The sequence below is a fragment of the Thermaerobacillus caldiproteolyticus genome (assembly GCF_015326725.1).
GTDB classification, from domain to species: domain Bacteria; phylum Bacillota; class Bacilli; order Bacillales; family Anoxybacillaceae; genus Thermaerobacillus; species Thermaerobacillus caldiproteolyticus.
This window is the reverse complement of sequence record NZ_CP064060.1, coordinates 3,292,501-3,350,171: the sequence shown is the minus strand read 5'-3', so window position 1 is coordinate 3,350,171 and position 57,671 is coordinate 3,292,501. Positions and strand designations below refer to the sequence as shown.

Annotated in this window: 50 protein-coding genes, 10 tRNA genes, 2 rRNA genes, 5 pseudogenes and 1 riboswitch (1 of these 68 running past the window's edge); of the genes and pseudogenes, 8 read left to right on the top strand and 59 right to left on the bottom strand. The window is 38.3% G+C overall.

Annotation, left to right across the window (positions count from 1 at the left end; all coding sequences use genetic code 11):
- Window positions 1–13: 13 nt before the first annotated feature.
- Window positions 14–478: a DinB family protein gene (locus tag ISX45_RS16850; RefSeq protein WP_194519456.1), complete on the top strand. Its 465-nt coding sequence runs from the start codon at window positions 14–16 to the stop codon at window positions 476–478.
- A 42-nt stretch (window positions 479–520) separates the two neighbouring features.
- Here ISX45_RS16850 and ISX45_RS16845 read toward each other — a convergent pair whose 3' ends face one another.
- From ISX45_RS16845 to ISX45_RS16745, 22 genes and pseudogenes are all read right to left on the bottom strand, one after another.
- Entirely contained in the window at window positions 521–1,030 is a 510-nt protein-coding gene (locus ISX45_RS16845; RefSeq protein WP_194519455.1) for a DUF1648 domain-containing protein, read from the bottom strand.
- 110 nt (window positions 1,031–1,140) lie between these two features.
- Window positions 1,141–1,284: a hypothetical protein gene (locus tag ISX45_RS16840; protein WP_194519454.1), complete on the bottom strand. Its 144-nt coding sequence runs from the start codon at window positions 1,282–1,284 to the stop codon at window positions 1,141–1,143.
- Between the two features lie 176 nt (window positions 1,285–1,460).
- Window positions 1,461–1,568, bottom strand: coding sequence for a putative holin-like toxin (locus ISX45_RS19735; protein WP_220129558.1), 108 nt, complete (start codon window positions 1,566–1,568; stop codon window positions 1,461–1,463).
- 214 nt (window positions 1,569–1,782) lie between these two features.
- Window positions 1,783–2,229, bottom strand: a complete 447-nt coding sequence (locus tag ISX45_RS16835) for a PaaI family thioesterase (RefSeq protein ID WP_181557035.1) — start codon at window positions 2,227–2,229, stop codon at window positions 1,783–1,785.
- Between the two features lie 601 nt (window positions 2,230–2,830).
- Window positions 2,831–3,513, bottom strand: a pseudogene (locus tag ISX45_RS16830) (DsbA family oxidoreductase).
- 384 nt (window positions 3,514–3,897) lie between these two features.
- The gene (locus ISX45_RS16825) at window positions 3,898–4,647 is read right to left on the bottom strand and encodes a MerR family transcriptional regulator (protein WP_194519453.1); all 750 of its coding nucleotides are present in this window, start codon (window positions 4,645–4,647) and stop codon (window positions 3,898–3,900) included.
- 197 nt (window positions 4,648–4,844) lie between these two features.
- The gene (locus tag ISX45_RS16820; protein ID WP_228485568.1) at window positions 4,845–5,156 is read right to left on the bottom strand and encodes a class I SAM-dependent methyltransferase; all 312 of its coding nucleotides are present in this window, start codon (window positions 5,154–5,156) and stop codon (window positions 4,845–4,847) included.
- 507 nt (window positions 5,157–5,663) lie between these two features.
- Window positions 5,664–6,398: an ABC transporter permease gene (locus ISX45_RS16815; protein WP_194519451.1), complete on the bottom strand. Its 735-nt coding sequence runs from the start codon at window positions 6,396–6,398 to the stop codon at window positions 5,664–5,666.
- Window positions 6,399–7,109 carry an ABC transporter permease gene (locus ISX45_RS16810; RefSeq protein ID WP_194519450.1) on the bottom strand — a complete coding sequence of 237 codons (711 nt, stop codon included), beginning with the start codon at window positions 7,107–7,109 and terminating at the stop codon, window positions 6,399–6,401.
- Window positions 7,109–8,017, bottom strand: a complete 909-nt coding sequence (locus ISX45_RS16805) for an ABC transporter ATP-binding protein (protein WP_194519449.1) — start codon at window positions 8,015–8,017, stop codon at window positions 7,109–7,111. The genes ISX45_RS16810 and ISX45_RS16805 overlap by 1 nt, the downstream gene beginning before the upstream one ends.
- Before the next feature lie 112 nt (window positions 8,018–8,129).
- Window positions 8,130–9,497, bottom strand: a complete 1,368-nt coding sequence (locus tag ISX45_RS16800) for a HAMP domain-containing sensor histidine kinase (protein ID WP_194519448.1) — start codon at window positions 9,495–9,497, stop codon at window positions 8,130–8,132.
- Complete coding sequence (locus ISX45_RS16795; protein WP_194519447.1) at window positions 9,494–10,162, bottom strand: response regulator transcription factor; 669 nt, start codon at window positions 10,160–10,162, stop codon at window positions 9,494–9,496. The genes ISX45_RS16800 and ISX45_RS16795 overlap by 4 nt, the downstream gene beginning before the upstream one ends.
- 282 nt (window positions 10,163–10,444) lie before the next feature.
- Window positions 10,445–11,155, bottom strand: coding sequence for a DsbA family oxidoreductase (locus ISX45_RS16790; protein ID WP_194519446.1), 711 nt, complete (start codon window positions 11,153–11,155; stop codon window positions 10,445–10,447).
- A gap of 127 nt (window positions 11,156–11,282) precedes the next feature.
- Window positions 11,283–11,960: a DUF1129 family protein gene (locus ISX45_RS16785; RefSeq protein ID WP_194519445.1), complete on the bottom strand. Its 678-nt coding sequence runs from the start codon at window positions 11,958–11,960 to the stop codon at window positions 11,283–11,285.
- On the bottom strand, window positions 11,950–12,288 hold the full coding sequence (locus ISX45_RS16780) for a PadR family transcriptional regulator (RefSeq protein ID WP_181557032.1): 339 nt from the start codon (window positions 12,286–12,288) through the stop codon (window positions 11,950–11,952). The genes ISX45_RS16785 and ISX45_RS16780 overlap by 11 nt, the downstream gene beginning before the upstream one ends.
- A 242-nt stretch (window positions 12,289–12,530) precedes the next feature.
- Window positions 12,531–13,415 (bottom strand): helix-turn-helix domain-containing protein, encoded by an 885-nt coding sequence (locus ISX45_RS16775; RefSeq protein ID WP_194519444.1) that lies wholly within the window; start codon window positions 13,413–13,415, stop codon window positions 12,531–12,533.
- A gap of 203 nt (window positions 13,416–13,618) precedes the next feature.
- Window positions 13,619–14,368 carry a MerR family transcriptional regulator gene (locus ISX45_RS16770; protein ID WP_194519443.1) on the bottom strand — a complete coding sequence of 250 codons (750 nt, stop codon included), beginning with the start codon at window positions 14,366–14,368 and terminating at the stop codon, window positions 13,619–13,621.
- Window positions 14,369–14,590: 222 nt separating this feature from the next.
- Window positions 14,591–16,159: an IS200/IS605 family accessory protein TnpB-related protein gene (locus ISX45_RS16765; RefSeq protein ID WP_194519442.1), complete on the bottom strand. Its 1,569-nt coding sequence runs from the start codon at window positions 16,157–16,159 to the stop codon at window positions 14,591–14,593.
- A gap of 512 nt (window positions 16,160–16,671) precedes the next feature.
- Window positions 16,672–17,067: a DoxX family protein gene (locus ISX45_RS16760; RefSeq protein ID WP_181557029.1), complete on the bottom strand. Its 396-nt coding sequence runs from the start codon at window positions 17,065–17,067 to the stop codon at window positions 16,672–16,674.
- A 36-nt stretch (window positions 17,068–17,103) separates the two neighbouring features.
- The gene (locus tag ISX45_RS16755) at window positions 17,104–17,724 is read right to left on the bottom strand and encodes a nitroreductase family protein (RefSeq protein ID WP_194519441.1); all 621 of its coding nucleotides are present in this window, start codon (window positions 17,722–17,724) and stop codon (window positions 17,104–17,106) included.
- Between the two features lie 1,271 nt (window positions 17,725–18,995).
- Window positions 18,996–20,201, bottom strand: coding sequence for a trans-sulfuration enzyme family protein (locus ISX45_RS16750; protein ID WP_181557027.1), 1,206 nt, complete (start codon window positions 20,199–20,201; stop codon window positions 18,996–18,998).
- Between the two features lie 664 nt (window positions 20,202–20,865).
- Entirely contained in the window at window positions 20,866–21,138 is a 273-nt protein-coding gene (locus tag ISX45_RS16745; protein ID WP_267240217.1) for a transaldolase family protein, read from the bottom strand.
- A gap of 374 nt (window positions 21,139–21,512) precedes the next feature.
- Window positions 21,513–21,632, top strand: a riboswitch (SAM riboswitch).
- A 235-nt stretch (window positions 21,633–21,867) separates the two neighbouring features.
- On the opposite strand from ISX45_RS16745, the gene ISX45_RS16740 reads away from it, so the two are divergent.
- The 4 genes and pseudogenes from ISX45_RS16740 to ISX45_RS20430 form a co-directional block, all read left to right on the top strand.
- A complete protein-coding gene (locus ISX45_RS16740) occupies window positions 21,868–23,082 on the top strand; it encodes an acyl-CoA dehydrogenase family protein (RefSeq protein WP_194519440.1) in 1,215 nt (404 codons plus the stop codon).
- A gap of 75 nt (window positions 23,083–23,157) precedes the next feature.
- Entirely contained in the window at window positions 23,158–23,988 is an 831-nt protein-coding gene (locus tag ISX45_RS16735) for a MetQ/NlpA family ABC transporter substrate-binding protein (RefSeq protein ID WP_194519439.1), read from the top strand.
- Window positions 23,989–24,042: 54 nt separating this feature from the next.
- The gene (locus ISX45_RS16730; RefSeq protein WP_181557024.1) at window positions 24,043–25,431 is read left to right on the top strand and encodes an LLM class flavin-dependent oxidoreductase; all 1,389 of its coding nucleotides are present in this window, start codon (window positions 24,043–24,045) and stop codon (window positions 25,429–25,431) included.
- 514 nt (window positions 25,432–25,945) lie between these two features.
- Window positions 25,946–26,252 (top strand): annotated as a pseudogene (locus ISX45_RS20430) (transposase); the annotation flags it as partial.
- 377 nt (window positions 26,253–26,629) lie between these two features.
- Here the strand turns inward: ISX45_RS20430 and ISX45_RS16720 are convergent.
- A complete protein-coding gene (locus tag ISX45_RS16720; RefSeq protein ID WP_194519437.1) occupies window positions 26,630–26,998 on the bottom strand; it encodes a helix-turn-helix domain-containing protein in 369 nt (122 codons plus the stop codon).
- 2 nt (window positions 26,999–27,000) lie between these two features.
- Between ISX45_RS16720 and ISX45_RS20425 the strand changes: the two are divergent.
- Window positions 27,001–27,552 (top strand): annotated as a pseudogene (locus ISX45_RS20425) (transposase); the annotation flags it as partial.
- 285 nt (window positions 27,553–27,837) lie between these two features.
- On the opposite strand, the gene ISX45_RS16710 reads toward ISX45_RS20425, so the two are convergent.
- The 16 genes and pseudogenes from ISX45_RS16710 to ISX45_RS16645 form a co-directional block, all read right to left on the bottom strand.
- Window positions 27,838–28,716: a hypothetical protein gene (locus ISX45_RS16710; RefSeq protein WP_194519436.1), complete on the bottom strand. Its 879-nt coding sequence runs from the start codon at window positions 28,714–28,716 to the stop codon at window positions 27,838–27,840.
- A gap of 361 nt (window positions 28,717–29,077) precedes the next feature.
- Window positions 29,078–29,473: a hypothetical protein gene (locus ISX45_RS20355; protein WP_407649665.1), complete on the bottom strand. Its 396-nt coding sequence runs from the start codon at window positions 29,471–29,473 to the stop codon at window positions 29,078–29,080.
- Between the two features lie 117 nt (window positions 29,474–29,590).
- On the bottom strand, window positions 29,591–29,926 hold the full coding sequence (locus tag ISX45_RS20350; protein WP_407649664.1) for a hypothetical protein: 336 nt from the start codon (window positions 29,924–29,926) through the stop codon (window positions 29,591–29,593).
- Window positions 29,892–30,293, bottom strand: a complete 402-nt coding sequence (locus tag ISX45_RS20345; protein WP_407649663.1) for an IS110 family transposase — start codon at window positions 30,291–30,293, stop codon at window positions 29,892–29,894. The genes ISX45_RS20350 and ISX45_RS20345 overlap by 35 nt, the downstream gene beginning before the upstream one ends.
- Window positions 30,294–30,480: 187 nt before the next feature.
- Window positions 30,481–31,845: a carboxypeptidase-like regulatory domain-containing protein gene (locus tag ISX45_RS16700; RefSeq protein ID WP_194519435.1), complete on the bottom strand. Its 1,365-nt coding sequence runs from the start codon at window positions 31,843–31,845 to the stop codon at window positions 30,481–30,483.
- A 434-nt stretch (window positions 31,846–32,279) separates the two neighbouring features.
- Window positions 32,280–32,651: pseudogene (locus tag ISX45_RS16695) on the bottom strand (N-acetyltransferase family protein); the annotation flags it as partial.
- A gap of 15 nt (window positions 32,652–32,666) precedes the next feature.
- Window positions 32,667–33,557, bottom strand: a complete 891-nt coding sequence (locus ISX45_RS16690) for a transposase (protein ID WP_407649661.1) — start codon at window positions 33,555–33,557, stop codon at window positions 32,667–32,669.
- A 112-nt stretch (window positions 33,558–33,669) separates the two neighbouring features.
- Window positions 33,670–33,846 (bottom strand): annotated as a pseudogene (locus tag ISX45_RS16685) (GNAT family N-acetyltransferase); the annotation flags it as partial.
- Window positions 33,847–34,201: 355 nt separating this feature from the next.
- Window positions 34,202–35,404: a macrolide family glycosyltransferase gene (locus tag ISX45_RS16680; RefSeq protein WP_194519434.1), complete on the bottom strand. Its 1,203-nt coding sequence runs from the start codon at window positions 35,402–35,404 to the stop codon at window positions 34,202–34,204.
- Between the two features lie 917 nt (window positions 35,405–36,321).
- Entirely contained in the window at window positions 36,322–36,861 is a 540-nt protein-coding gene (locus tag ISX45_RS16675; protein ID WP_194519433.1) for an IS630 family transposase, read from the bottom strand.
- Window positions 36,840–37,397, bottom strand: a complete 558-nt coding sequence (locus ISX45_RS16670) for a helix-turn-helix domain-containing protein (RefSeq protein WP_228485543.1) — start codon at window positions 37,395–37,397, stop codon at window positions 36,840–36,842. The genes ISX45_RS16675 and ISX45_RS16670 overlap by 22 nt, the downstream gene beginning before the upstream one ends.
- A 148-nt stretch (window positions 37,398–37,545) precedes the next feature.
- A complete protein-coding gene (locus ISX45_RS16665; RefSeq protein WP_181557018.1) occupies window positions 37,546–38,442 on the bottom strand; it encodes a sensor histidine kinase in 897 nt (298 codons plus the stop codon).
- A 21-nt stretch (window positions 38,443–38,463) separates the two neighbouring features.
- Window positions 38,464–39,228: an ABC transporter permease gene (locus tag ISX45_RS16660; protein ID WP_194519432.1), complete on the bottom strand. Its 765-nt coding sequence runs from the start codon at window positions 39,226–39,228 to the stop codon at window positions 38,464–38,466.
- Window positions 39,221–40,144, bottom strand: coding sequence for an ABC transporter ATP-binding protein (locus ISX45_RS16655; RefSeq protein WP_181557016.1), 924 nt, complete (start codon window positions 40,142–40,144; stop codon window positions 39,221–39,223). Before ISX45_RS16655 ends, ISX45_RS16660 begins: the two co-directional genes overlap by 8 nt.
- A 116-nt stretch (window positions 40,145–40,260) precedes the next feature.
- Entirely contained in the window at window positions 40,261–40,953 is a 693-nt protein-coding gene (locus tag ISX45_RS16650) for a response regulator transcription factor (RefSeq protein ID WP_194519431.1), read from the bottom strand.
- Window position 40,954: 1 nt separating this feature from the next.
- The gene (locus ISX45_RS16645; protein WP_228485567.1) at window positions 40,955–41,317 is read right to left on the bottom strand and encodes a tyrosine-type recombinase/integrase; all 363 of its coding nucleotides are present in this window, start codon (window positions 41,315–41,317) and stop codon (window positions 40,955–40,957) included.
- 915 nt (window positions 41,318–42,232) lie between these two features.
- On the opposite strand from ISX45_RS16645, the gene ISX45_RS16640 reads away from it, so the two are divergent.
- A complete protein-coding gene (locus ISX45_RS16640) occupies window positions 42,233–42,979 on the top strand; it encodes an ABC transporter ATP-binding protein (protein WP_194519430.1) in 747 nt (248 codons plus the stop codon).
- Complete coding sequence (locus ISX45_RS16635; protein ID WP_194519429.1) at window positions 42,976–44,946, top strand: ABC transporter permease; 1,971 nt, start codon at window positions 42,976–42,978, stop codon at window positions 44,944–44,946. Before ISX45_RS16640 ends, ISX45_RS16635 begins: the two co-directional genes overlap by 4 nt.
- Window positions 44,947–45,664: 718 nt before the next feature.
- Here ISX45_RS16635 and ISX45_RS16630 read toward each other — a convergent pair.
- The 20 genes from ISX45_RS16630 to ISX45_RS16535 all read right to left on the bottom strand — a co-directional run.
- A complete protein-coding gene (locus ISX45_RS16630) occupies window positions 45,665–46,720 on the bottom strand; it encodes a hypothetical protein (RefSeq protein WP_181557011.1) in 1,056 nt (351 codons plus the stop codon).
- 487 nt (window positions 46,721–47,207) lie between these two features.
- Entirely contained in the window at window positions 47,208–49,010 is a 1,803-nt protein-coding gene (gene glmS, locus ISX45_RS16625) for a glutamine--fructose-6-phosphate transaminase (isomerizing) (RefSeq protein WP_194519428.1), read from the bottom strand.
- A 489-nt stretch (window positions 49,011–49,499) separates the two neighbouring features.
- Window positions 49,500–50,846, bottom strand: a complete 1,347-nt coding sequence (gene glmM, locus ISX45_RS16620) for a phosphoglucosamine mutase (protein ID WP_181557001.1) — start codon at window positions 50,844–50,846, stop codon at window positions 49,500–49,502.
- Between the two features lie 15 nt (window positions 50,847–50,861).
- Window positions 50,862–52,112: a CdaR family protein gene (locus ISX45_RS16615; RefSeq protein ID WP_194519427.1), complete on the bottom strand. Its 1,251-nt coding sequence runs from the start codon at window positions 52,110–52,112 to the stop codon at window positions 50,862–50,864.
- Entirely contained in the window at window positions 52,105–52,926 is an 822-nt protein-coding gene (gene cdaA / locus ISX45_RS16610) for a diadenylate cyclase CdaA (RefSeq protein WP_181556999.1), read from the bottom strand. Before cdaA ends, ISX45_RS16615 begins: the two co-directional genes overlap by 8 nt.
- Before the next feature lie 98 nt (window positions 52,927–53,024).
- On the bottom strand, window positions 53,025–53,636 hold the full coding sequence (rsiW, locus tag ISX45_RS16605; RefSeq protein ID WP_181556998.1) for an anti-sigma-W factor RsiW: 612 nt from the start codon (window positions 53,634–53,636) through the stop codon (window positions 53,025–53,027).
- Between the two features lie 14 nt (window positions 53,637–53,650).
- Window positions 53,651–54,214 (bottom strand): RNA polymerase sigma factor SigW, encoded by a 564-nt coding sequence (gene sigW, locus ISX45_RS16600; protein WP_181556997.1) that lies wholly within the window; start codon window positions 54,212–54,214, stop codon window positions 53,651–53,653.
- A gap of 181 nt (window positions 54,215–54,395) precedes the next feature.
- Complete coding sequence (gene rocF / locus ISX45_RS16595; RefSeq protein ID WP_181556996.1) at window positions 54,396–55,298, bottom strand: arginase; 903 nt, start codon at window positions 55,296–55,298, stop codon at window positions 54,396–54,398.
- Between the two features lie 144 nt (window positions 55,299–55,442).
- A tRNA-Ala gene (locus ISX45_RS16590) sits at window positions 55,443–55,515 on the bottom strand.
- 21 nt (window positions 55,516–55,536) lie between these two features.
- A tRNA-Gly gene (locus tag ISX45_RS16585) sits at window positions 55,537–55,608 on the bottom strand.
- Between the two features lie 7 nt (window positions 55,609–55,615).
- Window positions 55,616–55,688, bottom strand: a tRNA-Lys gene (locus tag ISX45_RS16580).
- A gap of 10 nt (window positions 55,689–55,698) precedes the next feature.
- Window positions 55,699–55,773 (bottom strand) — tRNA-Gln (locus tag ISX45_RS16575).
- A gap of 159 nt (window positions 55,774–55,932) precedes the next feature.
- Window positions 55,933–56,017, bottom strand: a tRNA-Tyr gene (locus tag ISX45_RS16570).
- Between the two features lie 18 nt (window positions 56,018–56,035).
- Window positions 56,036–56,111 (bottom strand) — tRNA-Thr (locus tag ISX45_RS16565).
- Between the two features lie 10 nt (window positions 56,112–56,121).
- A tRNA-Val gene (locus ISX45_RS16560) sits at window positions 56,122–56,197 on the bottom strand.
- A gap of 13 nt (window positions 56,198–56,210) precedes the next feature.
- Window positions 56,211–56,282: transfer RNA gene (locus ISX45_RS16555), tRNA-Glu, on the bottom strand.
- Window positions 56,283–56,302: 20 nt separating this feature from the next.
- Window positions 56,303–56,375: transfer RNA gene (locus tag ISX45_RS16550), tRNA-Thr, on the bottom strand.
- 1 nt (window position 56,376) lies between these two features.
- Window positions 56,377–56,451: transfer RNA gene (locus tag ISX45_RS16545), tRNA-Asn, on the bottom strand.
- A gap of 12 nt (window positions 56,452–56,463) precedes the next feature.
- Window positions 56,464–56,580: ribosomal RNA gene (rrf, locus tag ISX45_RS16540) — 5S ribosomal RNA — on the bottom strand.
- Between the two features lie 127 nt (window positions 56,581–56,707).
- Window positions 56,708–57,671: ribosomal RNA gene (locus ISX45_RS16535) — 23S ribosomal RNA — on the bottom strand; it runs 1,963 nt beyond the window's last position.

Sequence of the window (57,671 nt, the reverse complement as noted above, 5' to 3'; positions counted from 1 at the left end):
GGAGGAGTGGCCCATGAACCGCACAAGCCAGCTCGTTCAATATTTTTTATCTCATCGCAACGTTACAGTGGAATTGGTGAACAAAATTGAAAAGGAACATTATGACTACAAACCAACGCCGACATCCATGCCAGCAAAAGACCTCGTTACTCATATACTTTTCTCATTTTATAAATTTGCGAAAGCCGCAAAGAGCGGAAATCCAGCCGTGTTCAGAGAAAAAATCGAGGAAACTGAAACGGATCTTCGCAAGCTAGCAGAAGCGTATACAGAAAAGACAAGAAGTTTGTTAGAGTCCCTTACAGACGAAGATTTCGATCGTGTACTTGACCTAACTAAAATCTTTGGAGTACAACTCTCTGTAGCACAACTTCTTCAATCCGCTATGGACCACGAAATCCATCATAAAGGCCAGCTTTTCATATACGTGCGCGAAATGGGGCATACAGAGCTTCCTTTCTTTATTAAACGCAAATAAAAACAGCTAAACAACAACCAGATGATTATCTAAACATGATAGTCATCTGGTTATTTTATTCTCTCCATACAGTCTTTTTCCGCGAACCGTAAAATATATAGTTGTTCCAAATACGACAAGCAAGAAAATCGGAAGTGTATAAATTCCTAATCCATCCACTTTTCCAAAAGCAACTTGAGCCGTTCTCCAAACACCATATAAGAAGAAATAGATCATTTGTGTTTGCAGCCAGCTCAAATAAATCCGCCAATTAATATACAGTCGCTGTTTTTGTTCTTCGGTCACATTGTACGGATAGTTAAACGCATTCGGAATTTGACTTAACAAGGTAGTGAAAATGAAAATTCCTAATCCTACAAAAGGCAGCACGAGAATGTAACCTTTTCCGCCGAATCCGTCCGGCTCCCCCTTAAAATTAAAATGGCGCGGAATCGTTTCCGGCAGATGGGACCAAATAAACATTGCATAAATAAACACCGCAACAAGCCCAAAAATAGACATCACAAAAAGAATCTTCTCTAATTTTGTTTTTTCTTTTGTACTCGTCTCCAAAGGCTCGCCCCCGCCACACACCGACTTTAATAAAATATATGTTTTGAATAATTGGTTCGTTTCAAATAGTTTTCCTCTTCTACATCCCAAATGACTTTAAAACTTTTCTTTCAATCATCTCCTTTAACAATAATTCGATATACTCTGCTTTCTTTCACCTCGATTTTATACTTTTCCTCACCGACTTCATTCATCCCGGCGGATTCATTTTCCTCGTTTAACACATGATGGCCATATCCACCCTTACTAAACATGGTACATCATCTTTTCGCTCATTAAAAAATATGGTATGATGCGCATAGAAAGAACATAATAATAAAGAGACCGAAAGTGCGGCAACACCTTCGGTCCTTGCAATAGCAGACTCAAAGGAGTCAGCCTATTTGAAAAATAGACCTCATCCTAGTAGAATTGGCGGTTCAAGGGAGGTCTATTTTTTATTTTTACGGTTAAATGACAGTATCGCTATCACTAGCATCCCGAAAGAAATCATAAGAGACAGGGATTCGTATACTGTTATACGCTCACCCCCCTTCAAAAGGAAATAGGGGCAAGCCGACCACCCTTGAACTTCTGCTATTGCTGATTGTATTATAGCACTTTCCCTACAAGAATCTTGTCAAAAATTCTGGATGAGTATGATCCTTTTCCATCTTTTCTGCGCGATTGATTTTCAAAACTAGTCTTCAATTTTAAAACAAAATTTAAGTGCTTTCGAGTTATTGAACGATCGTTGACCAACTATGTATCTGTTATTTTCCCTTCTCTTCCACTGGTATAAAATATTGATCCTTGCGATAACACAACGCCTCCATGGTAGCTATAAGGGTTTGCTCACTTTCTACACGAATTTTATACCACGCCGTACGATAATTTCGTTTCTCTTCTGTAGCGGTTGCTCTCAAGCGAGATCCCTTCATACCGGGAGCCATAAAATTCACAGTTGTAGACAGACCCACCGAGGTTTTCCCATAAGAATTACATGCTGCTGCGAACACATAATCAGCTAAAGCAAATATAATGGCTCCATGTACAGTTCCATGGGTATTCAACATATAATCCTTCACATCCAGCTCGGCAGTCGCAGTTCCCTCTCCTAGCTCTATGAGCTTAATTCCTAAGTGCTGGGCATAGGGCTCGTTTTCAAACGTCTCAAGTATCTGCTTGTAATATTTTCTATGTATTTCTTGTTCGCCCATGTTTACCCCTCCTACGTTAAAACTACTTTACAAAGCATATTAGCCCTTTATGTCCGCCCAACATTTACAAAAAAACGATTTCATTTTACATAGAAAAACACGATTCAAATCGCGAAGTGATGTTTAAAACCAGTCGTTTAATTATTCGATGTATAGCTTAAATACTCCTATTGATAATTACAAAAATTTTTTATCAATCCCTTTTTGTTACATGTAAGGCGCTCGATAGCTAAACACATTATTAATTCTTAGAGAACGATAAAATCTCATATATGTCTTTTGCACCTTTCCTACTTTTGAAATCCGCTCTCGACTATTCTAGGTAAACTAAAAAGGATTGAAAGTCCTGCGGAATTCTCCTGCTTCCTGTTTATGCTCTCATATACATTGCGCACAAAAATTTATGAGGCAAGGAAACTTCTCTCCATACCGCAAAGTAAAAAACCGCCTTAAAAATTTAGGCGGTTTCCTGAAGTTCTATTGATAAAATCCAAAGGTGCTGTCGATATGTCTTATTCTGGAATCCGACATTCAGACGAAAAGCATTACCTTTATCATATCTTTTCTTTTTGTATTATATTCGGCAATTTCCGTTGGCGCACTAGTTGTCGTCATCTTCCGGCGTTAAGCCTTCCAAAAGCGTTGCGCTATTTTCTTCTTCCCACACTTTTTCAAGCGCCTGAAGGAAAATCTCGGTTGGCTGCGCTCCAGAAATCGCATATTTGCGGTTGATGACAAAAAACGGAACTCCGCGGATTCCTAATTGAGCAGCTTCTTCTTCATCTTTTCTCACTTCTTCGGAATAGCGGTTGCTTTCAAGAACATGTTTCACTTCTTCACGGTCCAGCCCAATATCCGAAGCCAGCTCTGCCAATACATCATGATCGCTAATATGTTTCGAATCGGTAAAATAAGCTTTCAGCAACCGTTCTGCCATCTCCAAAAGCTTTCCATGTTCATCTGCATATTTAGCGAGACGGTGGGCATCAAACGTGTTAGTCGGAAGCATCGATTCAAAACGAAATGTCAAACCAACCGCTTCCGCTTGTCTGGCAATATCTTCATTTGCCTTCTTTGCTTGCTCAATCGTGATCCCATACTTTTTCGCAATGATTTCATGAATCGTCATATCGTAACTTTTTTCGCATTCGGGTCCAGCTCAAAGCTTCGAAAAACCACTTCTACTTGATCCTTTTGCGGAAATTGTTCTAAAGCCTTTTCTAAACGCCGCTTCCCGATATAGCAAAAAGGACAGACAAAATCAGACCAAACTTCAATCTTCATGTTCACACCTCGTTTTTATCTGGAGTAGATGAGAAAACTCCCAAAACATAATTAGCTCAAATCTCCTGTTCTACTTTCCCAATTGTATCGGATTATGCTGTTAAATCCAAACAAATAAACTTGGCGAAAATTTATGTTGTGATTCGAAATCTCTTATCTATCCATTTAGAAACAACCAAGAGAGTCAAACCTAAAATGAAAAATACAACCCCGCCAGCCTCAATCGGATAACCGAATTCAGGAACCCATCTTCGAACCAAAACGAAGCTTAAAATGACGCTAGAACCTACTAAACCTGTTCCTCCCGCGTAAAATATGTTCGATAGGTATAGAATATTTCGATGTTATAACAACAAAAGCAGGGCAAGCCCTGCTTTGTTCACATTATTCGTTGTTTTTATCCGCAAAGACAGCCATAGCATCGCGCATAAATTTCGCTAATCCTTCACCAAATTGGTCGATGTTTTTGGTGAAGCGTTCATCATCCACGTACATTTGACCTAATCCTTTGAATGCTTCAAGTGAATAATTACCGAAGTTATTGTTCAAAAAATCATACCATTCTTTAATTGCTGCTTGTGCCTCTTCTGATTCAGGCGAGCCATGACGAAGATCCGCAAGTTTTTTATAGATTGAATTCATCGTTTTAACCATAGCTTCTTGTTTGTCTTTAGACATGTTCCCGATTTTAGCGTTTGCTTTGTCGACAGCTTCATCTCCCCAAAGTTCACGTGCTTCTTGCTCGTATGGATTATGACTAAAGTCAAAACCTTCAAATTTCTCTTTGTTTGTCATTTGAATTTCTCCTTTCATATGTTGGATTGTCTTATCAATCGTAGCAATCACTTTATCGAGCCGCCTGCATTTCTCAAGCAACATTTTTCGCTGCAGCACCAACGCCTCGTGTCGATCAAACGAAGGACTATTGATAATTTCTTTGATTTTCTTCAAAGGGAAGCCAAGTTCTTTAAAAAATAAGATTTGTTGTAATTTCTCAAGGTCATCATCTGTGTAAAGACGATAACCGGATTCCGTTGTCTTCTCTGGGGTCAATAACCCGATTTCATCATAATAATGCAGTGTGCGCACACTAATGCCAACTAAATCCGCCACTTCTTTCACTCTCATTGCCATCGCTTCGGCCTCCCTTCAACATTCACTATAAAGTATCACGTGACGTGAGAGTCAACATAAGTTTTGAAAAAATATTGCATCCGACGTAAAAAATATGCATAACACCGTTCAGAGATCCGAACGGTGTTAAAAAGCAGCAATTTTCTTCCTGTTTATCTGGCTCCCTAAACAAAGCCATCTGTAAACTCAAAATGACCTTATTTTTTTCCAACTAAAATATCTAAATCGATGGTTATTTCGGCTAGATTCATATTTAACAATGCCTGTACCTTTTCCGCCGTTGCAGCCCACGATAAAGGAGTCATGTGAATCAGTGGCGGAATCAATGATTTATTCAAGGAAACACTATAACACAGCCGAAACATGTCTACAGTCTCAAAGTTAGCATTAAATCTTTGAACTATCTTTTGATTAGAATAAGACTGCTTTTCATCAAAGAAAACTTCTCTTAGTTCTTTTAGATAATCACTTCGAGGAATCACTTTTATGACGATACCGTTGTCATTCAATAGTCTTTGGAATTCTCTGTAATTTGCTGGCGACAGGATGTTAAGGATTACATCAAATGTGTTGCTCTTAAAAGGGCTGTGTGCAAGATCAGCGACGCACCAAATCATGTTTGAATGAATGGTATACTTAACTAAGCTTACCCACATTTAATAAAGGCCTAGCCTAGCAATCCTCTTTAAAAAACAGCTCTACGTGGATAAGCATACTGAGAAGCATTCCTTATCTGTGTATTGTTTTCTATTTTTAAAAACAGCAAAAAAGGAGGACAGATTCGTCCCCCTCTTTTTCTCATAATCGTATAACAATAGGTTTCCTTAAAAATAGGCATACCAATCCCATTTACTCTACACACAGGCAGAGCCTTTGAACGTATTCAATTACCCGTTCAAAGTCTCGGATCGAAGTCTATAAAATGCCACAAGGAAACCCTCCATTTCTCAAATTTTCACATTGTTATAACATAATATTTTTTATAATCAAAGAAAAAATTTATTTCATGTGCTCTTCTAAACAGTCTTTCTTTGGAAGTATAAAAATCCAGCAAAGAAAAATAGAACAAAACTTCCTCCTATAACAGTCAATACTTGCTCCCATGGAACGAAAAATACACTGTCCGTCTGTCCATCTACATACATCATCGAAAAAGGTTGAGCCCATGGATAGTATGGTCCAAAACGTTCAGAGTTTACGGCTAATATCGTTGGTAACGTAAAGACAACATTGACGGTGAACGGAGCAGCAAAACTCTTCCACATGATAGACATCCACAATTGCAAAGCTACTAAAGGGAATGTCGCAACCCATCCCCCTAAAATAGTTTTCCAAACAATCGCCATTGGAAAAGGGTCTGTATAACCTTTGACCATTCCGACTATAAAAATAGCACCAAGATATAATAACTGGATTACAAAAACGATGATCATTAATAATGTATATTTCGCAATAAATACTTTACCTCTAGTAACTGGCATCGCTAAAAGCTGTTTCCACCCTCCAGCTTGGTGTTCATACCGACAAATTAAACCTGCTAACACACCCGTTATCAGGGGCAAAAATAGTAAAGCATACGTTAAATTCATTGAGAATAATGTTTTATACCAATCATTGATTTCAACATCAACACTAAATAAATTAGAAGTTAATCCTATAAAAAGCCCAATCAACGGTCCCGCAAAGATAATGGATCCAATCTTTGATTTTCGCAATTTATACCATTCTGATTGAATAATAGAATATAACATTTATTTCACATCCCTTCTCGTAAAATCGAGCATGCCAACTATATATAATAAAAATCCTACCCCAATACCGAGCGCAACATTAATGATCGGTTCTTTCCATTCATTCATTAAAGTCGGCCATTTCCATATCATCCAATCCGGCAAATAATAAGCTGAATAAGTTAAAATCGTCCCTAAAATACCAGCCGTAATGGGAATCCCTTGATTTTGGCTAACAGTTGCAAACCAGAGTTGTAATGCCAAAATAGGAAGTGCCGCAAAGTATGGATAAAAACTATACTTTAATAAATCGATAAATGGAATTTCATTCCCTAAATCAAGAAATATACCGTAAACAAGTGTTAACACCAATAAAAGAACGGACGATATAAATAATAAAATGGCAAGCACCGTAAATTTCGATAAATAAACGCTCATTTTAGACACAGGTAGAGCTAACAACTGCTTCCATGCATTCGTTTCATTTTCCACGCTTGAAATAAAAGACGTTAAAATCGCAATACCTAACACGAGTGCAAGTGGGGTAAATGCACTTACATTCACTAAATAATAACCCCAATCATCATTACTTTGTTTGAGCAAATACTCTTTTCGAAACCCATAATTCACCATTTGTAAGGCAACAACACCAAATGGACCTAAAAAGGTTAACAACCAAAAACCTTTTCTTTTTATTTTTAAAAAATCAGTACTTAAAATTTTTCCTATCATTAGACTTTCCCCTCCATTGTCATTTGCAGGAAAATGTCTTCTAATGAACGTTTTTCTTCTTCAACGCGATAAATAGAAAAACCTTCATGAACGAGGGTACTCACCGCTTGAGCCACTTTTTCATTTGAACGTTCAGATAAATAAATGACTCCATCTTTATATTCTGCTTTTATCCCCTTAGATAATAAGGATCGCCAAGCATGATCACTATCACTTACTTTGAATATAATTCTTTGTTGTGCGTGCCTTCTCATCGCTTCTATTGAATCCTGAAAGATCATTTTTCCTTTTGAAAGAATACCTACCGTTGTTGCGATTTGATCAATCTCTGATAACAAGTGACTTGAAATTAACACAGTCATACCAAACTCTGAAGGTAATCGTTTAATTAAATTCCGTATTTCGATGATCCCCGATGGATCAAGTCCATTTGTCGGTTCATCTAAAATTAATAAATCAGGATGATTTAATAGTGCAGCCGCAATTCCTAACCGCTGTTTCATTCCAAGTGAAAATCCTTTCACTTTTTTATTTGCCACATCTGTTAATCGAACAATCTCTAATACATCATAGATTCGCGTTTTCGGAACTCCTAAAATTTTTCTTAGCACTTCTAAATTTTCATAAGCTGTTAAATGTGGATAATATGATGGATTCTCAACGAGTGAACCCACTTTTCGTAATATGTCAATCTTCTCTTTTTTTAAATCTTTATTAAAAATATGAATGGTTCCGTATGTTGGCTTCATCAGTCCTAAAAGCATACGTATTGTTGTTGTTTTTCCCGCTCCATTCGGTCCTAAAAACCCATACACTTCCCCTCTAGGTATTTTCATATCCAGTCCAACCACTGCATTTTCGCGGCCAAAACGTTTGGTTAGGTTTTTCGTTTGTAATACATATTCCATTAATCTCACCTCATCATCGATCATAGGAAAGCAAAGTTAAATCTAAGTAAGAGAGAAGTTTAAATTTCGTTTAAAGTGGATCAAATAAAAAAATAGGTAGATCCGAAAACACTTAAAACGTTCTTTCGGATCTACCCACTTTGTATCGTTTTATTTTAATTATGGTTCCCTGTTCACTTGATTTCATATCCCAGTCCAATTCCATACCCTTCACCATCATGTCAACAATCGATAAACCAATTCCTGCACCTTTTTCATTAGACTTATTTTTCATCCCTTTTCCACGATCAGAAATAACAAACGCATCGTACTCTTTAGTTGATTCTGTTTTAACTCCAATATATCGCCCTGATTTTGCATGGCGTAACACGTTTTGAAATAGATTATCTAATATACGCCCCATCCATAAAGGATCGATCATCCATTTATTTTTTTCAAAAGGATTTAACTCAACATCAATTTCAAACCCTTCTTTTTCAAAAAGTGAATACCATGAGGCTATTGATTCTCTCACAAATCGAACGACATCGATTTCTTTCGGTTCAAATTTATACTTACTAGCCATTAGTAGAGTATAAGACATCAAATTTTCGATTAACCTGTCAATATGATCAATAGAATCTTCCATCGACTTTATCGCTTGATTCCCTTCTTCAGACAACTCCTCTTTCGCTATTAAATACGTTTGAGCCCGTATTTTTGTTAAAGGTGTTCGTAAATCGTGCGATAGATTGGCAATTAATTCTCTCCGTAATTTCTCTTCTTCTTGTTCACGTTGTTTGCTTTCTCTCAATTCAAAAACCATTTGATTAAACGTTTGTTCGAGCTGACCAATTTCATCATTCTTTTTCACATCAACCTGTATTGGAAGTCCATTCACATCACGAACTTCCATTGCTTCTTGTAAATTTAATAATCTTTTTCTAATACCTTTAAAAAATAAAAAGGAGGCTAGGATAAAAAGAAAAATCATTCCTATCGTTAAGCTTAATAAAACACTTCCATACTTTTGACCATCTGGTGGCTTAAGTTGATTTCTTGGAATCTCAAAAACTATAAATCCTTGTGTTTCATCTTTTCCAACGAAGGCTATAACAGTAAAAGGATCGCCTCCATAACGTTCTTTAATAAAATGTGCTGTGGAAGTAGCTGTCCATTTTAAAGGCAGTTCTTCTTTTACATCAAATTGAGTTCGTAAGTTTCCATTACCATCTACCCAAAACATCGAGGCATCAGGATATTGTTGCTTCCACTTTTTAAAATGTTTTTGAATCGTTTCTTCAGAAACATTTCGTATTTTTCTTGCTTCATCATGCCATTTTTCTTCTATGACGTTTGGATTTAAACTGTCCTCGGGCGAAATGATATAATCTGCACCAAACATAATCAAAGCATATATTACAAAAACAATCTGGATGAGAAATATGGCTGTAACAACGATAATCATATATTTTGCAAGTAATGATCTGAAGAATTTCATTTTTTCACCCTATACCCAATTCCACGAATAGTTTCAATAATCGTTGGATTGGCTGGATCCTTTTCTATTTTTTCTCTTAAATAACGAATATGAACCATCAATGTTTTATCTCCTTCTATATATGGTTCTCCCCATACACCTTCATAAAGCTGTTCTTTCGTTAATATTTGATTTAAATGACGAAGAAAGTATTGAAATAGATAATACTGTTTCCCTGTTAATTGAATTTCCTCTCCTGTTTCTTGATTCACAATTTGTAGATCTTTCGTATGGATAGATAAATGTTGAAGTTGCAATATATCATCATTTTTATTAAACCTTCTTAACAGAACCTCGATTCGTGCTGCTAGTTCATCTGGATGAAATGGTTTGGTTAAATAATCATCCGCAAAACTGAGTCCTTCTAATTTATCTTCTACCGCAGTACGTGCAGAAAGCATTAATATAGGTAAATCCTTGTTTTCCCTTTTAATACGTTTTCCGATTGAAAATCCATCTAATCCAGGAAGCATGACATCCAAAATAACGATATCTACTGTGGAAATGTACTGATCGATCCTTTCCCCTGATTGCATCCATTTTACTTGATATCCTTTTTCCTTTAAGTTTTGTGTTACCCATTTTCCAATATCTTTTTCATCTTCTATGTACAAAATATGAACCATTTTTCTCCCCCCTCCATGTCTATATAAAAAAAACACATATTTGGAGTTACTTCCATTTTACTCCATACCATGGGTTTTTTTAAATAACCTTTTTGTAACTTAACTATCGCTTTATAATCATTATTTTATGACCTTTACATATTGCCTATCTTTTAAACAAAAAGTATCCTCATTTCGCTAAATGAAAAATCATTCTTCTTCAAAAGATAAGTTTATATATCTTATTCTGGAATCTGAAATACAGATGAAAAGTATTGCCTTTATCGCAGCTTGCCTGTTGTATTATATTCGGCAATTTCCGTTGGCACACTGGCCGCCGGCATCTTCCGGCGTTAAGCTTTTCAAAGGCGTTGCGCTGTTTTCCTCTTCCCACACTTTTTCAAGCGCCTGAAGGAAAATCCCGGTTGGCTGCGCTCCAGAAATCGCATATTTGCGGTTGATGACAAAAAACGGAACTCCGCGGATTCCTAATTGAGCAGCTTCTTCTTCATCTTTTCTCACTTCTTCGGAATAGCGGTTGCTTTCAAGAACATGTTTCACTTCTTCACGGTCCAGCCCAATATCCGAAGCCAGCTCTGCCAATACATCATGATCGCTAATATGTTTGGAATCAGTAAAATAAGCCTTTAACAACCGTTCTGTCATTTCCAGCAGCTTTCCGTGTTTATCTGCGTATTTGGCGAGACGATGCGCATCAAACGTGTTGGTCGGAAGCATCGACTCAAAACGAAATGTCAAACCAATCGCTTCCGCTTGTCTGGCAATATCTTCATTTGCCTTTTTCGCTTGCTCAATCGTGATCCCATACTTTTTCGCAATGATTTCATGAATCGTCATATCGTAACTTTTTTTCGCATTCGTGTCCAGCTCAAAGCTTCGAAAAACTACTTCTACTTGATCTTTTTGCGGAAATTGTTCCAAAGCTTTTTCTAAACGCCGCTTCCCGATATAGCAAAAAGGACAGACAAAATCAGACCAAACTTCAATCTTCATGTTCACACCTCATTTTTATCTGAAATAGATGAAAAATTCTAAACTAATTAGTTCAAATCTCCTTTCTCTATTCCCCCATTGTATCCGATCGTGCTACTAAATCCAAATAGATACACTTAACGAAAATTTATGTCGTGATTCGAAATCTTTTATTCACCCATTTAGAAACAGCTAAGATAATCAAACCTAAAATGAAAAATACAACCCCGCCAGCTTCAATCCGATACCCAAATTCAGGAACCCATCTTTGAACCAAAATGAAGCTTAAAGTGACGATAGAACCTACTAAACTTGCAATGAAAAAATCTTTTACTTTATTAGACGTTTCAAAAGCCGAACGTTTTTGCCAAAACATAATGGCAGCCACCACGAATAAGAGAATGATAGCTTCGATAAGAAAGATGATGACAGCTGTCCCAAGGTAGAAGGCATGATCCAAGTCAGTAAAAAATTCCACAATCGTTTCAATTCCACCTTTTACAAGTGCCGCCCAACCGGCTAATTGAAAAATCAAGTAACCGATAAAAAAAGCAGCACTCATTCGTTTTTCTTTCGGCAATTGGCGGATTAACTCATCACAATATTCCTTTGGATCCTCTCCGAATACTTCTTCTGCTGTCTTCCCTTTGTTTTGAGCCTCAAGCAGATGGTCCAACAGCTCCATCAACAGTTCTTCACTTTGCTGTTCAGAAAGGGTAAGATGAGAACGAATATAAATGAGCATTTTGCTATAATATTCTTCATTATGCTGATTTAATTGCTTTCGCTTTTCATTATTGAGCTGAATCAAATCTTTAGCATTCATCTTCATTCCTCCCGCGTAAAATCGTTTCGACAGGCTCTTTAATGCTTTCCCATTCCCTGATGAACTCCTGCAGCGCTTCCTTTCCCTGCTTAGTAAGACGATAATATTTCCGCTTCGGCCCAGCTGGTGAGTCGCGCATTTCCCCTTGAATGAACTTTCCCTTTTGCAATCTTAACAAAATCGGATAAATGGACCCTTCGCTGACATCATCTAATCCAAACTGCTGCAGCTTTAAAGATAGTTCATAACCATAAACATCTTCTTTATCAATAATGGATAAGATACAACCTTCCAGAATCCCTTTTAACAGTTGGCTTCGCAGTGACATATCATCATACTCCTTATATACCTTGTAATACAAGATAGCTATTGAAACAAAAACTATCTTGTATTACAAGATAGGTTCATCCTTATTATATAATGACCGTTTTACAATTTCAAGAAAATTATTCCAATTTATATCAAAACGAATTATTTTCATATTTATTATTCAACCGTTGGTATTGCCTACATATGTTCATACTGAAAAATCTTTTCATCTTTTTGATTCACGATTCACTAAATGAAAAATCACTCCTCTTCGAAAGATAAGTTTACCGGTTCATCAAGAACATCATAGGCTATTTCGAGATTTGTAGTCGGTACACTTTTATCCACTTCCTCAAACTTAAATTGATCGACCCAAACATGTCCCTTGCCAGAGAGCAGAACTCCAAAAGAGATAAGAGCGCTATTTTCCGGAACATCAAGAACGATGGAGTATAAATTCCAATTCGTATCTTTTACAATTGGCCGATCGCTCATATTATCGAATTGAAGAACATCATGCAGGACGTTATCAACTCTCATCCATAAGCTGCAAAAGCCGTTCATATTTTTCGTTTTAACAAAAGCGGAGAGCTTTACTCGTTTCCCTAAAAATTTGTCTGCTTTGAACTGTTGCATCATCGTAGCGAATTCATCGGCTGTTTGAACCGTTACAGATTTTAAATAGCCTGAGCATTTTCCTTGATGGACGACTTTCGTATCAATCCCCATTTCATAATTGAATGGATGGCTTCCGCTCAAAAACCATCCCTTCATTTTTTGCTGTTGTTTCATCTTCTTTCCTCCATTTTTATCAATAATTGAGTTCATAATTCGGCGGTATTGGCCCGGCGGCATATGATAAACTTTCTTAAAAGCTCTTGTAAAAGATTCTTGCGTTCCAAAGCGAAAATGATAAGCGATATTAATAATCGGTTCATCGGTATAAAGCAGCATACTGGCAGCGCTAGCTAGCCTTCTAATTCGCACGTAATGGCCAACTGTCATCCCAGTTTCCTTCCGAAAAATTCTAAGAAAATGGTACTTTGAGAAACCTGCGTAAAAAGCCACACTTTCCAATGTAAGAGGCTCATGCAAGTTATCCTCAATATAACTAATGGCTTTCTGTAATATTTGTTGGTAATTCACCGCCCGCACCTCCTTTGCTTATAGGGTGCTAAGAATAAAAAGGAAATATTGACTTTTTTTTGCTAAAAATTCATCTCTGCCTTTTCAACAAAACAACCGTTAATGCTCCCCTCTCTCCCAAGGCTTTAAATAAAGGTGATCCTTTTGAGCAGGAAAAAGGATATAACAACAAAAGCAGGGCAAATACCCTGCTTTTGTTCACATTAATTTTTGTTTGTATCCGCAAAGACTGCCATGGCATCGCGCATAAATTTCGCTAAGCCTTCACCAAATTGATCGATGTTTTTGGTGAAGCGTTCATCATCCACGTACATTTGCCCTAATCCTTTGAATGCTTCGAGTGAGTAATTGCCGAAGTTATTGTTCAAAAAATCATACCATTCTTTAATGGCTGCTTGCGCCTCTTCTGATTCAGGCGATCCATTACGAAGGGCCGCAAGTTTTTGATAGATCGAATTCATTGCTTTAGCCATAGCTTCTTGTTCATCTTTAGACATGCTCCCGATTTTAGCGTTTGATTTGTCGACAGCTTCATCTCCCCAGCGTTCACGAGCTTCTTGCTCGTATGGATTATGACTAAAGTCAAAGCCTTCAAATTTCTCTTTGTTCGTCATTTGAATTTCTCCTTTCATATGCTGAATGGTCTTATCAATCGTAGCAATCACTTTGTCGAGCCGCCTGCGTTTCTCAAGCAACATTTTTCGTTGCAGCACCAACGCCTCATGTCGATCAAACGAAGGACTATTGATAATTTCTTTAATTTTCTTTAAAGGGAAGCCAAGTTCTTTAAAAAATAAGATTTGTTGTAACATCTCAAGATTATCATCGGAGTAAAGACGATAGCCGGATTCGGTTATCTCATCTGGGGTTAATAACCCGATTTCATCATAATAATGCAGTGTGCGCACACTAATGCCAACTAAATCCGCAACTTCTTTCACTTTCATTGCCATCGTTTTGACCTGGTTACTAACATCTATAAAAATCGATCCACCGCGATGGAACCAGGAAACATCGCTTGCCGCTCAGGAAACACCTGAGTTCCATCAGGAAGGGATTTCCCTTGTCATTCACCTGCTGTGAAAGACAGCCCGTGGATCGCTGTTAGCGACAGCACCTGTCGTGCACCATTCCTTCCATCGGTCAGTACACGACAACGATTTTAGTAGCTAGGTCTACACCTCCTTTAGTTGAATTTGATACTGGTTCAGCCAACAACATTTGTGCAATATGTTCCATAATGACCACTCATGTTCCTCTTTGAAGTTCTCTATCTTTTTCAGCATCATACCTAGATATTGTCGTTGTTTCGTTCCGCTGTTCGATTGCTTGTAGGATTCTTCCATTGACCCTAACATGGCAATCAAATGGCGTTTCACTTTCTTTTTTATGGTGTCAATGAGTTCTTTTGGCAATCGTTCATTGTAACCTAATCCTCGTCTACCAATCACAAAAGCGGCACTTTCATGGACGGATAAACCGTATTTCTTCATATACTTAAAACGTCCGATGACACTTGTATACGCTGGATTCACCTTTTTGATGCGAAAGCCAAGCCGTAACCCCCGGCGAATGATGGTGTCAGTCAGTTTTTTCTTTTTGAAATGGTGAGTGAAGCGGTTAAATTTCTTGTCCGTATCATGTTGCTGTCTCAGTTGAATGTTTTCGATGACCACTGCCCCAACATTCTCTTGAAGCAGCCAGTTATACACATCTCGTACTGTTTCTCCAACGATGTTGTTTCGTTTATTCGCTCTTACGTATTCCAGTTCATGACAGTAAAACACTTTTGATTGGAGAAAGTTTCCTTGTTTCGAAATGATACTTACGGCGATACGGTCAATATTGATGTCAATTCCAGCGATTCGTTCCCCTTGAATCGGTTCATCGTAGGTCAGTTCTCTGCCATATACCTCTTCTTCATAGATGAGATGGACATAATATTCCCCGTTCTTGCGTTTGATTTCGACGGTATATGGTTGATATTGGATCATCGGCTTGCCTTTTGCATTCACTCCGACTTGTTCCCCCATGACGAGATTGATGATTTCATCTTCATATTTTTCAGGAACAGACACAGGTAACCTCAAGCGGGGAGCGTGTTTCCCTTTTGGTTGTCCAAGCGGATTCGCGATTTCCACATAACATTCATACGTGTTATCGTCATACACCAGGCGAATATTTAAATTTCCTTTCTTGCTTTTATCGCCTCTTGCGTACAACTGATTCGTTCGCAAATCTTTCCATTCTTCGTTCGTGATGTTTCCTTTCAAGCGCTTATAAAAGTGTTGTTTTCCGCCAAAAATCACGCTTGGAACCGTCCCTTGGTCGAGATGTCGCTGCAGCTCATCTTCTTTGGATTTCAGTTTTTCTAATCGTCGGTGTAATCCGTCTAAACACGTTTGAAGATCGATGTTCTTCGGTGTTTTTCGTCCGTATTGGTATTCATCTATTTTCTTCACTGTTTTTTCGATTTTCGCCTGCACATCCTCTAGCCGCATGGGAAGTAACTCACGTTGAGAAGTAATCAGTGATTGAGCAAGCAAGACCGCGTCTTCGGCATACCGTTTGTTGAGCGGGAATTGGTGCGGAAGGTGCTTGATGATTTCTTTTGTGTTCCTTCCCTCTAGCAAACGGTTGAATGCATATCGCTTCGCTGAACAAAAAACGCGCATCAACTCATCCAACAAACGAAGTTGTGATTCGTCATTAGAAACGATTTTCATCACCCGAACCATTTTCATCCCCTTGCCGTCCCCCTATGTTTTGATCTTCCAGAACATATATTCGCTAAATCTTCTTCATTTCCTTTTTACATGAGGAATAGGAAGATGATTTTTTAGCATAAGATCGGTGATGATTGAAAAGATGGGGAACAAACATCCATCTCTTCATGTCCAATAACAGGAGATATTTACATTATTTCATACATTTTTATAGATGTTTAATAAGCTACTTATACCTCCCTTCAATATTCACTATAAAGTATCACGTGACGTGAGGGTCAACATAAGTTTTGAAAAATATAGGTAATAAAATAAATGGGAGGGATACAGCTCCCTCCTTTCCATTCCTTTCATTCCCTGTGTACCAAGCGTATTCTCTCGATTTTCCCTTCCCGCTTCTATGCAAATAAAAAAGGACTGAAGGTAGTCAGAATTGCTTCTGATTCCCCTTCAATCCCTAAACGAGTTTTTGTAGGAAATAAATATTTTTCATTGTCTCCGTACTTGCCTTATATCTTTTTACTTCTTAACTAGAGAATTGCATCAAGCGCGTATTGTCCAGGTCCAATAAGAGCAACACCAATAGCTACAACCAATAATATTAAGTTATATTCAAATCCATTTTGCGTAATCCAGTATCCATTAGGACCATGAACTTTTACAATAGCAACAAGCATTGTAATGACAATCAAAGCGCTAGCTACTGGAGTAAGGAAACCTGCTGCGAATAGAGCTCCCCCAACAAATTCTCCTAATCCTGCTAAAAGCGCCATCGTTACGCCTGGTTTTATGCCAATCGACTCCAGCCAGCCACCTGTCCCTTTTAATCCATGACCACCAAACCAACCAAATAATTTTTGCGCCCCGTGTCCCATAAATGTTAATCCAATCACTAAGCGAATCATTAATAAACCGATATTCATCATGTTTGTATCCCTCCTAAAGATGTTTTTAAGCTATTTTTATAAATAAGTGACGAATTCAGCAACTGGTTTGCGGTACCCCCTTGGTTTTCTGCTTTGAACTTTTTCTTTTCCTAATGTAATCATCAGCACCGGCTCATACTGGTCAGAGATGTTTAATACTTGCTTTAAATGCTCCGGATCAAATCCAATCATTGGGCAGGTATCCCAACCTTTACTTTTTGCGGCCATCATAAATAACATCGCAGATAAAGAGGCGTTCCGAATGGACTCATCCCGTTGGAAAGCTTCGCCTCTGCTTTCGTAAAATGACACCGTATCTTGCACCATTTGATCGAATTCTTGTTTATTTAGAACTCCGAGCAAAAGAAGACCTTCGTAAATGCGGGCAGCTTCTCGATAGGCTTTTTTATCACCTAAAACCACAATGACAGCTGAAGCCGTAGACACTTTATGTTGTCCATAGGCTGCTTTTTTTACTTCTTCTTTTAACTCAGGATTAAGAACAACTAAATAGTTTGTGTGCTGTAAGTTAAAAGCTGATGGAGCCAGTTTGACTAGCTCAAAAATCTCATCAAGTTCTTTGGTGCTGATCGGATGATTCTCAAGAAAGTTACTTGCAGACCGGCGTTCTTTTACCAATTGTTCAAAATTCTCCATGATTATGCCCCCATTACTTCAAATTAAAATATAATGAATCCGAGATATTATACGAAAGATGACCGTTCATTTGCTTAGTGTTATACTTTTTAAAAGTTTTTTCTATCCATGCGAAAAGGCTTCGACACTCTCCCCGATCCGCTTTTTATGCTTAGGTTAGAAGAAAATTCATTAGGTTTGTACTTACATCAGTGATGCCTCGAATTATACCTTTATGTTTGATGGCTTGATCCTTCTTAATGAAAACAGCAGACTCAGTTTCATCCTTTGTTTCTATAATTATTATGTTTAATAAGCACACATAAGAACCAAACAATTTTTCGTTAGTGCATCCTTACAAAAATATCTCGGATTAAATTATCTTTAATTCGAGATAATAATACCGCAAACTCTAGTATTTTGTCAACATGAAACTCTTATAACGTTGCAGGGCCATTTCATCTCCTGATCTATCTTCATCAAACGATTTTCTCGCTTGCTCTTATGCTTTTTTCCAACATTTAAAACACAATAAAATTCGTTGATTTTTCTATTTGCGTATAGAGTCTTGCTGGCTGAAAAAAGAGAAAAAGGGAAGAAAAACAAACTCTTTTTCCGCTCATTCAACTTTTTCCCGATTTTCCTTCTCGCTTTGATTCCAATAAAAACCTTTATTATGGGCTTCTACACATTGAACCTGTTGCCAAACGAATAATGAATGCATAATAGGGCATAAAAAATCCCCCTTGGCAACCATATACACTAGCCAAAAAATACAATCCCAAGGGGTAAACACTATCATGATTCCAATTTTGTCATTGAACATACAATGTCTAGAAAAATGGATCCTCTTTTACAGGCTTTATTTCAGTATATCACTCGACTTTCTTTACCAAAAGCACTTTATGTGACAGGTCGTCCGCCTATTTCGAAAAAATCGCTGTTGAAATGTTTGCTATTTTCCATTGAGCTCTTGCGTCAGTTGGTCAACATACTCAATGTCGTATTTATGGAGTCAACAAAGCTCCGCACTTTTCTATGGTTTCACGTGTGAGTAAATGATTTCACTGGTTAAAGAATGATGACTTAGAACAGCCACGCGTATCGGTTTCATCGCTATTGATTCCATGTGCAATTATGCATAATTTTGAGCTTTCATTCTAGTTTTGCAACATCATCATTATCTCTTTAATAATCTACTAGATGTTCCTCTGCATCTTCGAAGATGTTCAATAGTATTGATGATAAATCTGATTTGCTTAGGGACATTTTCACTGATAATTAATGCGGCGTTAAACTACCTGAAGAGCCTGCAACACATCCGCTTTCAGGTCATCGATATGCTCGATGCCGACCGAGAATCTCACGAAATTGGACGGAATTCCAGCTGTCCGCATCTGCTCCTCGGTCATCACTCCTTCCCACATTGCGGCTGTATGTACCACAAGGGAATCGATTCCTCCCAGGCTCACCGCGTTAGGAGGCAGTTTCAATGCAGAAACGAACCGCTGAGTTTCTTCATATCCACCTTTAATGGCAAAGGCAATTACTGCTCCGAAACCTCGCATCTGACGTTTTGCCAACTCGTGTTGTGGATGACTAGGAAGACCGGGATAATACACCCGCTCAACCTGTGGCTGCTTTTCCAAAAACTCAGCTAAGGCTAAGGCATTGGCATTGATGCGTTCAATCCGCATCGGAAGCGTGCGCAGACCACGCAATAATAGCCACGCATCCATTGGAGAGAGAACCGAACCAATTGAAATATGCGTGTGCCAAATACGCTCAGCTAATTCCTCGCTGGTGCAGATGACACCAGCTGTCAAATCATGGTGTCCACCCAAATATTTTGTTGCGCTGTGAATAACTACATCAACTCCCAGATCGTGAGGACGCTGATTGATCGGCGATGCGAACGTGTTATCGGCTACGACGATAATTCCATGCGGGCGCGCCAACTCCACCACAGCAGCCAAATCCGTCAACACCAAAGTCGGATTAGCTGGTGTCTCCACCATGATGAGCTTTGTGTTAGGACGTATCGCTTCAGCAAAGGCATTGATGTCCGCCTGTTCGACGATAGTCACTTCAACACCAAATCGCGGTAGCATCTCATCCATGATCTTAGCAGTACTCATATAGTGCCGCGTCTGTGCAATCACATGATCTCCTGCACTGACTAGAGCTAGAATGGTCGTAGCAATTGCTCCCATCCCAGAGCCAGTGACCAATGCGGTTTCTGTTCCTTCAAGCTCAGCCATAATTTTCTTTACACGCTCATGCACTGGATTACCATAACGCGTGTAATACCGCGGATGACGAGGGGTTCCCGCCATTTCTGCGAATTCACTGGAATTATGGGCACGAAACGTAGCTGTGTAATAAATCGGCGGAGCCACTGCCCCATCATTGGTTACCCAATCATCAGCATGTACGACCAAGGTTTCGTTTCGGAGTCCTTCAAGGTTCAACTCTTCATGATTATCACGTTTGCTCATCTGCTCTCTCTCCTTTGCTTTTCTAAATACTCAACTACTAGACGATAAACACAGTTAGCTCCGATCTATACCAATCCATCTTCGTGGCAAAGAATTTAGCGTCAACCGAAATGTTCCGCTTTTTGCAAGATTTCTACACTTTTTCTCAGAATACGTAATGAAATAATCGATGAAAATATAAAGAAACTCATCTTTGATTTAAATAATGGTAAAAATCTACTCTACCATTATCTCACGGTAACTTTATGGTAGCCATTCTTATAAGTATAAAGCTTCAATCACCCCGATTTACTTGAATGAACTCTCACATCACTCCCAAGAATTCTCTCGACTTATACATATACAAGTACTAGCTAGTATTTTGGTCGGTACGGATTTCTCTTTTAATTGACAGAACTTTTTTTCATTTCGTAACTTAATAGATATTATATAATTTTTTTAAAAAAAGTAAATCGGTAGTTCTATATAAATTCAGTTTGAAATTCCGACATGTTTAACCGACACTGATCCTTGTCTATACTGCTCTACACAAGTAAATCAAGGAGCGGATGAATCATGAAGAAAAAAGGATGACAAATGACGAACAACCACAGTTGGATCACCGCTAGAAACGCAGAATGAAAAATGCGAACATAGGAAAACGGAGTGAAAAGATGCACCTGCACTAGCCGCAATATAAGCTTGAAAAGATGTATAAACCGTTGTCGTTAATGTATCGATCTTTTTCCTTTAATATTTTAGTTGTTTTAATACCTTCATCAGTAACCGGAATTTTAATGATAACTTTTCCAGTAATTTGTTCAATTATATATTCTGCCTCAGCCACTACTTCTTCAGCCTTATCGCCAAGAGCTTGAACAAACAGTTCTTTTTCATTACCTAAAATAGTTCGAATTTCTTTTAACAAATCTAAATAAGTTTGATTTTCTTTGGCTATAATTGAAGCATTAGTAGTAACACCCGAAGTCGGAAAATATTCACATAAACGTGAATTTGTTTTGTATTTGCAGAATCAATATATAATCTCATTCTAACCACCCCTATAAAATACTATGGACTACTTTATGTTTGATACTTCATCATAAAAACTGATTTTGTCTTCTGAAGAACAGCTATTTTGCAATGAAATCAACAAACTTGATTGGGAGCTATAGAGCTTCAATAGTTAATTGACATTCAGGAAGATTATCCGGAAGAAAGAATCAAACAAACAATCAACTGACCAAAAAGTAAATAAAATAAAAAAACATTGACATAATATTTATTCATCTATATACTGTTAGATAAAACTCTGAATATTAAGTTAATTTTCTCTTATCGAGAGTGGTGGAGGGACTAGGCCCAAAGAAGCCCGGCAACCTTCAAGCAAAATTGCTTGACAAGGTGCTAAATCCTACAAGTCATCTGATATGATGACTTGAAAGATGAGAGGTCAGCGCTATAAAGTTACCCTCTTCATCGGAAGAGGGTTATCTATTTGCTCATTTTTTAAATCTATATGAGATAACAGCGCCTTTAATCCTAGTATTCATATAGAATTTATAAAATTAAATTATAAGGATAGGAGGACAAAATGATAAAAAGAGTAGATTCTTGAATGCATGTAGATGTTTTACAAAAAATTCTTTGATACGCCTATAAAAAATACCAGAAAGGAGAAATCATTTTGAGCATTGTAAGTAAAAAAACTTACCCCTCTTATTTATCTGATGAGTTATCAAGAAAATTTGTACAAAATGAACGCCAAGAATTTCTTTTACATCAAGCATCAGAGCTTGCTGAACGATTTTACGAAAAAGCTGACAATATAGACAAAGAAGGAAGGTTTCCATTTGAAAATTTTCAAAAGCTAAAAGATTGTAATTACCAATCACTTACTGTTCCTAAGCAATATGGTGGAGAAGAAATTTCACTGTATGAATTTCTTCTTATGCAAGAGCGATTAAGTCAGGGAGATGCTTCCACAGCTTTATGCATCGGTTGGCATCTTGGCGTTATTTATGATCTAAGGGAAAGACAAACATGGGATAGCGAAAAATTTAAGTGGCTGTGTCATGAAATTGTACAAAATAAAGTGCTAATTAATCGATTGGCAACAGAGAATGGAACGGGAAGTCCTACAAGAGGCGGAAAACCTGAAACGGTAGCGATCAAAAGAAATGGCAAATGGGTGATTACAGGAAGGAAATCCTTTTCATCTATGGCAATAGCTCTTGATTATTCATTAGTTACAGCCACCATTCAAGAATCGGGGAAAGTCGGATCTTTTTTAGTTGACCATCGCCTTAATGGGGTTAAAGTCGAAGAAAATTGGGATATGATTGGAATGCGAGGCACGCGGAGTGATGATCTTGTACTGGATCAAGTGGAATTACCAGAAGATTCACTGGTGGAATTGGATCAATTGGAATCATCGAAAGGCAATATAGGGAGGGCATGGTTGCTTCATGTTCCAGCATGCTTTCTTGGGATTGCGATTGCAGCTAGAAATTATGCCATTTCCTTTGCTTCTGAATATCAACCGAATAGTCTGTCTAGCCCAATCAAAGATGTTCCAGAGGTTCAAAGAAAAATTGGCGAGATGGATTTAGAGCTATTAAAAGCAAGACATACTCTTTATTTTGTCGCACATCGGTGGGATACATACCCAGAAAAACGCATGGAAATGAGTGGAGAATTAGCGGCAGCTAAACATATTGCCGTAAACAGTGCCAATAAAGTCGTTGATTTAGCGATGAGAATCGTAGGAGCTAGAAGTCTACAAAAATCTAACCCACTGCAACGATACTATAGAGATGTTAGAGCTGGAATCCATAATCCGCCAATGGATGATACCGTTATTTCTTTACTCGCAAAACAAGCATTACAAAATTTCAATTAAATCTATTGTTTTTAGTAAGACATTTATGTAAAACAAGATTTTCCATTTTGCACTACACATTTAGGGGGAAGAGCAATGAAAGCATATAAAATACCATTTTTGTTTATTGCGCTAGTATTTCTTATATTGTCAGGATGCTCAAGCTTGACTCAAAAAGCAAATAGTTCAGTGACTAAGACAATTAAACTTGGAGCAACTGCTGGACCGTATAGTGATCAAATAAAGCAAGCTATAAAGCCTTATCTCGAGAAAAAAGGATATAAAGTGGAAATAGTTGAATTCAACGATTATGTTCAACCTAATATCTCTTTAGACCAAGGTGCAATAGACGCAAATGTATTTCAAAATGAAATTTATATGAAGAACTTTGCAAAAACCCGACATATGGAGCTTTATGAAGTTATTAAAGTCCCAACCGCGCCTATCGGAGTATACTCCAAAAAACATAAATCATTAGACGAGATCAAGGATGGAACGACAATAGCTTTATCTAATGAGCCGGTAAATCAGGCACGAGCTCTTGCTATGCTTGAACAACTTGGATTGATTCAACTAAAAAAAGGAATTGATCCGACAAAAGTATCAGAAAAGGATATTCAAAAATATAATAAAAAAATTGTTCTAAAACCTTTAGAACCAGCACAGCTTCCACGAGCTCTTGGGGATGTTGATTACTCTTTTATCAATGGGAATTTTGCTATCTCATCTGGATTAAAATTGAAAGATGCAGTCGCATTAGAAAAGACGCCTTCTTACTATTTAAATGGGGTTACAGTACGAAAAAAGGATAAAAACGCTAAGTTTGTAAAAGATATCATTGCAGCTTATAAATCAAAGGAATTTAAAAAATTAATTAAAGAGGATGAAGAATATAAAGGTTATGTATGGCCTGATTGGTTTAAATAAATGCAAAAACAGTTCTTTATTCCATAATTTTTAACAAAATGGGAGGAAGAGAGTGTGGCAAAACAAATTATTTTAAATGCGTTTGAAATGGCAAGTGCTATGCATAATTCACATGGATTATGGAAACATCCTGAAAGCAAGAGACAAAGAGGATATAAAGATATCGATTATTGGATTAAGATGGCAAAGCTTTTGGAACGTGGTAAGTTTGATGCGGTCTTTTTTGCGGATGTACTAGGAGTATATGATACATATCGTCAAAGTAAAGCTCCTTCTATACGTGACGGCCTTCAGTTTCCAGTGAATGATGCGGCGTTCGTTATTCCTATTATGGCAAGTGTTACGAAACATTTGTCCTTTGCTTTAACAGTTAGTACTACTTACGAACATCCCTTTAGTACCGCAAGACGTTTTTCTACTCTTGACCATTTGACGAAAGGAAGAATTGCTTGGAATGTTGTCACTTCTTATTTACCAAATGCCGCGAAAAATTTTGGTCTTCAAGAAATGATCAAGCATGACCAACGTTACGATATTGCAGACGAATTCCTAGAAGTTACATATAAACTTTGGGAAGGTAGCTGGGAAGAGAATGCATTCATTGAAGATAAACAGAGTGGTACATTAATTGATCCAGACAAAGTACATGAAATAAATCATTCAGGAAAGTTTTTTTCCGTCGAAGGCCCGCATCTTTGTGAACCATCTCCACAACGTACACCGGTAATCTATCAAGCAGGTACTTCAGAAAGAGGCAGAGAATTCGCAGCTAAGCATGCTGAGTGTGTTTTTGTTGGTGGCCCTACACCAGAAAGAATTAAATACTATACAAATGACATAAAAAGACGTGCTGAAAAGTATGGCCGTAACCCAGATAATATCAAAGTATTTGCTTTTTTAACGGTTATTGTTGGAAAGACAACGGAAGAAGCAGAACAAAAATTTACAGAATTAAATCATTTGTGGAGTCCAGATGCTTCAAAAGCTCAATTTGGTGGAGCAAGTGGCTACGATCTAGCAGAATACGAAAAAAAGGATTTAAATGATCCTTTTGAATTTAAAAATACAGAGCACGGTCATTATAAGGCAGCTTCTCTTACGAAAGATGCATCTAAAAAACTTTCGATAGGTGAAGCACTTAAAAAACTTGAACAATTAGATCGGGAGTCTATCATTGTAGGAAATCCAGAAGAAGTAGCAGATGCCATTCAATATCGATTTGAAGCTTCAGGTGTGGATGGATTTAATCTTAATCATCTTGTTACACCTTCTAGCCTAGAGGATTTTATTGAATTGGTTGTTCCTATACTTCAAAAAAGAGGCTTATATAAGACTGAATACAAACAAGGAACGTTAAGAGAAAAGCTATTTAATCATGGCAGCAGATTATTACCAGAAGATCATCCAGGTAGTGCTTATCGTATGAAATCATTTGTTTTGTAGTGTTTGTAAAAAGGGCAATATCAAAGATGATATAATACCTCTAAAGTAGACGCAAAAATAAAGATAACCCTAATGGTTATGTTAGAATCACATTATGTCTACTTCGGAGGTATGTTTTATGGAACCAAAATTATATCATCATAGTTTTACTATTCCTTTGAGCTAAAAATTCAAGCAATTTAACTATATATTACTCTGGATATTCACGTACTGAAATGGCAGGAATGTTGAAAAGAGGATGATCAATGAATGGATGATTATGACTTTTTACGATTTACGTCTTGATAAGATAATACAACTAAAGCTACAAATATTAAATTTTATCAATGTAATAGCAACTTTCTCAAAATATTGCTATTATTTATTTTTTATATCGGATACAAAAAGATAAATTTTAACAGTCAACAAACAAATTACTATCATAAATAATTGAATTTATTTATTCATCAATCGGTTGCTTTCGTTTAATAAATAAGTTCCAAGATTGGAAGCTTTGCCTTCTTATCGCAACTAGCGTCAATTGATCAAATTAGTGGGCATGATGCTCAGGGAAAAACCTCCGGCCAGCACAAAGGACAAAAACGGAGCCCCAAAACGAGGACGAAAACGGCTGTGCGCCCTGCTGTTCCGGGCGATAATGCCCCTGATCTGACACAATGAAGCGTTTCGTACGTTGCATGAGTACTATACGACCTAGGCGGTGAATCCGCTTCGCAAAGAAGCAGTCGATCGTGGTGTCATGCGGCAAACTGTTGAAAGTGTTGTTTACGATTGGTACGAAGCAACAGGTGTTTGATGGGAAACGAATGATGCAAGACGTCCAAGATCAGATAGCTTATCGCCTGCCTCCTAGCGTAAAACAAACTAGAAACATAATGGGCGGGATGGCACCAGTAACGAAAAAAGAGGCCACACTTTCAACACCTATTCCGAAGATCTGAATGGGAAGTTCATTTCTCTCTTATAACTAGTCATATAATCTACATTAACCGACTTGGCTTCCCCAAGCCGTCCGAAGAGAGCAAGACCCTTTACGCGCCTATAATGGGGTGAGGCAAAGGAAGGAGCGTACTTGGGAAGGAGGTAAAAAAATAAAACGCATTTTTTGGACTGTTGCATTAAAAAGTGCAACGGCCTAAAAATGCGCCAAGGTAAACTTTTTTCAATTCTTCACGGTATATAACTATTGGTTTATAAATCAATATAGGAAGTCCATTAAGTTTTCATATTCTCTTAGTTTGGATAGCGTCCGATTTTCGATGATGTCATATACTTTTTGACGACTTGGATCCCCAACGACACATTGATATTTTCCTCTTTCTGTTGTCCCTTTAAATTCATCAATCGCTAAAATTGTTGGAAGGGATTGATTCGTATAAGAATAGTGCTGATCAAATAATCGAATGACAGTAGAATGCCCTAATCCGGTTTCGTAAGCGACTTGTTTAAAATGCATGTCTCTTACCTTGATTAGTAAGTTTTGAAGTAATCTTTTGGTTATACGTTGATAATTATCAAGAAAGCTATAGGATTCATAAAGAGCGAATTTTTCGAATGACTGAAACATCGGACTTGATCATCTCGGATCAACACGGCGGGCTGGTACAGGCCATGGAGAAGCATTTCCAAGGAACGACATGGCAAGCGATGCCAAACGCACTTTATTCACAATATCCTCGATGCCGCACCAAAGTATATGGAGGATGCCTTGCTTGAGGAGATCCACGAAGTTCTTCATGCACCCAATAAGCAAACGACCCGACTGTTATTGAAACAAAGTGCTGGCCAAATGGATAGATGGGCGCCAAAAGCCTTGCAAATCCTCGAAGACGCCACACTATATTGGGCGATCCGGACCGTTATCGGCGTCACTTGCGCACGACCAATGGGGTGGAACGGCTGAACAAAGACATTGGCCGTAGAGAACGGACAATCCGCATCTTTCCAAATTGGGAATCGGTGTATCGCCTCGTTGGTGCTGTGTTGATCGAAATCGACGAAAAATGGATGTCGGGACATAAATACTTGGATATGTCCGAATATTGGCAGTGGCAAAAAACGAAAGAGCAAGGAACCCGGTCGATAAATCAAGAAGCTTCGGCGATGAAAAGAGTAGGATAACCTCTTCGCTATGTTAAGGAGGACATGTAATGCCGGAGCGAAGCGAGGATCTGCCGGGAAAGCCCCTTGGATCATTTTCCGGGAAGACGACCAGTAGGGAGACTTGCCGGATTTACCTACCATGCGCCAAGTCATCAGGTCCATGTTTTCTATCAAAGAGGAATTTACACAATCATTTGGACTTGATCCTGAAATTAACACGAAAAAAAGGGAGTATTCGGTTTTTTTAAAACCAAAACTCCCTTTCGATCTGTTTTATTACGCTAACTGACTCTCCAACCCCCATTATATTTTCATATCAATCCTAGATTGTGAATCAATTGAAACCCTATACGGTTCAAACGTCTGAAATTGACTGACAAAATCATTCCAATCCTCTCTTAGCATGTTAATAGTCTTGTCCACATCTGCCTCGGAGAATTTATTCCAGTATTTTCCTAGTTTACCTTTCTCAATTTCTTTATATCCCCTCATAATTTTTTCATATCCGATTTGAAAAGAGGAATTTGTGTTTAAACCGGAAAATAACTGGCTTAATTGTTGTTGTGAGACTTGATCCGCGTGATTGCCATTTTGTATTTCTTCTATGGCATTTTTCATTTGATTGGCTATTTCACTGTACGGGCCGCCTTTTCCCTTAAACCGATCATAAATAATTTGATAGGTTTCCAATGATGCATTCACAATCTGTTTTAATTTATCACTCGTGTACTGTTTTGTTATCGCCTTCAGTTGATCCTTTATAGAACCACTCGCGACGTTATCAGCTATAAGATTCAACTTTTCTTGAGTCTGTAGATAATACATGCTGGCCTTATCACTTGTCCAACTTGAAAAGTAATCTCCATTATATTTTAATGCTGCTTTTACTAATCCAGATAGTTGATTTTTTTCTTCTTCAGATACCCCTTCTAGATTTTCAAAAAATGATGAGAAATACTGGTCGTAATCGGAGTTTTGCTGTTCCTCACCCTTCACTTCAGTAACTTTTATCCTTTGATTAGATGTTGTTACATTACCGATGACATCAGAAAGTGTCAGTTTATCCAACGTTATACTTGATGCATTCTTGATCTTGACCGATAGTGCTGTTTGATTCAATGGGATACGCTGAACATTTTTAAAATTTAAAGTATGATAATTGAAACTAACGGAATTGTTCAAGATTTCATCACTCCCTCTATAAACGTTGATATATCAATGGTTGTAGCCGTTTTAGGGGTGTCAAAAAAATGTTTTCGACACAGTTTCTAACATTATTTCCTAAATATATATATATTACATTGAATGGGTACGCTTCGCGACCACTACTAATTAAATTTAGTTGTAGTGGGGAGGAAGCGTATGGGATGCACCTTGGATCTCTGCATCACTTATGATGACGGACCGTTCCATGTTTCTTGGCATCAGTGTGTCTATATCCCTTCGTTCGGTCTAGTCATCAGATAGAGGCCGGCAAGCTCTTTTAGGGGCCTAAAGTCGAACGTTGAATATCGTGACAGCTTCTCCGTGTCATCCTTATTGTCTAGGGAATCGCAAGGCATGCAGGCATCAAGCTGGCGTTTCGAGACCAAAGATGTCCCGCATCATTCGCTTCGCATCGAACGCTTGGTGCTTCGTACACACCGCGTGCAGTACCTTTCAGTAATTTCCCACATAACACCACAATGGATTGCTTCTTGCGCAATGGGTTTATCAGGTCGTATCGTGTAATAAGCTGGCAAAACGCTTCGTTATGACGTATCATCGACATCATGGTACGGAAGAGGAGAGCGCAATTGCCTCCTTCCACGCTTCGAGATCCGTTTCTGCCCTTTGTGTTGGCCGGAGGATGTTTCCGCAGTGTCAGGCCCGCTAATTTGACGAGTTGCCGCGGAGCCTGATAATGCAAGAAACTCCCGATCTCTGATAGCAGTTCCACGATGGTCGCATCCCCCAAACCCGGAACCGTTTTGAGCCATTCGTATTCCACAGATGTTTGCGCAAGTTCAATCAGTTGTTCTGTCAGTGCCTCGATTTCTTCTTCCAGTTGGCGATATCAGCGGACAAGCGTGGCAATTTCGATACGGGCCAGCCGTTGTCCTTCCGTTACGCCAATGGAGTGTTGGGCTAGTTCCATGAGCTTCTTCGCTTTCGGCTTTTGAGGGGATTGTAATCCCTCGCTTTGCCGATAAAGGGCCAGCACTTCTTCAATCTCTTTCCCTGCCAGATCCGATGGAAACGGCGTCTGTTCCAACACAGCGAGCACCATTTTTCCGAAAGACGGAAAGACTTGCGTAAATTCCGGAAATACCGATCGAGCCAGCGAATCATTTGATTCTGAACCGCCTTCTGCTCTTTCACGAGTTTCGATCGAAACGTCGCCCTTGCACACAGCTCAGCCTCCATCCCTTTGAGAATACGTGGGTAGCTGAATCATCTGTTACTAACCGGGCAATGACGAGCGCATCTTTGACGTCATGCTTAGTTAGAAGGTTGTCGTCCAGCTCTTTGGGGCGCTTCACGTGCATCGGGTTCGTCATCACAAGAGGAATCCCCTTTTCTTCAAGGAAATAGGCGAGGTTCAGCCAATAGTATCCTGTTGGCTCGATGCCAACGATCACTTCGGTTTTTCCGAATTCCTCCATCGCTTTCATGACACACTGGTATAACTGTTCAAATCCTTCTCTGGATTGTGGAACGGGAAACGACTTTCCCCCCCCTCGCTCATCCACAAAGCAAGCATAATGCTTTTTTCGCAATATCCATGCCAACAATCAGCGTTTGATCGGTGACTTAATTAATCTTCTTGTTTGAGATAGAATCCATGATAACCCTCCTTGGTATTCAAATTAGGGGGGCAATTCATCAGATTGACACTCCCGAATCATACCAAGAGGGCTTTTTTATTCAAGTTCCCAAAAAAGCTTCTAACAGGAATGCTCCTATTTAGTGTGGCCTATATATTGAATAAGCAAAATGGTATAACGAGTCTTCGTTTGAATTTAAGATTTGCCCATTAGATAGAAAAACAAGTGGTATTATATCAAAATAGTGGTAGCTCGCATAGTTAGCATAACTAAAATTACCTACTGCTGGTGGTATAGATGTAAATGAAATAGTGAAATAACCATTACGATCAGTAGTACTTGATGCATAATAAACTTCATTATTTAATGCTGTAGTTATTCTTGCCTCAACATTTGCATATGGCACGGATAATCCATTTTCATCCAAAAGTTGACCTTCAATATTCATAAAATTTTGTATTCTCCACTTATAACCATAACCATAATTTATATAACCTTCTACATTATCATTCGTATCAATATTTGAAACTACAACAGATGTTGCTTTTCCTGCCTTTTCTCGAATATCTAGCGTATATTCTTGATTGGGGTCAAAATCCCAAGATCTCGATTGTACTCTTAATAAATAAGTTCCGGCGGGAAAAACTATTGAATAATTAGTATTATCTTCAAGGCCAGCTAAAGGATTTAATGAGAGGTCAAAAATATCAAGTTGGTAATCTATAGATGTTGGATTATTTAAATTCACGGTAAGCGTTTTCTCTGTATCAACCTGAAGTATTACCCAGTCCATATCATAGCTATTATCTATCGTTTTGTTTTGATAGATATTATTCATGTAGGCTGAAGCCTGATAAATATTATCGTCCGGTTCATATTGATCGTATGATGAAGAACGTTCCACCAAAAAGGCAAAAGGTGAATCTGGATCGGAACCAGAAACAGAGTTGACTACCATGTAATAGGTACCTTCTTCACCTATTAGACTCAGTTGCTCATTTAATCCTGCATTATAAGTCGAATTAGCTACTTCGTCTAAGGTCATTGTATCTTCATTTAGTTTAAAAAGATGTAAGTCATAATCAACAGAAGACGACTGAACTGTTTGCAAAATAACCGTCAATTTTCCGGAAGTTTCATTAGTAAAGTGATACCATTTTTGTTGTCCATCTTTTGTTATATAGTCTGTATAAATATTACCGATTTCAATACCTGCTGCATTGTTTGGAGAATCATTCAATGCTTGTATAGCTGCATTCGATGATACACTGTTATTGCTTTTAGCTGCTGCGAGATTCTTTTTTAACACCGGCCGAGTTTTATTTTCTAATACTTTAATATTCCCTTCCGGATTTTTATAATCCTTTTTTTGGTTCTTTTTTTCTAGCGAACCATTAAATGTTACCTTTGACATGTCCGTGTTTTCAGAAGCATTAGCAGAACTGAATATTCCAATTAATGGTAATAAAAACACAACAAGCAACGAAACAATAATTTTTTTCATTTCAAACACCCTCCTTTTTTTAGAAATGTCAATTTATTTCATCTATATATATCGGATTTTTTTCACGATTATTAAGGACATTTCATAATTTTTTCAAATATTCTTGTCTGTTCCATTAAACGCAATTCATGGGTTTTTTGCATCAGTATAAAAATAGGCTATCCCAAAGAGGTCGAGTAATTGTAGCTTTAAAATAAAGTATGAGCAAAAACACTTCGTAAGCTCACATTTTACGATAAATAAAAAGAATCCATTTTGAAAAAAGATTGATCAAAATGGATTCTTCTCCAGCAGATTCAAGATTAGTTTTTATAAAAAAGTTTGATTATTTTTTCTTATGTTTCTCAACAATCGCGCCCTTTAATGGAATAAAACTGGGCTTCTATTTGCTGGTTTAGTTCAATACATTTTAAAATTTTATCGCCCTCTAACTACTATTCATTAAACCTTCCCATTAAAATGGTATTATAGTAATTACCGTCTGATAGAACTCTGTCCTTTTTTAAAATCCCCTCTACTTCAAACCCATATTTTTTATATAGCTTTATAGCTTTGTCATTGGTTTCGAGTACACTTAAGTTTATTTTTTTAATTCCATTTGAGTCAGCCCAATGAATCGATTCTTTTAGAAGATTTTTTCCTATTCCATATCCCCAATATTCTTTTAATACACAAACACCAAATTCGGCTTTATGAGAAAATCTTTTTAATTTGTTTCTTTCACATCTAGAAAAACCTACTATCCTCTTATCAACTTCCGCAACTAAAAATAAGTTGCTACTTTCTGCATCATCTTTTATTAATTGGATGGTGTTGCAAAACTAGAGTAAAAACTCAAAATTGTGCATAAGAATGCATAATTGTACATGCAGTAAATAGCGATTAAACCCATACCAACGTGGCTGTTCTAGTCCATCATTCTTTAATTGATTGAATGTCTGCTCAATCGAGTTACGGAAACGAAACAACCACTTTCCGAATTCTGTTTTCAAAAACGAAGGAATCACCCGGCCGTAGGCATCTTTTCGTTCATCACCATTTCGAGGATTAATCGGTGAAACGAAAAAGATCCCTGTTTGTTCCGCCATTTGACGGACTTTTTCACTGTCATAGGCAGCATCTCCAAGGGCAAACTCAATCTCCCATTCCTTTAAAGATGGAAATAATTCAAGCGCAACGGCTGCATCATTTCGATTCGCAGTCGTGAAGACATGGGATAAAATGACTCCCTCTGCCGTTGTACAAAGATGTAATTTATAACCTTTAAACCAGTTATACCGAGTGGAGATTCCCCATCTCGCTTGAGAATCATAAAGACTGCTTCGGAGCGCTGTACTGTCGATCATGACGATTTTTGGATATCGAACGCCTAAATCTTTGAGAAGTTGAGCATTAAAAGCGGAAAATCCTTGTTCTCGAAACCACTTACCTGCACGTGAAAACGTAGAAAGATGTGGAACCTCTTTAAGTCCACAAATACGCCGGAAGTAGCCAAAGCGATTCAGTGTGTCAACTAACTGACGTAAAGAATCAATGGAAAAATAGGTTTTTAAAAAGAAACATTTTAACAATGATTTTTTCGGAATCGGTGGTCGTCCTGTCACATAAGGTGTTTCTGGTAAAGAAAGTTGGTCGATGTATTGAAATAAAGCTCGTAAAAGAGGATCCATTTCGCTATTCATTGCATGTTCGATAACAAAATTGGAAATCATGATAGTGTCCACCCCTTGGAAATGTGTTTTTTAGGTCACTGTATATGATTTCCAAGACGGGTGGATTTTTTGTGTACATTTATGCATTCACTATGCGTTTTGCAACACGTTCTAATTGTTTAAAACCTAATTCGTCTATGTACGCCTCGCCCTTTTCCCTATCTAGATTTTCCGTTTCACCATCTATTTGCAATCTTATTGCAGACAATATTTTTGCATCCTTTTCTATTGCAGGCCTTATAATATAACGTAAATCATTCATCAAAAATTCTTTTGGATTAACTTTCATTGCAGTTCCCACCTTTACTGCATCACCCTGCAAAATATGGATCGAGTGACTATAAAATGCGCTTTTCTTTTGAACAAATCCGAAAATTAAAAACAACCTCTCGCGGAGATATTACCCGAGAGGTTCAACCTTAATATAAAAAATAAGGCATGCTTTGAAAAAAGATGATCAAAACATGTTTCCTATTTAATGGAGCGAGTAACTTCTTTATGAAAAAGTTTATTCATTTTTATAAGTTCTTATGAACTAAAGCATCTGTTAATTTAAGTATAAATTTCACAATCCAGCTTTTAAAAGAAGTTGCTGTACCACTAAGAAAAAGTCAACAATAATGGCAGCCGTGAAATTTCTTTATTTAGATACCATACTGACTTTTAAATTCGAAAATCTCATCAACAGCTTGGTGATACCCACCCGATTTTTGAAAGGATTCCCTAATATTTGCAACAGTCTGATGGAAAGATGGGTGATTTAACACATGATCTGCAGCTTCACGTAGTTGATTTGCAGTCAAGCTTTGCATTTGTAATTTAATACCGGCTCCGATATTGGCAACTTGCCCGGCAATTATCGGCTGATCCGCGCTTTGTGGAATTACAATTAGCGGAACCCCATAATAGAGACCTTCATTGGTACTGTTCATTCCACCATGTGTAATAAATAATTTACTGTATTTCAGCACCTCAGTTTGCGGAACATAATTTTTTACAATGAAGTTTTTAGGAATCTCCCCCAAATCAGATATTTGATTTTGTTTCCCAATAGACATGACAACAGTATGATCAGTGTTCCCAAATGCCTTAAAACAAAGCTTATAGAAATCAATTGCTTGGTTAAAGACCGTACCCAGTGAAATGTAAATCGGGCTTTTCCCCTTTATTGCAGTAAGATCGAAGTTTTCTTCCATTAATCGTGAAGAGATGGATGGACCTACAAATTTGTAAGTTTGGTCGAATGTTTCTCCAAAAGGTTGAAACTCCCTAGTTGTATAAACGATGGTAAGTGGTGCAGGATTACAAAAAACTTCGTAAGGAGAATGGATCTCTACACCATATTTTTCCTTCACCTTGGCCGTCAGGTGTTGAAATTCATCGTCTATAGGTTTAACTATTTCTGTAGGAATTTCTTTAGAAAGCTGCTCCAGCATTTTATCGAATGATGCTTTTGTCTGCGCAAAAGAAGTACAAGAATTGATTGCGGGAAGCTTAAGGATTTGGGCAAGTAAACGTCCACAACCAAACATGGAGTCGTGGATGATGTAATCAAAATGCTCCCCTTTGATCTGTTCAAGAACGCTAGGTATGACGATATCTGCCGTACGTAAAAGACCGTTGATTCTTTCAAGTAAATAATTTCTTCCACCCGAAAGAAAGGCTTTTAAAAATTTTTGACCGTCAAATGTTCGTACAGTAGCTCCCGTCTTCTCAATTCGCTCTCTAAACGCTTCAATCGTAAAGTACACGACCTCTTCTCCACGCGAAATAAGCTCTTGCACAACTCCAATAGTCGGATTGATATGTCCTTCTGATCCACCATTAATAAATAAAACACGTGCCATCTCTACCACTCCTTAGGTAAATTGTGTAAGAACAAGGGACACTGCTCTCTATACCATTGCTCAACTCAAATAATGGAATTAAATTTATCATAGTACAATATTTGAAAATCTCAAACTTTTAATCACCCTTATAATCTAAAATGGATTTGGGCATCAAGCGAAGTCATTTAAAATAGTGCCATTTTCAATAAACTGCCAGTTAGTGACTCAACAAAACAGTGCAAACAACAGCAGTGGAATCTTTAACTCTTGCACCTGTCAGCGAACATTCTTACCATCCTTACCCACACTCGTTATGTACTAAAATGTTTAAGTATTACATTAGTTCGACATAATTTTTCAATAACCTTCATTCACTAACCTGTCCTTTAGTTTAATAAAAAAGCCCCTGTAAAAACAGGATCTAAACGAATTTCAGAACATCGTAATGTTTTTTATAAGCATCGTGACTAATTTTAACATTACATTAGAGCTTTTTAACTTTAGTTGGTGTCACACACAACTGCTCTGAAATTGATTCAATTTTAGATTCTCGCCCACATTTTTGAAGCAAACCTTTCCATATGTAACAAATAGTATTTGTTTAATTACTATATCTAATGTAGTGTCAAGCTCTTTCTTAGGAAAAGACGTATGAGCATCAATATCTACAATAAAACCAAAACATAAGATTCTTCTATTTCGATTATGCAAATTTGCTTAGATCCTTCACATATTGAAGAATTTGATTCAATCATAAGTTAGAGCAATTTTTTATGAAATATAAAAAAATAAAAAACAGAAGCATTATACTTCTGCCAAAAAATCATCAACTGATTTATAAAATAATTAATCAATGGGTTATCAAAAATCGACCTCTAATAAGTATTCGTTTCCCTTAGCTATTTTTAGATTTTGTGGAACTCTATAGATTCAGATTAATTTTCCGACATAACCACCTGTCCGATGCGCTGGAGCACTCTTTCTGGAAATTCAGAAAGGTACTCTAAGAACGAAACAATCGATTCTCGCAACTCTTTTCGATTGGGATGAAACCGATTGGCAATGACACTCTCTTTCAGCCAACCCCAAATTCGTTCAACTAAATTTAAATTCGGCGAATAAGGGGGTAAGAATACAAAAGTTAACTGTTCTTCACGCTCCTGTAAAAAAGGCTGAAGAACTTTGGCATGATGAATTTTTGCGTTATCCAAGACCATCACGACATGTTGATCTGGATACTGGTCCAATGTGTATTGGAGAAACTGCAGAAAAGCCTGTGCATTACATTGGTCCGTTTCCATACAGAGAAATTCACCCGTTTCGATATTCACACCGCCTAATAAGCTAACCGTCGCGTGGTGTCCATACGTAGGGATTTGTTTTTGACGCCCTTTGACACTCCATGTGGTACGAAGAGCTTGGTAGTCGCGAATATGACTTTCATCTTCATAGATTATGACTGTGTTGTCGGACAAGTTTTTTTTATGAGTTCCATTTCTTGTTGAAACTCTTTTTGTTTTTGAGGATTCGCCCGTTTGAGGGTATACGTAGGGTGTGTATAGCGAAATCCCCATCGATGGAGCATATCACAAATCCCACCGCGAGACATGGTGACAGAAAATTTCTCTTCTAACACATGTTGAATGATTCGTGTATTCCAGCTGGTTTCGATGCCATATCCTTCATTGGCAGGGGTGCTTTCTTCCAACATCTTTCTTAATTCGCGTTCTTCGTCTGGAGACAGATACGGCTTTCTACCGGGAGCATAATGGCGTTCTAATAGCGCATCCATGCCACCTTGATTAAACTTTTGAACGTAAATCGAAACGGTTTCACGATGGATGTTCAACAGCTCAGCGACTTGGATTCCCAAATAGCCTTGCATAATCAGACGAATCACCGCCATTCGTTTCGCCATGTTCGCATTTTTCATTCTGCGTTCCTGTTCTTGAAGACGTTCGATGGTCCAACCATGATTGTTCGTAATTTGTAATCCTTTTTTCTTCATCATTCATCCGCTCCTTTGATTCATCTGTTTAGGAGCAGTATAGACAAGAATAGGCATTGGTTAAACATGTCGGAATTTCAAACTGAATTTATATCGTATGGATATGATATCCAGACCAGAACTCTAGAGTATGGTTTGGTTTCATTCGCGATTAATATTTCCATTCACACTTCATAAATAATTGGTTTTCCTTTAACTCAGCAGTAAGGCTCCCGTTCATTTTTTCCATTAAACTTTTCGCAATCGGTAAACCTAGGCCTGTACCTTTTCCAGTCCTTGTTTGGTCTGCTTTATAAAAACGGTCAAACATATGATCTAAATCTTGTTCACTTAACTGGTGAACCGAGTTACTAATTGTCAGTTGAACGGATGTGTTCAATTTTTCAAGCTGGATCGTTACATTTCCGCTTGAATGTCTAATCGCATTTACTACTAAATTTTCTATGACTCGTTTAACGGCAGATAGATCGGCCATAATGATGATATCATGATCTGGAATATTGATAGTTGGCTCTAGATTTCTTTTATTAAATTCCTCGTAAAATCCTAATAGTACCTCTAATATCAAATGATTTAATTTAATCATTTCCATTTTTACTGGATAATCTGCTTGTTCGATAATCGAGAGTTCGAAAAAATCATCAAGTAAAACCTTTAATCTCATTGCACCATTTTTAATGATACGGGTATATTCTTTTCTCATCTCTGGAGTTATTTCATCTGATTCTAACAATTGAATATACCCCAATATCGAGGTCATAGGGGTGCGAATATCATGTGAGATGTATGATATCGCCTGTTTTAACTCATTTTCAGTCATGCGCTTTTCTGCTTTTGCTTTCTTTGTTAAATCAATTTGGTTATTAATTTCCTCTGCCAGCTTCTCAAAATCTCTATCAAAATAGCGAATATCTATTTTCTTTTCTGTACTATTTTTGTTTAATGCATTGAGTTGTCGAGTTGCTCTTTTGATTTCCTTTTTTAAAAAATATAGACGGGTGAGAACATATAATAAAACCGTAATAGATACTATCGTTACATAAATCATATACATCACCCGCCCACTCTCTTACTTAATTTCCTTTTTTCTAAAAATGAAACTTCCTAAAATCCCGAATACTAGGAATGTCAAGATTGGAACAACGATAAAAGTTAACACATCATCACCGTTCCAATGACCTATCTGATCAATGGTTAATATTGATTCATGTGACATAAATATAGAATGAGTAATGATAGGTTCCAAAAACGAAACTTTAGCACTTAAAAACTCTAACAAGCTCCCGATAAGTCCAAAGAACAAAAGTAGAAATGCTATAGCCTTTCCACTGTCAGTAAAAATGACCGAAAAGAGCGCCATAATTGAGGCGAAGGCTGCTGCATAAAGCGTAATTAATCCAATAGTTTGGAAAAAAAACGTCCATTCAGGCATGATATTGAAACCCGAATAAATAGCACTAGCGCCCGTCATTAAAATCGGTAATATTAATAAAATTATGATGGATCCAATCGAAAACACAGTCAACTTAGCAAAATAAATTCGTATTCTACTATTGCCAGAAGAAGCGATATTTTTCATCGTTCCCATCGAATATTCACTTGCAATAAAGAAACCCGCTAAAACAGCTGGAAAAAGCCTTACTATTTGATCGTTGATTGAAAGAACGTAACCCCGATAGAAGTCATTTCCACTAGGTAAGTTAGAAACTCCTTCAAATAATCGCATTTGATCAAGAGGATACAGAACAGCGAAAGCAATTAAGAACAATGTTAGTACCCAAAAAGATCGATCTTTTCTTAATTTATACCATTCTGTTTTCATAAGGTTACCCATGCTGTACACCTCCGATGCGATTGGTAAAGTAGGTTTCTAAATCTTCTCCCATTGGCATAAATTGTTCGATAACCAATCCCTCATTTGTTAGGGCTTTTGAAACTTCCCCTGGTAAATCTACATATGCAAACAACTTAATCGATCCGTCTGGCATTACTTCAAAATCTTGCGTGGCAAAATGCCTTTCTATAACGGTTGCCGCTTTGTTTGGATTATCTACTTTAATATGCAAGTATTGCTGGCATTTTTCATTTAGTTCTTTTGCCGATAACTGCTCTAACAATTCCCCATTATGAATGATTCCATAATGGGTTGCTAATAAATGAAGTTCGCTTAAAATATGGCTTGAAATTAAGATCGTAATTCCATACTCTTGATTAAGCTTCTTTAATAATCCTCGTATTTCGACTACTCCCATTGGATCTAATCCATTGATGGGCTCATCAAGAATCAAAAATTCAGGATCTCCCAATAAAGCGATGGCAAGTCCAAGACGCTGCTTCATCCCTAAAGAAAAATTCTTGACTTTCTTTTTCCCTGTATCCTGTAAACCTACTAGAGCAAGTGTTTTTTCAATACATTCCTTCCCAGGTATCCCTTTTAAAAGCCGATGTACTTCTAAATTTTCAGAAGCCGTCATATGCGGATATAAAGCAGGACCCTCAATGATTGTCCCGATTCGTTTTCTTACTTCGACCAACTCTCGTTCATTGCTCTTTCCAAATAACTCAATCGTCCCAGTTGTCGGATAGGCAAGACCAGTTATGAGGCGAATTAACGTTGATTTTCCAGCCCCATTTTGCCCAATCAAACCATAAATGGATCCCTTTTTTATCGATAAATTCACTTTATTAAGAGCCATTTTATTATGATATTTCTTAGATAAATTGTTAGTTCTAAGAACATATTCATTCATATCGTTTTCCCTCCCTAAACAAGGCTATGCATCCTTGAACTTCTTTTTCATTTGAACACCCTTTTACTATAAGAAGGAAAACATAAGAAAAGCTTAAGAAAAACCTTAAGAAAACCTTAAGTTTTAAGTCGGTATCCCATCCCCCAAATCGTTTCGATATACTCTTCATTCGGATTCGCTTTCGAGAGCTTCCTTCTTAAATTACTCATATGAACATTAATCGTATTATCGTCCCCGTAGAATTCCTCTTTCCAAACACTCTCGAACAAATTAGCTTTTGTGAATACCTTCTTGGAGGAGGACATCAATAGAAACAATATCTCATATTCACGCGCTGTTAATTTTAGCTCTTTCCCATTCACAAACACTTTTTTTGCATCTGTATCCATTACAAGATCTTTATGGCGAATCTGATTGGTTGTTGGCATATCCGCCATACGTCGATATCTTCTTAAGCAAGAATCGATTCTGGCAGAAACCTCTTCAATATCGAAAGGTTTCGTAATATAGTCATCCGCCCCAGCCCTCAAAGCATCGATTTTTGTTTGTGTTTCCAGCTTTGCAGAAATAATAATGACAGGAACATTACTCTCTTTCGTTACTTTCCTTAGAATTTCTTCGCCAGACAAACCAGGAAGCATTAAATCAAGCAGGACCAAATCCCATTTTTGACTTTCTAAATAAATGATCGCCTCAGTCCCAGAGTAAGCGGGCTTAGGAGTATAACCGTTTTTGCTGATAATATTACAAAGTAGTCGATTAATATCTTCATCATCTTCAATTACTAAAATATTTACTGAATCATTCATCTTATTCACCTTCACTATCACCTTTCCCATGTACAATAACTGAATTTGTTGAGAAATTAATATCATCACGATTTAATTTTACGGCTTTCCCAATACGGCAGCCAGTAGAATACAAAAATTCAAATAACGCATTTTCAATGGAGGTATGACAAGCTTCCCTGAGATGCTCAATCTCTAGTTCTGAAAGGAATTTTGGAATTCTTTTTCCTAAATTCGGTTCTTTTAATTTTGCAGCAGGGTTTTTAGGAATAAAGCCTTCATTATATGTATATGTCCATTTGAATAGTGATTTAATGCAACGAACCCTGTGTACTAAACTAGACGCTTTAAGTGTTCTCCAGCCTATATTAGGTACCCTTTTCATTTCTCTGTAGTAAGTTCACCGATCTTAATATCACCGAAAAATCGTAACAAGAGAGTATTTTGAAAACAATATGTTTTTAATGTAAGAGGTGAATATCCCTCAATTTTTTTATCTAATTGATACTTTTCTTAAGATCCTGATAATAATATTAATCTTTCACTCTCCCATGTTATAAATCAATTAATTTAGATCTATTATGCTCCAGGAGAGTCTTTTTTATACGCAAATTATTCAACAATCGCAGACAATAACAAATTATCGAACCGTGGGAACCCTTGATATACAAGAAAAAAGATCTTTTCTTTGCTCAAGAAAAGCGCCCTTTTCTGGAATAACGAACGTAACACACTCGCCCGTTGTCCATATTTGAAGGCGCTGTAACCACTTTTGATTGCTCAAACGATTATTATCCTTTATAGCTAATTTTTCCTGTTTCAACTAATTCCTTAAGTCCCATGAGCATGAAATTCCAACCATGTTCAGATCCATGTTCTCCCCCAAGAATTTATTCACAAAAGCCAATTTGTTCGAGAGTGAATCCGAATGAAGAGTATATTGAAACGATTTCGGGAATGGGATATCGACTTAAAACTTAAGATTTTCTTAAGATTTATCTTAAGCCTTTCTTATGTTTTTCTCCTTATAGTAAAAAGTGTTCAAAATGAAAAAAGAAGTTCAAGGATGCATAGTCTTGAATTCTTTAGATTCAAACGGATGGTTGATGATAACTATCATTCTTTTGGACATGTTGTAAAAGCATGATTTAGGGAGGGAAAACGATATGAATGAATATGTTCTTAAAAGGATACAGAACAGCAAAAAGCAATTAACAGCCGAAGAAAATAGCACTAGCACCTGTCATGGTTGGCGGGCAAATGAGTCGGTATAAGTATAGTGGTGAAGGAGGACAAAACAATGGCTAAAATTATACAAACAAAGAACTTATCGAAATCTTACGGAAAAACACAAGTCTTAAAAAATATTAACTTGACAATTGAACAAGGGGAATTCACCGCGATTATGGGGCCTTCTGGCTCTGGGAAAACGACATTAATGAACACCCTCTCAACGATTGACACCTTTGATGGCGGGGATGTTTGGATCGAGGGAAAATCGCTGTTAGATATGAAAAAGAAAGACTTACGAGAATTCCGTCAAAAACGAATGGGATTTATTTTTCAAGATTACAACTTACTGGATACCTTGACGGTGAAAGAAAATATCCTGCTGCCGCTCTCGTTACAAAAAACACCTGTCGCAGAAATGGAGCAGCGATTAGCAAAATTGATTGAAGTGTTAAATATTGAATCGATTTTACATCATTATCCGTCTGAAATTTCCGGTGGCCAAAAGCAGCGCACGGCTGCAGCGCGGGCGCTCATTACCAATCCTGCGATTGTGTTTGCCGATGAGCCGACGGGTGCACTTGATTCCCGATCTGCTACCCAACTACTAGAACAAATTCAATTGCTCAATAAAACCTTTAAGACAACCGTTCTGATGATTACCCACGATCCGTATGCAGCGAGCTACTGCCAGCGCGTGATTTTTCTCCGTGACGGAAAAATCGTCAATGAAATGTTTAAAGGAGAACAAACGGAAAAGGAATTCTTTAACCGAATCCTGACGATTCAAGGTACCATAGGAGGCGACCGACGATGAGTTTGCTCGATTTATCATGGCGCAACATTAAACGAAGTTTTCGTCTGTATTCGATCTATTTCATTTCCATGCTCATTGGGGTCATCATTCACTTTACGTTTTCATCCTTAATGTTCAACGACGATATTTTAGCAGCCATTGAAAATAAAGAGAATTTCCAAATCGGCGTATCCGTCGTGTCTGTTGTGGTATTCCTGTTCATTATTTTCTTCATCCTTTATGCTAATTCGTTTTTTATGAAACAGCGAAAAAAAGAATTTGGGATGTATTTGCTTTACGGAATGAGTGAACGGCAAATTGCCTTGATGGTCTTTCTTGAGACATTATTCTTGAGCGCGATTTCACTCGTCAGTGGGATTTTGGCCGGCGGGTTGCTATCTAAATTCTTTGGCATGCTGTTGATGAATCTGATGCAATACGATGATGTGATTTCTTTTGCCTTCCCGATCGAGGCAGTGGGATTGACCATTCTTTTATTCGTATTACTAATAGGCATTATTAGTGTGCAAAGCTACCTGAGTGTACGCCGGGTCCAATTGGTAGAATTATTTCATGCAAAAGCCAAAATGGAAAAACCGCTTAAGTTTTCCACATGGCTTGCGTTATTATCCATCCTGTTGTTAGGAATAGCCTACTTTCTCATTAGTCGGGAGGGAGATTCGGTTTACTGGAAAGAATACACCATGGCGAGCGCGATTGCCTTGACAGTCGGAATCATCGGTGGGACATACTTATTTTTCCGTCAATTTTTCGGCTGGGTACTGGAGAAGATTAGCCAAGGGAAAAAATATCATGAGGGCAACAAGGTGCTATGGATTTCCTCTCTGCGTTTTTCGATTCGTGGAAATACCTTGAACCTCACCTTCATTTCATTATTCAGTGCGGTAATCATTTTTTTAGTAGGCTTCGTTTCGATTAACTATTCTGTTCAATTTGATTCGGCAAGGAAAGAATTTCCGAACGATATTGCGTTTACATCGCAGGATGAAAAAACACAGAAGCAAATTGAACAAATCATTGAGAAAGATCATCCGATTATCTATCATAAGAGAATCGAGGGGCTGTCTGCAAAACCAGTTACAGACAGGAAAATCGCCTTTGACGGCGCAGATAATTTTACAGAGCAACTCCTTCTGTTCCCTGAGTCACAATTTAATGACATCGTCAGCCTGCGCGGCGATGATCAACAAGTAAATTTGCAGAATCAAGAAGCAGTTGTCCTTTCACAAGGAACATATAAACCAATCAAGTTTACAGAAAGCAAACAGCCAAAATTTACAGTAAACCTTAAGGAAGAAACGACATTCAATCTAGTTGAAAAAAAGGACTATGCTTTACTAAGTATGGCTACAGACTCAAACGGTGAGGCTAGTAAGAAACCTTCCGTATTGATCATTTCCGATGAAGCATTCGCAAGACTAAAGCAGGAGAAAGCCCTTGTCTCGTTCGAAATCTATCAAATCGAAGATGCCAAAGATTCTGCTGCTTTATCGCGAAAAGTTCATGCCATTGTTTCAAAAACGCCAGAAGCGTACTACGCTGCGTTTGTTGATCTTTATACGATTGATATTGAAAGTTCATCCTTGCTGCTATTTTCAGCTGCTTTTCTTGCGGTCATCGCAGTATTCGCCTTAGGAAGCATCATCTACTTCAAGCAATTACGAGAAGCGACGGAAGAACAAAGACAATATTCGATTTTACGAAAGATTGGAGTCGATGACAGTGAAATGAAGTGGGTCATTCGCAAAAAATTATTGTTTGTGTTCTTGCCTGCGCTCCTCCTCGGCATGCTTCACAGCTGGTTTTTCTTGAGTTATCCAGCGATGGAGGAGGTTAAAGATTACCCACAAATCACTTCGATTATTTCAGGGGTCCTGATCGTGTATTTTGTCATCTATTTTCTGTTTTATTCATCCTCTACCAGTGTTTACTATAAAATTGTGAACCAAAAAAACGCAATGAACTAGTCATTGCGTTTTTTTGCTGTAAAAATAAATACGGATCATCATCCTTCGGAAAATGAATGATAAATTGGGTATATACGTTGACCTCGGACGTGCAGCTAATAAATGAGCTTGTTCGATAATTGCTGAGCCAAATATAAACTCATTCCGGTAGACTTCGTATACGTTCGTCCCGTTCCTCTGATAAAACCACGACTAAAAATTCACGGAAGGTTTTTTGGCTGATACCAATCCCTCTGGCCCGAATCAGCAGCTGTTTTTTTTTGCGGGGGTTCGAATGCTGAAGATTTGCTCCTGCATATCTCTCCTCTTGGCTGAGAGCATATTAATTTTTTAGGCGAGTACAGCTTTACAGTCGGTAAATCTCATGCTGTTCATTCGCTTCGTCCGTTACGTACATAAAAAGGCTCTCGATTCCTGCTTAGCTTAAGGAAATCAGGGTTCTTTCTTCCAAAAGATGTATCATCGTATAATTGACGTTTGACGTCAGGCCCCCTATAAATATATCTTCTTTAACTATCCTGCTCGTTTAAGTATAATACTTCACAAACAATCTTTAATTAGTATTTTTACTCTTCCTTTTCCTCAACCATCTGGCCCTTTAGTGGAACAATATTGCTAGAGTTTTAAACAATATTTTGTAAATTAAACATCCCCCCTTATCAAAATTCCTTAAATTCTTAAAATTATCAGTTAGTGAATAACTATAAAATTAATAGAGTTAATTAAATATTTGTTTATATATCCCCTCATCATAATATATACCCTTTTCTTTCATTAGGTTCCTTAACACCCCATCAAAAGTAATAACAACACCCTTATCGCCTTTTTCTATACAGTCGAACGCTGAAAATATACAGCAATCAGTAAAATCATTTTTCGTAACCTTATACCCTTGTTGTAAAGCTTTAGGTAAAAGAACTGAATTAAAATAAATTTTTTCATTAGGTGTAAGAAAACGTCTGCCTTCACGAATGACTTGAGCTTCAAATTCATCTATTTTATTACTAATTAATTTATTAAGTTCCTTACCCTTTATGCCTTTTAAAATTTCTTTAGCTTTTTGTACCCCACTTAGACTAAGCTGGTCAATTTTTTCATAATCATAGTATTGTTTAGATAAGAAGTTTTCAGGTCTTTCAAACATATTTTTTATAGTTAATCTATTTTTAATTATATTTTCAAGTTTATCTATGATATAGCCTAATAAAACGTCAAACTTTTTAGAAGAAATTTCTTTTTTTTGATCTGTAAGATAATAATCCAATAAATATTCTTTTAATTTACTATCTATTAAAGTACGATTAAAGGCCATAGTGGAATTAAATAATTCTATCCCTACTTCATCACCATATGTATCAAATAATTTATCGCATACAATCAACAAAATATACATAAAATATCTGCTTATACTTGTAACTTCATACTCTACTTTACTTTCAATATACACGCCCATATCATAAGGCTCATCATTTTCACATGCAGTAGCTAAGGATTGCCAATCAAAATTCCATGTACTTTCGTTCAAAATTTTAATATTATACTTTTTTAGAGCATTGAAATCATCCACAAACTTATTAAAATTATTGAAATCTGAGCTTTTTAGATCCTTCATATAGATTTCAAATAAAGTAGCACTATGTATAAATTTTTCTCCTTCATAATCCATAATAAAATTTTTGAATTTTTCTTCATTCAAATCTTTAATCTTTCTTGGATTTCTACCTCTAACTATATCTAAGAACGTATTATAAGCTATCGTGTCTAATAAAATCACAAAATTCACCTTCCGTTATTTTTTAAGGATACACATTTCTACCCTTTTCTCTACTAATATCGAAATATTTTTCTTCTATTTTATATTATAAAGAAAAATAGAAAATAATGGTATAAAATTCCAACTTCATACCATCTTTTTAAATAACTTAATTCGCTTATAAACTACAAATAATTTGCGATAAATATAGAATGCACCTTCCACTACGACAATCTAATTAAATAATAACATAGATTATCTGTGAATATTTCGAAATTTCAAGAGAAATTTATCATAAATTACAATTAGCCATAATTCATTCGAAAGTTACCTTAAAACTGTACTCCTTTGTTTTTAGGGATTTTTATGATTTAGGTCTTGATAATGAAAATTAAACAACTTTTTTATTACTCAACATAAAAAACAAAAGCCTGCTGGATTGACCAACAGGCTTTCAGTTCCCGGCTTTTTTGTCATTCAACAAAAACGGGACATGTGTTTTTACCTTTTATTCAACCGTCACGCTCTTTGCCAAGTTGCGTGGTTTGTCAACGTCGCAGCCGCGGTGTAATGCAGCGTAGTAAGCGATAAGCTGCAATGGCACAACGGAAACAAGCGGCGTTAACATTGGATGAACCGCTGGAATGACGTAACGGTCTTCTTCTGTTTCTAAGCCTCTCATCGAGATAATGCAAGGGTTCGCACCGCGGGCAACCACTTCTTTCACATTACCGCGAATACTTAAGTTAACGTGCTCTTGCGTTGCCAAAGCGATTATCGGTGTACCATTTTCGATTAACGCGATGGTACCATGCTTTAATTCACCGCCGGCAAATCCTTCCGCTTGAATGTAAGAAATCTCTTTTAATTTCAACGCGCCTTCTAGGCAAACGTAGAAATCAACAGCACGACCGATGAAGAAACAGTTGCGCGTTGTCGCCAAATATTCACGTGCAATTTTTTCCATTTCTTCCTTCGCATCGCAAAGCATTTCCATGACGTTTGCGATGATTCCTAACTCTTTCACAAGGTCAAAATCAAGCTCAATGCCCTTTGCTTTCGCTGTAACGGTAGCTAAAATAGCAAGCACCGCGATTTGTGCCGTATACGCTTTTGTTGAAGCCACAGCGATTTCCGGACCTGCATGAAGCAATAACGTATAATCCGCTTCACGTGATAGCGTTGAACCAGGCACGTTCGTAATTGTGACCGCTTTATAACCAAGCTCTTTTGTTTGAACAAGCACGGCACGGCTGTCTGCTGTTTCGCCGCTTTGTGAGATATAAATAAATAATGGACGTTCTGACAGCAACGGCATATTATATGAAAATTCGCTAGCAACATGCACTTCGACAGGGATTTTCGCCCATTTTTCAATCAATTGTTTACCGACTAATCCAGCATGGTAGCTTGTACCGCAGGCGATAATGTAGAGACGGTCTGCATCAGTCACAGCGTTAATAATTTCAGGATCAATCGTTAAATGACCATTTTCGTCTTGGTATTTTTGAATAATGCGACGCATCACAAGCGGTTGTTCGTCAATTTCCTTTAACATGTAATGCGGGTATGTTCCTTTTTCAATGTCGCTTGCGTCTAGTTCGGCTGTATATGGAGAGCGTTCGACAATTTCGCCGTCCAACTTCTTAATTGTAATAGTCTCTCTTGTGACAATGACCATTTCTTTATCCATTAACTCGACATATTGATTGGTCACTTGCAACATCGCCATCGCATCACTAGCAACGACGTTAAAACCGTTACCGATTCCCACTAACAGCGGGCTCTTATTTTTCGCCACATAAATGACATCTCTATCTTCAGCATCAATGAGCGCAATGGCGTAAGAACCTTTTAAAAGTGTTAATGTTTTACGAAATGCCTCTTCTACGTTCAAGCCGCTGTTCACAAATTTCTCAACAAGCTGTACGATCACTTCCGTATCAGTGTCACTTTTTAGTTCAACATCTTGCAAGTAGTCACGTTTTAAGATCGCATAGTTTTCAATGACACCATTATGCACTAATGTAAAACGACCTGAGGCACTTTGGTGTGGATGCGCATTGACTCGGCTTGGCGCACCATGTGTCGCCCAGCGTGTATGGCCGATACCAAGTGGAGCTTCTACACTTAGATCGACAATTTGTCGTAAATCGGCAATGCGGCCTTTTTCTTTAAACACATGGACTCCTTCTTTATTTAACACCGCAATACCAGCTGAATCATAACCACGATATTCTAATTTTTCAAGTCCGCGCAATAAAATTTCTTTTGCATCTTGTTGTCCAATATATCCGACAATTCCACACATAAAAAGTATTCCTCCCTTTTTTTAGGGAGGCTGTCAGACAAGGGTCTAGCCCCCTCGAACTCGAATCATAACAATCCATCACATTCATTCTAATCGATTCATTTGAGGGGGCTGATCCTTTGTTTCGACAGACTCCCCTTTTGCGATTCTCTTTGCGATTACGTCCTTCCCTTTGTCCAAAGAGTCGCCTCTTTGTTTTTAGAAAGGACTTACGGCTGTAATCGCGACAACCGGGAGGCATCCGCCGAACGATCGATAAACCTCCTCCTCGTCAACTAAGCTTTTTTCCGACCAAAGCTTAGTCCAGGCGCTTTACAAATCAATTACTTCTTCTACCCACCTTTCTATCTTGAATCACAACACACAACAAAGTTATATTACAGTAATTCGCTAAGACACGTCAACTCTAATATGACTTTATAAAATAAAATATGCATAAATGGAATAGAAGGTTCCATTTATGCATAGAATGTCTGTGACAAATAACAATTATTCTATACCCATTTCTTCTCGAATCACAGTAGCAATGCGTTCTACATAGTTTCGGCATGCTTCTTCCGTTGGTGCCTCTGCCATAACACGTACGAGTGGTTCCGTTCCAGACGGACGAACAAGAATGCGACCGTTCCCGTTCATCTCCGTTTCGACCGCTTGAATGACTGCTTTTACATTCTCATTTTCCATGACCTTGTGCTTATCCGCTACTTTCACATTGACTAGAAGCTGCGGATATTTTGGCATTTCACTAGCCAGTTCAGAAAGTGGTTTTTTTGTGATTTTTATAATATTGACAAGTTGAAGAGCAGTTAATAGCCCATCTCCTGTTGTATTATAGTCGAGGAAGATGATATGTCCAGACTGCTCTCCCCCTAGGTTATAACCATTTTTCTTCATTTCCTCTACGACATAGCGGTCGCCGACTGCAGTTTGCACGCTTTTGATTCCTTGTGCCTCCAGTGCTTTATAAAATCCAAGATTGCTCATAACCGTTGAAACAACTGTTTGGTGTTTTAGTCGACCCATCTCTTTTAAATATTTCGCGCAAATATACATAATCTGGTCACCATCAACAATGTTTCCATGTTCATCCACAGCAATCAAACGGTCACCATCTCCATCGAACGCAAGCCCGACATCTGCCCCTTTCTCTTTGACAAATGCGGCTAGTGCCTCAGGATGCGTCGAACCGACCCCTTCATTAATATTGATTCCGTTTGGTGAAGCTCCCATTGTCAATACATCAGCTTCTAAGTCGGCAAATAGATGGGTCGCCAACGAAGAAGTAGCTCCATGCGCACAATCAAGCGCAATTCGTAATCCTGAAAAATCTTCTTCGATCGTTTGCTTTAAATATTGTAAGTATTTTTGGCCACCTTCAAAATAATCGTTGACTTGTCCTAAATCCTTTCCAGTTGGTCTTGGCAATGTATCTTCTGTACTATCTATTAGCTCTTCGATTTCTTGTTCCTGTTCATCAGAAAGTTTGAATCCGTCTGGGCCAAAGAATTTGATCCCATTATCTTGGACAGGGTTATGGGAAGCGGAAATCATAATTCCCGCTTGAGCCCCTAACGCTTTCGTCAAGTAAGCAACTCCCGGTGTCGAAATGACACCAAGACGCATGACCTCTGCCCCAATGGAAAGCAATCCAGCGACAAGCGCTCCTTCAAGCATATGTCCTGAAATGCGTGTATCTCGGCCAATTAACACTTTTGGACGTTCTTTATCTTTCGTTAATACATAACCACCGCAGCGACCAATTTTGAACGCTAGCTCCGGTGTCAGTTCACTATTAGCCACTCCACGCACACCATCAGTACCAAAATATTTACCCATTATGCCTATCTCTCCTTACTCATTGATTATCTTTTGGCTAATTTTTATCTTCACTTTATTTTTTGGTAAATTCCATGTAATGTTTTGTGGACCATTGACCTCGACCGGCACTTCATGCTCGCCGACCCCTAGTTCATTGACATTGATATATAACTCTAAATCATCCGCTTGAATGCTATTTAATATACTAGGAGCTCCGGATAGTTGAACATCCATGTTTTGCTCTTCCGGTTCTAAAAATTCAACCGTATACTGGTCACTTAATCCTAATACGTGAATAGGTAGTGCTTTAAACGTCTTCGTTTGTTCCTCTTGAACTTGAATGTTAATTTTGACTTTGGAAGGATCAACACTTTTAACCCCTTCCGGTAGCGGGACTTTCATTTCTAACGTTGTATCTTTTGTAATTTCTCCTAGGTTAATCGTAATGCCATCAATAAATTCAATACGATCAATTTTTTCTTTTGGTCCAAAAATTGTTACCTGATTTGGGACTGTTTCAATTTTGACGATGCTTAATCCTTTTTTCAAAATTCCTATCCGATTAATTTTTAATGGAACCGATTTGCTAGGGCTTGTGACAGGTACCGTTACTTCTACAACAGAAGGATCAACTTCTAAATTCAGTACCCTTCCCTCATTATCATAAACAGTTACTTTGGATTCTTGTTCAATCGTTTCTTTAGCTCCCTCAAGATTCACTCTTGCTTTCACTAGTGCTACTCGATCAACAAGTTCTTTTGCTCCTGTAATCGTCACCATATTTGGTTTTACAATTGGTTGTTCTACCGAATAACCGGTCGCTACTTTGTTTTGATGGATAAAATCAACATCAACCGGAAAATCTTTTGAAACCTTTTCATGAATCGTCACTGTCGCCGTCGCAGGCTGGATTTTTACATTGAGTTTGTCTGAGATGTTTTTATATTTGATCGGAACTGTATGGGTGCCTAACTCTAAGTTGGTTAAGTCCACATAGATTTCAAAATCACGCTGTAAAGCGGTTGGCTTCAAAATGCTAGCTGGCCCTTCTAACGTAACATTGACGGTTTTAGGGATGCCTGATACGACTAAGTTCTCTTCATCATAATAAGTCACGACAGGAACATTGGTGATTGTCTCAATATCTGTTTGACCTACGGAATTACGTGTAATAGCACCTGATTTCGTTTCCTTTTCTTCAATGTTTACTGACATATAGAGCATAATCGCCAGTAGCAACGAAAAAATTTTCATAAACCAATGGTTGTTCATTAATTTATCCATGCTTCTTCCCCCTCCATTGCCAGCGGGATGAGGAAGCGGTCTTCGTTGCCGGTGTTAACTCCTTTGTGAGCAGCTCACGAAACTGCTCTGGAGTTAAGTCTCGATGCAGCTCCCCGTTTTTTGTCACTGATACAGCACCCGTTTCCTCTGATACAACGACCGTCACGCTATCAGTTACCTCGCTAATCCCTAATGCGGCACGGTGACGCGTTCCTAGCTCTTTTGAAATAAATGGGCTTTCTGATAGCGGTAAATAACAGCCTGCGGCAGCTACATGGTTTTTCTGAATAATGACCGCACCATCATGCAAAGGAGTATTTGGAATAAAAATATTGATTAACAATTCGGATGAAATTTGAGCATTAAGAAGAATTCCTGTCTCAATATAGTCTCCCATCCCTGTTTCCCGTTCTACGGATATGAGAGCACCGATTCTCCGTTTTGCCATATATTCGGTTGCTTTAATGATGGCTTCCACCATTTTTATTTGTTCTTCGTCCTCAGACCCACTGCTTCTTGAAAATAGCTTTCCCCGTCCTAGCTGTTCTAGCGCACGCCGTAATTCTGGCTGGAAAATAATAATGATCGCTAAAAATCCCCACGTTAATGCTTGATCCATGAGCCATTGTAACGTGCTAAGACCCAAGAAATTACTTACAATTCGCACAAGTATAATGAGAATGATTCCTTTTAAAAGCTGAACCGCTTTTGTCCCACGAATCACCATAATTAATTTATAAATTACGTACCAAACAAGCAAGATATCAACGATTTTGCCTAAATAGCTTAAAATCGGGAGCTCTCCAAAAGGCATTCTCACACTTCCTTTATAATTCGAATTCCTGTATATTTTATTTACACAACTCTTCTATTATATCACATATGTAAAAAAGCCATCAAAGAGATGGCCTTTTATTCAAATGCTTTCATCACATCTTTTACTGATTCTTTAATATTATACCAAATCCAGTCAAATACTTGATTAATTTCTTCAATTTCTCCTGTTACTTGTCCAGCAGACGCCAAATATTTTTCACCATGAATAACTGTGACATCGCCGTTAACCTTTCCTTCTATTTTAATCGAACCATTACGTACAACAATATCACCTTCAACCACTTTCCCTTTTGGAACAATCACCGTTCGATCTTGAATAATAACATTTTCTCGAGTGGAAACAGAAAATTGCTGCTCGCCGTTCCATGTTGTGAAAAGACTTCCAACCATTAAAGCCAAAAATAATGAGGCCGCTGTAACAAACGGATGATTTTTCAACCATCTTCCTAATCGGACCATTTTCTTTTCCTTCGGCAATCTTGCCATGACATTCGCAGTAAAATTCGAAGAGGGAGTGATATGAGAAGCATGCTGAATAAACGCAATCGTTCTCTTTAAGCTATTAAAATGATGAGCACACGCTGAACATTGCTGTAAGTGTTCTCGCAGCTCTCTTTCATCATCAGGAGTAATATCGTCATCTAAGTAATCGTGCATTAATTTAATAATGTGATTCGGACACTCCATTTTCTTCACCCCTCTCATAGATGGCCCAAATGTTTTCTTAACGCTTCTCTTCCTCGGTGAATTCTCGTCTTTACCGTCCCAATTGGAATATCAAGAATTTCACTAATTTCCTGTAAGGATAAGTCCTCAATATATTTTAACACAATCACACTTCGGTACTTCTCTGGTAATTTTTCGATTGCCTTTTGCACGGTTTCCTGTAATTCCAGACTTTCTAATGTTTCCTCAGGAGAGGCTTCCGTTGATGGAAGTTGAGAATACACCGTTAATCCTTCTGTTCCGCTAACTTCCTCATCTAAATAAACAGAAGGCTTCTTTTTACGTATTTTATCAATGGATAAATTAGTGGCAATTCGATAAAGCCACGAAGAAAATTTCATATTAGTATTGTACGTATGAATATTAATATAAGCACGAACAAAGGCTTCTTGTGCTGCGTCTTCCGCTTCATGCCGATTCCCTAACATTCGATAACACAATCGATATACCTTATCTTTATAGAGCTCGACAATTTCAGCGTACGCATTTTGATCTCCTTTTTTAATGGCCTTAATTCGCTTCTTTATAAATGTTTCCATATAACATGATACCCCCGCTCGCTGCGGCTATTATTGTATTACGATTTTCAAGAAAAAAAGTTTCACCAAACAATGCATGTTTATTTTAGCATATTCACCTAAATTTTACCTAAAAAATCATCAAATTGCTGGTATATTCCAATAAAAACAGCAGACCTTTGTTAGTCTGCTGTCTTTTTTATTATACTAATTTTTCTCCAAAAAGCGAACCCATTAGCGCAACAGCAACAGAGGCTGTTTTGTTTCGTTCGTCTAAAATCGGATTTACTTCAACAAATTCTGCCGAAGTAATCAATTTGGCTTCCGCAAGCATTTCCATTGCTAAATGACTTTCTCGATAAGTGAGTCCTCCAATGACAGGCGTCCCCACCCCTGGAGCATCGTGCGGATCAAGACCATCTAAATCTAATGATAAATGAACACCATCGGTACGTTCTTTTAAATAGGCAATCGTTTCTTCCATTACTTTAGTCATACCAAGACGATCAACTTCATGCATTGTATAAACCTTGATACCCTTTTCATGAATTAATCGCTTTTCTCCTTCATCCAACGAACGCGCCCCAATTAAAACAATGTTTTCTGGCTTGACTTTCGGGCTGTAGCCCCCGATATTGGTGAGAGCCGGATGACCTAATCCAAGGCTTGCGGCTAACGGCATACCATGAATGTTGCCAGACGGAGACGTTTCTGCCGTATTTAAATCCCCGTGAGCATCGTACCAAATAACACCCAAGTTTTTGTAATGTTTTGCTACACCAGCTAATGTCCCGATCGCAATACTATGGTCGCCTCCTAGTACAAGAGGAAAATGTCCCCTTTGAACTACCTCATCTACTGTTTGAGCAAGTTTTTCATTTGTTTCTGCAACCGCTTTCAAATTTCGTAAATTCAGCCGTACTCCTTCATCATCAATTCGCTCGGCTTTACCAATGGAAATATCACCTAAATCTTCAATTTCATAATTAAGATTCTCTAACCGCTCAATGACTCCTGCATAGCGAATCGCACTTGGTCCCATATCTACACCGCGCCGCGTTTGCCCTAAATCCATCGGAACACCGATAATTGATATTTTTTTCATGCTGTCTCCCCTTCCCCATGTATTACATATATTGTATCGAATAATAGAACATTGACTCAACTTAACATTTTTTTGAATATTTATTCAATAAAGACAAAAATAAAAAAACTCCTTAAATCTTCAAGATTTAAGGAGTTTTTCTGATGGAGCCTATCGGGATCGAACCGATGACCTCCTGCGTGCAAAGCAGGCGCTCTCCCAGCTGAGCTAAGGCCCCAACATGATAAAAGCCAAACAAAGCGGAAGACGGGACTCGAACCCGCGACCCCCACCTTGGCAAGGTGGTGTTCTACCACTGAACTACTTCCGCACAAAAATGAGCCATGGAGGACTCGAACCTCCGACCCTCTGATTAAAAGTCAGATGCTCTACCTGCTGAGCTAATGGCTCATGATGAAAATGGCTGGGCTAGCTGGATTCGAACCAGCGCATCACGGAGTCAAAGTCCGTTGCCTTACCGCTTGGCTATAGCCCATTGATATAACTTCATGAAATACTTCTTTGAATATACTTCGTGAATCAACACCGAAGGATTAATTTGAGAATTTCTGAAGGAAATTCACGAAATAATCCGACATTGGTATAACAAGTATGTATATGAGGTTGTTCCCACAGCTTAAGGATGAAAAAGCAATGGTGGAGGGGGACGGATTCGAACCGCCGAACCCACTGGGAGCGGATTTACAGTCCGCCGCGTTTGGCCACTTCGCTACCCCTCCGTATTAATATATAGGGAATGGTGCCGGCTGCAGGACTTGAACCCGCAACCTACTGATTACAAGTCAGTTGCTCTACCAATTGAGCTAAGCCGGCTTCATATGTATGGTGGAGGATGACGGGATCGAACCGCCGACCCCTTGCTTGTAAGGCAAGTGCTCTCCCAGCTGAGCTAATCCTCCAAAAAATAAAAGATGACCCGTACGGGATTCGAACCCGTGTTACCGCCGTGAAAGGGCGGTGTCTTAACCACTTGACCAACGGGCCAAAAGAAAGAGACAAACACAAGCTTCCAACCGGGCTTGAACCGGTGACCTCTTCCTTACCATGGAAGTGCTCTACCAACTGAGCTATGGAAGCATGGCTCCGCAGGCAGGATTCGAACCTGCGACCAATCGGTTAACAGCCGATTGCTCTACCACTGAGCTACTGCGGAACGATTAGATCTGCCTAGCGACGACCTACTCTCGCAGGGGCGCTGGCCCCAACTACCATCGGCGCTGGAGAGCTTAACTTCCGTGTTCGGGATGGGAACGGGTGTGACCTCTCCGCCATTGTCACTAGGCAAGATATCGAATTGGACAAATATGATTATAACGAACCTATCGGTTCTGTCAAGAACTTTTTTGTTCTCTCAAAACTAGATAACCGATATCCATGCAAAGAAGCGAACGCTCGGCTTCACCTTTTTCTTGGTTAAGTCCTCGATCGATTAGTATCCGTCAGCTCCACGTGTCGCCACGCTTCCACCTCGGACCTATCAACCTCGTCATCTTCGAGGGATCTTACTCGCTTGACGCGATGGGAAATCTCATCTTGAGGGGGGCTTCACGCTTAGATGCTTTCAGCGCTTATCCCTTCCGCACATAGCTACCCAGCGGTGCCCCTGGCGGGACAACTGGTACACCAGCGGTGCGTCCATCCCGGTCCTCTCGTACTAAGGACAGCTCCTCTCAAATTTCCTACGCCCGCGACGGATAGGGACCGAACTGTCTCACGACGTTCTGAACCCAGCTCGCGTACCGCTTTAATGGGCGAACAGCCCAACCCTTGGGACCGACTACAGCCCCAGGATGCGATGAGCCGACATCGAGGTGCCAAACCTCCCCGTCGATGTGGACTCTTGGGGGAGATAAGCCTGTTATCCCCGGGGTAGCTTTTATCCGTTGAGCGATGGCCCTTCCATGCGGAACCACCGGATCACTAAGCCCGACTTTCGTCCCTGCTCGACTTGTAGGTCTCGCAGTCAAGCTCCCTTCTGCCTTTGCACTCTACGAATGATTTCCAACCATTCTGAGGGAACCTTTGGGCGCCTCCGTTACTCTTTGGGAGGCGACCGCCCCAGTCAAACTGCCCACCTGACACTGTCTCCCACCCCGATCAGGGGTGCGGGTTAGAATTTCAATACCGCCAGGGTGGTATCCCACCGTCGCCTCCACCGAAGCTGGCGCTCCGGCTTCTCAGGCTCCCACCTATCCTGTACAAGCGATACCAAAATTCAATATCAGGCTGCAGTAAAGCTCCACGGGGTCTTTCCGTCCTGTCGCGGGTAACCTGCATCTTCACAGGTACTATAATTTCACCGGGTCTCTCGTTGAGACAGTGCCCAAGTCGTTACACCTTTCGTGCGGGTCGGAACTTACCCGACAAGGAATT

Coding starts and splice junctions, on each gene's coding strand:
- ISX45_RS16615 (WP_194519427.1), bottom strand. CDS start 52,112: ATGGATAAATTAATGAACAACCATTGGTTTATGAAAATTTTTTCGTTG.
- ISX45_RS16800 (WP_194519448.1), bottom strand. CDS start 9,497: ATGAAATTCTTCAGATCATTACTTGCAAAATATATGATTATCGTTGTT.
- rocF (WP_181556996.1), bottom strand. CDS start 55,298: ATGAAAAAAATATCAATTATCGGTGTTCCGATGGATTTAGGGCAAACG.
- ISX45_RS16690 (WP_407649661.1), bottom strand. CDS start 33,557: ATGATTTCCAATTTTGTTATCGAACATGCAATGAATAGCGAAATGGAT.
- ISX45_RS16645 (WP_228485567.1), bottom strand. CDS start 41,317: ATGAAAAGGGTACCTAATATAGGCTGGAGAACACTTAAAGCGTCTAGT.
- rsiW (WP_181556998.1), bottom strand. CDS start 53,636: ATGGAGTGTCCGAATCACATTATTAAATTAATGCACGATTACTTAGAT.
- cdaA (WP_181556999.1), bottom strand. CDS start 52,926: ATGCCTTTTGGAGAGCTCCCGATTTTAAGCTATTTAGGCAAAATCGTT.
- ISX45_RS16785 (WP_194519445.1), bottom strand. CDS start 11,960: ATGAATGCTAAAGATTTGATTCAGCTCAATAATGAAAAGCGAAAGCAA.
- ISX45_RS16660 (WP_194519432.1), bottom strand. CDS start 39,228: ATGGGTAACCTTATGAAAACAGAATGGTATAAATTAAGAAAAGATCGA.
- ISX45_RS16760 (WP_181557029.1), bottom strand. CDS start 17,067: ATGATGAATATCGGTTTATTAATGATTCGCTTAGTGATTGGATTAACA.
- glmS (WP_194519428.1), bottom strand. CDS start 49,010: ATGTGTGGAATTGTCGGATATATTGGACAACAAGATGCAAAAGAAATT.
- ISX45_RS16765 (WP_194519442.1), bottom strand. CDS start 16,159: ATGAAAATGGTTCGGGTGATGAAAATCGTTTCTAATGACGAATCACAA.
- ISX45_RS16755 (WP_194519441.1), bottom strand. CDS start 17,724: ATGGAGAATTTTGAACAATTGGTAAAAGAACGCCGGTCTGCAAGTAAC.
- ISX45_RS16670 (WP_228485543.1), bottom strand. CDS start 37,397: ATGATGAAGAAAAAAGGATTACAAATTACGAACAATCATGGTTGGACC.
- ISX45_RS16640 (WP_194519430.1), top strand. CDS start 42,233: ATGGCTAAAATTATACAAACAAAGAACTTATCGAAATCTTACGGAAAA.
- sigW (WP_181556997.1), bottom strand. CDS start 54,214: ATGGAAACATTTATAAAGAAGCGAATTAAGGCCATTAAAAAAGGAGAT.
- ISX45_RS16700 (WP_194519435.1), bottom strand. CDS start 31,845: ATGAAAAAAATTATTGTTTCGTTGCTTGTTGTGTTTTTATTACCATTA.
- ISX45_RS16680 (WP_194519434.1), bottom strand. CDS start 35,404: ATGGCACGTGTTTTATTTATTAATGGTGGATCAGAAGGACATATCAAT.
- ISX45_RS16720 (WP_194519437.1), bottom strand. CDS start 26,998: ATGTTTCAGTCATTCGAAAAATTCGCTCTTTATGAATCCTATAGCTTT.
- ISX45_RS16840 (WP_194519454.1), bottom strand. CDS start 1,284: ATGTTTAGTAAGGGTGGATATGGCCATCATGTGTTAAACGAGGAAAAT.
- ISX45_RS16665 (WP_181557018.1), bottom strand. CDS start 38,442: ATGATTTATGTAACGATAGTATCTATTACGGTTTTATTATATGTTCTC.
- ISX45_RS16655 (WP_181557016.1), bottom strand. CDS start 40,144: ATGAATGAATATGTTCTTAGAACTAACAATTTATCTAAGAAATATCAT.
- ISX45_RS16650 (WP_194519431.1), bottom strand. CDS start 40,953: ATGAATGATTCAGTAAATATTTTAGTAATTGAAGATGATGAAGATATT.
- ISX45_RS16810 (WP_194519450.1), bottom strand. CDS start 7,109: ATGATAGGAAAAATTTTAAGTACTGATTTTTTAAAAATAAAAAGAAAA.
- ISX45_RS16825 (WP_194519453.1), bottom strand. CDS start 4,647: ATGGCAATGAGAGTGAAAGAAGTGGCGGATTTAGTTGGCATTAGTGTG.
- ISX45_RS16750 (WP_181557027.1), bottom strand. CDS start 20,201: ATGAGCAAACGTGATAATCATGAAGAGTTGAACCTTGAAGGACTCCGA.
- ISX45_RS16795 (WP_194519447.1), bottom strand. CDS start 10,162: ATGGTTCATATTTTGTACATAGAAGATGAAAAAGATATTGGAAAATGG.
- ISX45_RS16850 (WP_194519456.1), top strand. CDS start 14: ATGAACCGCACAAGCCAGCTCGTTCAATATTTTTTATCTCATCGCAAC.
- ISX45_RS16780 (WP_181557032.1), bottom strand. CDS start 12,288: ATGTCACTGCGAAGCCAACTGTTAAAAGGGATTCTGGAAGGTTGTATC.
- ISX45_RS16635 (WP_194519429.1), top strand. CDS start 42,976: ATGAGTTTGCTCGATTTATCATGGCGCAACATTAAACGAAGTTTTCGT.
- glmM (WP_181557001.1), bottom strand. CDS start 50,846: ATGGGTAAATATTTTGGTACTGATGGTGTGCGTGGAGTGGCTAATAGT.
- ISX45_RS16770 (WP_194519443.1), bottom strand. CDS start 14,368: ATGGCAATGAAAGTGAAAGAAGTTGCGGATTTAGTTGGCATTAGTGTG.
- ISX45_RS16835 (WP_181557035.1), bottom strand. CDS start 2,229: ATGGGCGAACAAGAAATACATAGAAAATATTACAAGCAGATACTTGAG.
- ISX45_RS16815 (WP_194519451.1), bottom strand. CDS start 6,398: ATGTTATATTCTATTATTCAATCAGAATGGTATAAATTGCGAAAATCA.
- ISX45_RS16790 (WP_194519446.1), bottom strand. CDS start 11,155: ATGAAGATTGAAGTTTGGTCTGATTTTGTCTGTCCTTTTTGCTATATC.
- ISX45_RS16735 (WP_194519439.1), top strand. CDS start 23,158: ATGAAAGCATATAAAATACCATTTTTGTTTATTGCGCTAGTATTTCTT.
- ISX45_RS16805 (WP_194519449.1), bottom strand. CDS start 8,017: ATGGAATATGTATTACAAACGAAAAACCTAACCAAACGTTTTGGCCGC.